This is a genomic window from Sphingopyxis sp. H115, assembly GCF_001468465.1.
GTDB lineage: Bacteria > Pseudomonadota > Alphaproteobacteria > Sphingomonadales > Sphingomonadaceae > Sphingopyxis.
On the sequence record NZ_LNSA01000003.1, the window covers coordinates 167,668 to 224,864 of the forward strand.

The window sequence follows — 57,197 nt, forward strand, 5'->3', positions numbered from 1 at the left end:
CTTCGGTGACGACATCGCCCTTCTTCAGGCCCTTCGGCACTGCGCTGGTCGCCTGACCGATGAGCAGTTCCTTGAGGCTGGAGAAGGTTGCGCGGTTGAGGATCGCGCGTTCGTCGTCGGCATCCTGTTTCAGGCGCTCGATTTCTTCGCGTTCGATCGCAATCGCGCGTTCGTCCTTGTCGATACCGTGACGGTTGAAGACGCGGACTTCGACGACCGTGCCCGACACGCCCGGCGGCAGGCGGAGCGAGGTGTCGCGCACGTCGCTGGCCTTTTCGCCGAAGATCGCGCGCAGCAGCTTTTCTTCCGGCGTCATCGGCGATTCACCCTTGGGGGTGATCTTGCCGGCCAGAATGTCGCCCGGGCCGACTTCGGCGCCGATGTAGACGATGCCCGCTTCGTCGAGGTTGCGGAGCGCTTCCTCGCCGACATTCGGGATGTCGCGCGTGATGTCTTCCGGCCCAAGGCGCGTGTCGCGCGCGGTGACTTCGAATTCCTCGATGTGGATCGAGGTGAAGACGTCGTCCTTCACGATGCGTTCGGAAATGAGGATCGAGTCCTCATAGTTGTAGCCATTCCACGGCATGAACGCGACAAGCACATTCTTGCCGAGCGCCAGTTCGCCGAGTTCGGTCGAGGGGCCGTCGGCGATGATGTCGCCGGCGCGGACGACTTCGCCCACCTTCACCAGCGGGCGCTGGTTGATGCAGGTGTTCTGGTTCGAACGCTGGAACTTCTGCAGGCGATAGATGTCGACACCCGACTTGCCGGGTTCAACCATGTCGGTCGCACGGATAACGATACGCGTCGCGTCGACCTGGTCGATCACACCGCCGCGGCGCGCCGCGATGGCGGCACCCGAATCGCGTGCAACGGTTTCTTCCATGCCCGTGCCGACGACCGGCGCCTCGGCGCGGAGCAGCGGCACAGCCTGACGCTGCATGTTCGAACCCATTAGCGCGCGGTTGGCGTCATCGTTTTCGAGGAACGGGATCAGCGATGCCGCGACCGAAACCAGCTGTTTCGGCGACACGTCCATCAGCGTGATCTGGTCGCGCGGCGCCATGAGGAATTCGCCGGCTTCGCGCGCCGAGATCAGCTCGTCGATGAAGCTGCCGTCGGGGTTGAGGTCGGCGTTCGCCTGCGCAACCGTGTGCTTCGACTCTTCCATCGCCGACAGATAGACGACTTCGTTCGTGACCTTGCCGTCGACGATGCGGCGGTAGGGGGTCTCGATGAAGCCGTATTTATTGACGCGCGCAAAGGTCGCGAGGCTGTTGATCAGACCGATGTTCGGGCCTTCGGGCGTTTCGATCGGGCAGATGCGGCCATAGTGGGTCGGGTGAACGTCGCGGACCTCGAAGCCCGCGCGCTCGCGCGTCAGACCACCCGGCCCGAGCGCCGAAACGCGGCGCTTGTGCGTCACTTCGGACAGCGGGTTGGTCTGATCCATGAACTGCGAAAGCTGCGACGAACCGAAAAATTCGCGCACCGCGGCAACCGCCGGCTTCGCGTTGATCAGGTCGTTCGGCATCACCGTCGAGACGTCGACCGAGCTCATGCGCTCCTTCACCGCGCGTTCCATGCGCAGCAGGCCGACGCGATACTGGTTCTCGAGCAGCTCGCCAACCGAACGGACACGGCGGTTGCCGAGGTTGTCGATATCGTCGATTTCGCCCTTGCCGTCCTTCAGGTTCACCAGCTCCTTGACCACGGCGAGGATGTCCTCGCTGCGCAGCGTCGTCACCGTGTCCTCGGCGTCGAGGCCAAGGCGCATGTTGAGCTTGACGCGGCCCACGGCCGACAGGTCGTAGCGTTCGGCGTCGAAGAACAGCCCGCCGAACAGCGCTTCGGCGGTTTCGCGCGTCGGCGGTTCGCCGGGGCGCATGACGCGATAGATGTCGCTCAATGCCTGGTCGCGGTCCTCGGCCTTGTCAGCCTTCAGCGTGTTGCGGATCCAGGGGCCGGTGTTGTTGTGATCGATGTCGAGCAGCACGAGCTTGTCGATGCCCGCGGCGTCGAGCTTTTCGAGATTGTCGGCGCTCACTTCGTCGCCGGCCTCGATATAGATCTCGCCGGTCGCTTCGTTGATCAGGTCATAGGCGCTGTAGCGGCCGAAGATTTCCTCGGTCGGGATCAGCAGCGTGTCGAGACCATCCTTCGCGGCCTTGTTGGCAAGGCGCGGACTGATCTTGTGACCGGCGGCGAAAACGACTTCGCCGGTCTTGGCATCCACCACATCGAAAGCGGGCTTCGAACCGCGCCAGTTTTCGACCTGGAACGGCACGCGCCAGCCATTCTCGGCGCGCTCGAAGACGAGGCGGTCATAGAAGGTGTTGAGAATTTCCTCGCCCGACATGCCCAGCGCATAGAGCAGGCTGGTGACCGGCAGCTTGCGCTTGCGGTCGATACGGACGTTGACGATGTCCTTGGCGTCGAATTCGAAATCGAGCCACGAACCGCGATAGGGGATCACGCGCGCGGCAAACAGGAACTTGCCCGACGAGTGGGTCTTGCCGCGGTCATGGTCGAACAGCACACCCGGCGAACGGTGCATCTGCGACACGATGACGCGCTCGGTGCCGTTGACGAAGAAGGTGCCATTCTCGGTCATGAGCGGCATGTCGCCCATGTAGACGTCCTGCTCCTTGATATCGAGGACCGAGCGGGTGTCGGTTTCGCTGTCGACCTCAAAGACGATCAAGCGCAGCGTGACCTTCATCGGAGCTGCATAGGTAATGCCGCGCTGACGGCATTCCTCGACATCGTACTTGGGATCTTCGAGTTCGTAGTGGACGAAGTCGAGCTCGGCGGTGCCGGCGAAGTCGCGAATCGGGAACACGCTGCGCAGCGTTTTTTCGAGACCCGAAACATAACCGATCGACGGATCCGAGCGCAGGAACTGCTCATAGGATTCGCGCTGCACCTCGATGAGGTTGGGCATGTCCACCGCTTCGTGGATATTGCCGAACAGCTTACGGATTCGCTTGCTTGCGGTTGCTTCGAGGGCCTTGCCCACCGACTTCGCCTTGGTCGCCATAAGTGATTGTCTCGCCTTGATAAAATAGCTTGCGAGCGCAGGAGAGACGCAAAAAGGCCGCGAGCAACCGTTGCCGGTTTACCGCAGCTTTCTTGACGCATCTCGAAATCCCGAAAGCCCTATCCGTACAGCCTGCCGCGCAAAGTCAGGCTCTATCTCGGACGATCGGGTATGTCGGCCATATAGGATCGGGGGTGCCGGGTGTCAACGGGAGCACGGCGGATTGAGGGACGAATATCGGCTTTGGATTGGGGAGCTGCCCTTTGTGATCCCCGGCGAAAGCCCGGGCCCATACAGCAACCTGATACGTTCGTGTCGGAACTCGGCGCCGCGGCTTTCGCCGGGATGCACAATCTCCATAGGCCACAACCGGCGGCCACCCTCCTAAAACACGCCCTTCAACAACGCCGCCGGATTTCGCCGCAACGTGGCCTCTTCGCTCGCCATATAATGGAAAATGCCTTTCAGTGCCTGCTGCGTCACCGACCGCGTCAACCCGTCGCGCGACAACCCGGCCGAGACCATCAGCTGGTTGCCCTGCGACAGCTGGTCGAGCTGGCGATAGGCGCCGACGCTTTCGAGCGCCGATCCGACGAGCGGCGACACCTTGCCGAACAGCACGTCGCCCGCGCTCCGTTCGAGGTAACGCGTCGCGCCGTCATTCTTTGACACCAGCCCCGGCGCATCCGTCCAGCGCAGATTGTCGATCGCAGCACGAAACACCGGCTTCGCCTCGCCCGCCGCCTTGCCGCCGGCATCGTTCAGGCTCTTGGTCAAATTGGTAGTGAGCCCCAGCTTGTCGCCCATGCCGAACAATTTGGACGCCAGCTTGCCACCTGCGCCCGGCAACAGGATGCGCACCGCCGTATCGCGGTAGAAGGCGCCCGGTTCGGCCAGTTTGTCGAGCGCGCCGTCGGACGCGCCCGCGATCAGCCCCTTCACCCCGCTTTTCGGAAGCTTCGCCATCGCCCAGGGGGCATGGGCCAGCGCCAACATTCCCGCCACCCCCGCCAGCAGCATCCGCCGCGCCATCATGTCGTCGTCCGATTTCATGGCACATCTCCCACTGGCTTGCGATCCGGCCAGCCTAGCAACAAAGGTCCCCGCCCCCAAGCGAAAGCGCGATCTCCGCGGGCGCGGCGCGGATGTCGCGATTTACCGTATTGCAATATATAATTTATCGATTATCGATATATCTTATATCGAATATCGGGAGATTCGCGATGTTGCAGTGGAGCCGGAGGCTGCTTGCGGGGCTGAATATTCTGAACTGGGTGGCCGGGCTGCTGATCCTCGCGACCTTCGCCTTTGTCGCCTTTGCCGCTCCCGACATGTTGGCGGCGGCGCTCGATGGCAAGATGAAGCACCCCGAAGCCGCGGTGACATGGCTGCAATGGGTCCTGGTCATCACCGCGCCGGTCATCCTGCTCGCGCATGTCATCCTGACGCGGCTGATCGCGATGATCGACGATGCGCGTGCAGGCAACCCCTTCGCCAGCGCGAATGCCGCGCGCCTCCGCCATGTCGCCTGGGCGCTACTCGGCATCCAGCTGCTCGATCTCGCCTTTGGTTTCGTCAGCATCGCGGCGAGCGAGCGCACGGGCGAATATTTCGGCTGGAGTTTCGGCCTCACCGGCTGGCTCGCCACGCTCATGCTCTTCATCCTCGCGCGTATCTTTGAACGCGGCGCGGCGATGCGCGAAGAGCTGGAACAGACGATCTGATGGCAATCCGCATCCAGCTCGACGACATGCTGTGGCGGCGGCGCATGACGCTGACCGAACTCAGCGAACGCGTCGACATCACCGTCGCCAACCTGTCGGTGCTCAAGACCGGTAAGGCCCGGGCGATCCGCTTCTCGACGCTCGACGCAATCTGCCGCGTTCTCGAATGCCAGCCCGGCGAACTCATCCTTTTCGATCCCGAAGGCGCCCCCGATGAAGACTGATATCGCATCCATCTATCGCGGCGCCTGGGCCTTTGCGCTCGCCTGCCCGCTGCTCTTCCTTGTCCCCGTACTCGTGGAGCTCGCGCAGCATATCGTCGAATGGCAAGCGGGCATGTACAACGGCATCGCCGGTGCCAAGGCAGCCGAGACCGACCCGCTGCGCCTGCAATTCGGCTTCGCCAAGACACTCGCCATTCTGCTGCCTGGCTACTGGTTCACCCGATACATCCTGTTCGACCGCGATGCAGCGCGCGCGCGCCGTATCGAATGGCCCGCCATCGGCCTGTGGCTCATCTTGTTCGCGCTGAACGCCCTGCAACAATGGTGGACGCTGTTCGGCCCGTCGCTCACCGGCTTGATCGGCCTCACCGGCACCGCCGCGCAATGGACGGGTTACGCCCTCGCCCTGCTCGGCGCCATCGCCGGCATTTATTTCGTGGCATGGACCGTCGCATGGACGCTGGGCAACACCGCGATCGGTCCGATCCGCTCGGCCCGGATCGTGGCCGGCAGTTTCTGGCGGACCGTACTGCTGATCCTTGCGGGGGTGCTGCCGCTGATGATCGCGCATTATGCGCTCAGCTTTGCCGCGATCTTCGGCCCTGCGCTCCTCGACTGGCCGCTGCTGCTGCTCGACGCGCTCGTCGTCGGCCTGCTCGCGCTGACCATGGCGGGTAGCAATGCCGTCGCCGCCCGCCACGTGACCATGAAAAAGGGGATCGACCTCGCGACCGGCGCCGCGCGCTAAAAAAGGCGCGCCTCGACCGCGTGCTCGTGGCCTCAAACGGCACAAAAGCCCGCTCAAGCTTGGACCGCCGAGCCGATTTGCTCGGCTCGTCGCGTCCAACGCACGGCTCGTCCACCTTGGCGTGGCCCTTGCGCCCTTCCGCGCGTTGAACGGACAAGCGTTCCATCAACACCAAAGGAGACCGAAAGCGATGCGGAAATTCGCAGGCTTTGTTGCAACCATTTCTCTTGGCATGTCGGCCATCGCCGCCGCGCCTGTTCTGGCGCAGGATGCCGCCGCCGCGACCGTCAACCTGACGGCGGGCACCAAGGTTTTTGATTCCGAAGGCGCCGAACTCGGCACCGTCACCAGCGTGGCGGGCGCCAATGTCGTCGTCGATCTGGGCGAGGGCAAACAAGTAACCCTCCCCTCCAACGCATTTGGCCAGCTTGAAAAAGGCCCGACGATCGGCGCTACCAAAGCCCAGGTCGTCGCCGCAGTCGATCAGGCCAATGCCGGCAGCGAAGCCAAGCTCACCGCAGCCTTGCAGCCTGGCGCCGACGTGCGCGGCGTCAGCGGCGCGACGGTGCTTGGCAAGGTCAAGCTCGTCGCGCAGGACGGCGTCGTCCTCACCACGCCGACCGGCGACGTGAAACTGCCGCGCAACGCCTTTTTCGTCGGACAATCCGGTCTCGCGACCAGCTTCACCGCCGAGCAGTTTGCGGCTGCGATGCAGGAAGTGAACACCGCCGCCGCCGCAGATGACGCTGCGGTCGCCGCCGCGCTCACCCCCGGTGCCGACGTCCGCAGCCTGAAGGGCGCCGCCGTCCTCGGCAAGGTCAAGTCGGCCAGCGCCGACACGGTCGTCGTCACCACCGCCGCCGGCGACGACGTCAGCCTTCCGCGCAGCGCCTTCCTGATGTCGCCCGCAGGCCTTGCCGCCGCCTATACCGCCGAACAATTCGCTGCTGCGGTGGCGCAGGCGACGGGCGAGCCCGCACCGCAGGCCGAAGCGACCGCCGACGCGGCGCCGGCCCCGGCGCAAAAGCCGGCCAGCTAATCGGCCCGAATATGAAATAGGGGGCGCGGAGCACAGGTTCCGCGCCCCTTTTTCATGCGCCGCTGCGGCGGCAGATGCTATTATGCGGCGCATCGATTGCAGACCAGGGATGGCCGCTTCTGGCCGATAGTTGCCCCCGGCGAACGCGGGCCCCCAGAATTGCTACACCAACCTTGCGTTTTCCCGCGGCGCGCGCCGGGGTTCGCAAAGGGGCAGCCCAGCGCCCCATCGCTGCCGTTATTTATAGACGCACCCGTCCAGCCCGTCGCGTCGCACCTGTCCGATGCGCGCGGTGATGGTATTGCCGTAGCGGCGCGTGAAGCCCGAAGGGCTGATTGCCTCGCGCTTCTTCGGCAGCGGCAGAATGGCTGCGATCCGCGCAGCCTCGCGCGGGGTCAACCTGTCCGCGCCATGCTTGAAATAACGCTGCGCGCCCGCTTCGACGCCATAGGTGCCTATCCCCGTCTCGGCGACGTTCAGATAGACTTCCATAATCCGGCGCTTGCCCCAGATTTTCTCGATCAGGAAAGTGAACCAGACCTCGGGCACCTTGCGGACATAGCGCGTCCAGCCGCTGCCCTGCCAGAGGAAGACATTTTTCGCGGTCTGCTGGCTGATCGTCGATCCGCCGCGCATCCGCTTGCCCTTGGCGTTGCGTTCGATCGCCTCTTCGATCGCTTCGCGGTCAAAGCCGTCGTGCGAACAAAATTTTCCGTCCTCCGCCGCGATCACCGCGCGCACCATGTTGCGATCGATGCGGGACAGGCCTTCCCAATCCTTGGTAATTCCGTTGCCGTCGGTTAGCATGGTCAGCGTCACCGGCGGCGGCACGACGACATAGACGAGTACCCACGCGATCGAAATCGCGACGAACCACAGCAGCCATTTGAACGGGCGGAGATACCAGGGGAGCTTGCGCGTCTGGGCGCGGGAAGAGGGTGCCATGCGCGGCAAATTAGCTGCTTGCGGATTCGAGACAAGCGGGCTTGATCGAATGGCGCCGATTTCCGCCGCAGCCCACCCGCGCCTTATTTCGTTCTCGCGCGTAGACACCGAACGGCGGAAATGAGGTGGGGAGCTGCCTTTCTGGCGAGAACTAGCGGTCGCGCCCGACGCCGCCTAGGCCCCGAAAAGCTTGTCGATCGCTTCGTCCAGATAGGGGCGATCGACGAACAACCGCATCGGGTCGCGCCGGTTGAGCCAAAACCCGGCGCCGTGCCGATCGGTCAGCGCACGGCGCATCGTGTCCTGCAACAGCCGCAAGCGCATGACGGCGGTACGACGCGCATGGCGCAGGTCGTCCGACGCCTGCAGCGCGAAATGCACGCGGATCGCCTCGACGCGTGCCGCGACCACGTCGCTATAGCCCCGATGCGGCCCGCGATGCAGCGCGTGACCCGACTGCAAGGCGGCGCGTTCGCACGCGGGCAGGATCAACCCGTTGCGACCGAAATGCCGTAGCGCGAACCCCTCGGCGCGCAGCTGCTCGAACATCGCCGCCATTTGCGGACGTTGCATCAGGCTGACCGGCATGAGGTGGTGGCGCTGGAACCCGTCCCGCGCCGCTGGCGCGCCCTGCCACCCCCGCGCCAACCTCAACCGTCGCGGCCAAATTCGACAACGACCGTCGACCTTTGTCGTTCGCCGCCCGGCAGCGGCAACAGATCGATCCACTCGCCCGCTTCCAGCCCGCGCATACTCCGCGCTTCGCGGATCGGGCCGTTGAGCATCATGTCGAGCGCCAGCCGCGACAGTCGCCGCACCATCTCCGCCGCCGTCCAGCCGTCGGGCACTCGCGCTTCCAGTTCCTGCCCGGCAAACAGGGCCAGTCCGCGCGTTCCCATCGCGCTCCCCTCCACCAGGTCCTTGCGCCGGAACGCGACGACGTGGAGCACCGGCGGCATGCCGCTCACCAGCATTTCGGCGATCGACGCGCGAAATTGTGGTGCGTCGGACCACAGCCGCGCTGGCGACCAGAATATATGGCTGGCATCGAACAGGTCGATCAACAGCACCATCGCTTTGAAAAATTCGCGCATCTGCGTCGTCCTTGCCGGCGGCGAGGTCGATGGCGCGCGCTCGGGTTCATGGATGAATATCCAGCACGCGCCGCCCGCGCGCCACTTCGACGGCAGACTCGCGGCGAGCTGGCTGGTCGAAGGATGGCCGGGATCGGCGAAATCCAGCGCCGCGGCGGCGGCGGGGCCGGCCAGCACCGATAGCGCCCCGAACGACAGGCGGAAACGCGGCACCGCGATCAACTCCACCGCGGCGCCGGGCGCATCGTCGACCCGCTCGGGCTTCAATCCCATCCGGCGCAGCGACGCTTCGACCGCCCCCACCGGACTCGTCACGCCGGCGATAAGGGCGAAGGGTTCCGGCGGTACCGGCAAGTTCAAAGCGTCGCTATTGCCGACATCCATCGTGTTGCGCGGCCTTTTATGGGTCTCCCTTGCATCGCAAGACTGACCCCGATGTTCAAACGCTTATTCGTGAATGTCGCAAAGTTAACCCTGGCGGATCTTGGTCAAATCGCGACCTGGCTGCCCAGCTCGACGACGCGGTTCGTCGGCAGGCGGAAATATTCCATCGCGCTTTCCGAATTGCGCAGCATCCACGCGAACAGCTTCTCGCGCCAGATCGGCATTCCCGGCTTGCTCGCGGCGATGAGCGTCTGTCGCGACAGGAAAAAGCTCGTCTCCAACATCTTGAATTCGCCGCCACAGCTTGTCACGCGCTTCAGCGCGTCGGGCACGTCGATCGGCTGCATGAAGCCGTAGTTCAGGATCAGCCGGTGGAACCCCTGCCCCAGATCGTCGAGCGCGCAGTGATTTTCCGCGCGGACATAGGGCACGTCGGCGATCTTGATCGTCAGCAGGATGATGCGCTGGTGCAGTACCTTGTTGTGCTTGAGGTTATGGAGCAGCGCGTGCGGCACGCCATCGCTGCTCGACGTCATGAACACCGCGGTGCCGGGAACGCGCGTCGCGCTGTTCGCCGCCGATTTCACGAAAACCGGGATCGGCATCGCGCCTTCGGCCATTTCCTGCTGCATCAGCTTGCGCCCGCGCGACCAGGTGGTCAGCAGCGTGAAGATGGTGAGGCCGATTGCCAGCGGGACCCAGCCGCCATCGGGCACCTTGATCAGGTTCGCGCCGAAATAGGCGATATCGACGATGAAAAAGACGGCGAGCACGGGCAGCGCCTTCCACGCCGGCCATTTCCACAGCGTGAAGAGCACGACGCTCATCAAGCAGGTGTCGATGAACATCGCACCCGTCACCGCAATGCCATAGGCTGCGGCAAGATTGCTCGACGAACCAAAAAAGAGGACGAGGATGATCACCATCACCATCAACCCCCAATTGACCATCGGAATATAGATCTGCCCCTGCGCCGACGCGCTGGTGTGCTCGACACGCAGGCGCGGCATGAAGCCGAGCTGGATCGCCTGCTGGGTCAGCGAGAAGGCACCCGAAATCACCGCCTGACTTGCAATGATCGTCGCGAGGATCGCCAGGATCACCACGGGGACCTGCCAGGCATCGGGCATCATCTGGAAAAAGGGATCGGCGATCAGGTCGCCGCGCGGCCCCATCTCGGCGTCGAGCACCATCGCGCCCTGCCCCATATAGTTCAGCATCAACGCCGGCAGCACGAAGGCCAGCCAGCTGAGCCCGATCGGCCCACGACCGAAATGCCCCATGTCTGCATAGAGTGCCTCGGCCCCCGTCACCGCGAGCACCACGGCGCCCAGCGCGATGAAAGCGGTGAAACCGTCGACATAGAAGAAGCGCAGCGCATTGAGCGGGTTCAGCGTTTCGAGGATGATCCCCGGATGATCGACGATATGGATAAGGCCGAGGATCGCCAGCATCGTGAAATAGGAGAGCATGATCGGCCCGAACAGCATCCCGACCTTCGCCGTCCCGCGCGACTGGAGCGCGAACAGGCCGATCAGAATCGCGAGCGCGATCGGCACGATATAGGGCTCGAAGCCCTTGTTGACATAACTCAACCCCTCGGTCGCCGAGAGCACCGACATCGCAGGCGTGATCATGCTGTCGCCATAGAAAAGCGCGGTCGCGAACACGCCGAGCAGCACGATCGGCCAGGTCCAACGCTTGCCTTCCGACGACCGGCTGATCAGCGCGAGCAGCGCCAGGCTTCCGCCCTCGCCCTTGTTGTCGGCGCGCATGATCGTCATGACATATTTGAATGTCACGACGAGCATCATCGACCAGAAGACGAGGCTCAGCACGCCATAGATATGTAGCCGGTCGGGCTCGATCGGATGATGCCCGGCAAAGGTTTCGCGAAACGCATAGAGCGGGCTGGTACCGATATCGCCGAACACGACGCCGATCGCGCCGACGGCAAGCTTCAGCCTGCCATCGCCATGATGTCCATGGCCGTGATGGCCGGTATCGGCGGCAGCCTCGATGGCGCTTTGCGCGCCTTCGGCCGCCCGTTGCGACTCAGCAGTCATCGCGCGCCTTTAGACGAGCTGGAGCTTTTGTAATAGGTTTCAATTCGGGACGCCCCCGCCCGGCACACCGGCCGACTCGTCGCCCGGAACCTCCGGCGGAAGCTGCGGCCCGAGCGCCTGCCGCAGTTGCGCAAGCCGCATCTCGAGGTCCGCCCGCCACGGCGCGTCGGCGGGGCTGCGCGCGAGAAGCTGGCTCCACACCGCCTCGGCACCCTTCAGGTCGCCGCCCTGCGCGAGCGCCAGACCCGCGAAGAAGGGGGGCGCGGGATGTGTCGGGTCGCGCTTCGCCGCCTCGTCGAATGCCAACGCGGCCGCGGGCGACATCATCCCGCCGCTGTGCGCGGCGAGCGCATTGCCCAGCCCGACCCACAGATCGACATTGTCCGGATGGCTCTCCAGCCCTTTTTCCAGCGTCTTGGCGGCCAATTCGGTCTTGCCGGTGCGCGCGAAGCCGTCGGACATTCCGAGCCACTGCGCGGCGGGACCGAAGCGTTCGGACATGCCTTGCCGCTGGTCGGTGATCGCCTCGCCAAATCCTTCGGGCTCTTCGGGCGCCGCAACGGGCTTGCCCGGCAGCGACGGGCTCCCCTGCAGCGCATAGCCCGCAAGCCCCAGCATCACCGCGGCCCCCGCGAGCGGCCGTGCCGCCGCCGGCAGTCGGCCCAGCCAGAAAATGCCGCCGATCGTCAGCGCCGCAGCAAAAAGAACCCACAGCCAGATCATGCGGCATCGTCCCCGTCGCTCTCGCCGCGCCGAAACCGACCGAACGCCAGCCATCCGCCAACCACGAGGAATAACAATGGCCCCAGCCACAACAACGCCGTCGCCGCGTCGAAGGGCGGGTCATAGCTCACCCAATTTCCATAGCGCGCGACGAGCCACGCCTTGATCTCGTCGGGGCTCTCGCCCGCCGCGATCTTGCTGCGCACCTCGTGCCGCATATCGCCCGCGAGCGGCGCATCGCTATCGGCAATCGACTGCCCCTGACAGACAAGGCAGCGCAGTTCCTCCATCAGCGCCTTGGCACGCGCTTCCTTGGCCGGATCGCTCAGCTGCTGATAGGCATAGGGCGCGGGCGGCAGCCTATCCTGCGCCGCCAGCGGCAGCGCCAGCGCGCCGAGCAGACATAGCAGGATCAGCCGCAAGCTCACTTCATCGCCTCCAGCTTCGCGACGATCTCGGGCACCTGGTCGGCCAGGATCACGCCCTGGATTTGCTCGCGGATAATCCCCTTGCCGTCGATCAGGAAGGTTTCTGGCACGCCCGACGACCCGAGCGCGATCTGGACGCTGCTCTGCATGTCCGCCCCGATGCGGTCGAATGGATTGCCATATTCGCGCAGGAACATCGCGACATCCTCCGGCCGGTCGCGGATCGCGATGCCGTCGATCGACACCCCTGCGGCCTTCAGCGCCTCGAGCTGCGGCGCCTCGGCGCGGCACGGGATGCACCAGCTGGCGAATACATTGACCAGCCGCGGCTTGCCGTCGGCAAGCTGGCTGCTCTTCAGCCCCTCGACCCCCGCGGTCGCGGGCGGCAGGTCGAACAAGGGCATCGGCTTGTCGATCCATTGCGACTGGATCAGCGTCTCGGCGGGCGTCACCAGCCGATAGATGAAGGCGCCGAACAGCAGCCCCATGATCGCCAATGGCACGAACAGGACCCAGCGGTTCTTCATGGTGCAAAACGTTCCTGCAATTTGCCGGCACGCCGCGCGCGCCAGATCGCCAGCAATTGTGCGCGACCCAGCATCGATAGCGCCGCGCCTATCGCGATCAGCGCGCCGCCAAGCCATATCCACCACACCAGCGGCTTCCACCACAACCGGATCTGATATCGGTCGGCACGGCCGTCGTCGCTCGTCACTGGCTGGCCGAGAACCGCGTAGAGCTGCCCGCCCGGCCGCGTCAGCAGCGCCGCCTCGTTCGTCTCGGTCGGTGCGGTGCCCATCAGGCCCGGAAAGGTGCGCGCCTCGGGCTTCATCGTAAAGCGGCTTCCCGACGACGTCGTCGCGACCAGCGCGCCCTCAATCGCAGTATAGTTCGGCCCCGCGACCGGCTTCACCCCGACGAATTTCACCGAAAAATCACCGATCCTTATATCGTCGCCGGGTGCCGCCGCGACCAGCCGCTCCTTGATGAAGGCGCTTTCGGCGCCCATCCCGGCAAGGCACACCGCGACACCGAAATGCGCGACGACCATGCCCCAGGTCGGCAGCGGCGTGCGGCGGAGGTTGCGCCCCCACAGCGGCGCGAGGCTCGCAACCGCGACGATTCCCGCGACGGTCATGCCCAAAAGCGGCAAAACTCCGACCTTGCCACCGAACAGGATCAGCGCGAACAGCACCGCCGCACCGGCAAAGATCGCCAGCGGCAGCCGCGACCACAGCCTTTTTCCGTCATCCTTGCGCCAGCTCAGCAGCGGCCCTGCGACCATTACAAGGCACAGGATCAGCGCGAGCGGGCCCGCGACCTTGTTATAATAGGGCGGCCCGACCGAAATCTTCTCGCCCATCGCCTCGGCGACGATCGGATAGAGCGTGCCGAGCAACACGAGCGCAAGGATCGTGGTGAGCAGCAGATTGTTGATCACCAGCGAGCCTTCACGGCTCAAGAGCGCAAATTTCTTGCCCTCGGCCACGCTGCCGGCGCGCAGCGCGAACAGGGTCAGCGCGCCACCGATATAGATCGCCATCAGCACGAGTAGAAAGGTGCCGCGCTCGGGATCGACCGCAAAACTGTGGACGCTCGTCAAAAGCCCCGACCGCACGATGAAGGTGCCGACCATCGACATCGAAAAGCCGATCACCGCGAGCATCACGGTCCACGCGCGCAGCGCGTTGCGCGTCGCGGTCACCGCGACCGAGTGAAGCAGCGCCGCCCCCGCGAGCCACGGCACGAGCGACACATTCTCGACCGGATCCCAGAACCACCATCCGCCCCAGCCAAGCTCATAATAGGCCCAGTAGCTGCCGGCGGTGATGCCGAGCGTGAGGAAAATCCAGCTGCCGAGCACCCACGGCCGCATCGCCCGCGCGAACGCCGGGCCAATCTCGCGCGTGATCAGCGCGCCGACGGCAAAGCTGAACGCGACCGACAGCCCGACATAGCCGACGTAGAGCGTCGGGGGATGGAAGGCGAGACCGATGTCCTGCAACAGCGGATTGAGCCCCTGCCCGTCCGGCGGCGCGACCGGCAGCCGCTTGAACGGGTTCGACGAGAAAAGCAGGAAAGCGAAGAAGCCGAGGCTCAGCGCCGCCTGAGCCGCGAGCGTCGCGATCAGCGTATCCTCGCGCAGCCGCTTCTCAAAAATCGCGATCAGCCCGCCCGACAGCGAGAGGATCATCAGCCACAGCAACATCGACCCTTCGTGATTGCCCCACGTCCCCGCGATCTTGAAGATCATCGGTTTCAGGCTGTTGCTGTTGCGCGCGACCAACTCGACCGACATGTCCGACCGCGCGAACAGTGCGATCAGAAGGCCGAAGGCCGCAGTCGTCAGTACGCCCTGCGCGACGCTCGCCGGCCGGACAAGCGCTGCCAGGTCCTTCGAACCGCCGCGCAGGAACAGCGTTCCCGCGACCAGCGACAAGCACGCAAGCGCCGCCGCCATCCACAACAGGGCGAGACCGAGCTCGGCGATCATGTCGCAGCCGGCGCCTTCATATTCTTCGGCATCTCGCCCATCTGCGGCGGCATATAGCGCTCGTCATGCTTCGCGAGGATGCGGTCGGCCACGAACACCCCGTCGGCGCGCATTCGGCCGTCGGCGACCATGCCGCTTTCCTCGCCGAACAGGTCGGGGACGATGCCCTTATATTCGACCGGAACCGCCGCCTTTCCATCGGTCGCGACAAAGCGGATCGTCAGCCCGTCGGCCTGCCGCACGATGCTCCCCTTGGCGACCATCCCGCCCAGCCGCATCGCCTCGCCGACCCCCGCCTTGCCGCCCTGCACCTCGACAGGGGTGCGGAAATAGGCGGCCTCGTCGCGCAGCGCGCTCGCCGCGAGCACACCCGCTCCCGCCACGCCGCCGAGCGCGACGAGCGCGAGGATCAGCCGTTGATGCTTCGCCTTCACTTGCGGTCCTTTCGCAGCGCGTCGCTGCGCTTCTCGGCCTTTTTCATCGCGCGCCAGCTTGCCCACAGCACCGCGCCGCTCAGCACCGCCGTCAGTCCATAGGCCGCGGCGACGAACGCCCATTGGCCGCCCCCGCTGATCACCCCCGTCACGCGTCAATCCTCCTCGTCGGCCAATCGCCGCAGCCGTGCCGAAACGCGGTTGTCGGCGATAATCCGCCGCATCCGCATCAGCACGATCGCCCCGAATAACAGCGAAAAGCCGAACAGGGTCAAGCCCAGCGGCCACAGCAAGGCGCCATCGATGCTCGAACCACGCAACGTGATGCTGGGGCCTTGGTGCAGGCTGTTCCACCATACGACGCTGCGGTTGATGATCGGGATGTTGATCGCGCCGACCAGCGCATAGATCGCCGCACCGCGCGACAGCGAACCGCCCTGCCGCTGCCCGTCGTCACCGCTCGTGAGCGCAATAAAGCCCGCGTAGAGAAACAGCAGGACGAGCATCGAGGTCATCCGTCCGTCCCATTCCCACCAGGTCCCCCACGTCGGGCGGCCCCAGATCGATCCGGTCGCAAGACATAGAGCAGTGAACAGCATCCCCGGCACCGCGATCGCGCGTGCCGCGATACCCGACAAGGGGTGGCGCCAGACGAGTTGCACCAGCCCCGCGACCGCCAGCGACGTCCAGCCGCCCATGCCGAGCCACGCCGATGGGACATGGACGTAAAGAATGCGCGCGGTTTCGCCCTGCTTGTAATCGCCCGGAACCATTGCCAGCCCGGCCCATGCGCCGCCGAGTACAAGGAGCAGCCCGACGCCGAGCAACCACGGAGTCAGCGGCTTGGCGATCGCAAGAAAGCGCGTTGGATTGGCGTAGGCGTGCATGCGCGCCGAGCCTTAAGCGAGCGCGGGCGCGCGGTCCAGTCCATTGCGGCGCGCCCGCCCTTGTAACAATGGTATCGATACCCTTGGTTTGACGGAATTTTATTTCATTAGCTATGACAGTCCTGTGACATCGTTACCACAATAGCCCTGAAAACGTAACAAAACCGTCGCGATAGCGCGATTTTCACTGGCGATCGGGGCGACCCCGCTCAATCCTGTTCCTCCGATGCAACTCGCATCGCAAAACAGGGAAGAGATCATGAAAACTGCCCATTGCGCCTCGCGCCTCGCCCTTTCCGCCGCACTGGTCGCCAGCGGCGTTGCGGTCCCCGCCTTTGCACAGGACGGCGGCGCCGCCGCCGAAGCCGCCGATGAAAGCGCGACGATCATCGTCACTGGCACGCGCCGGACTGATCGCACCGTCGCCGACAGCACCGTGCCGATCGACGTCATCTCCAGCGACTCGCTCCAGAACAGCGGCACCACCGAAACCAACCGGCTGCTCAACCAGCTCGTCCCCTCGTTCAATTTCCCGCAACCATCGCTGACCGACGGCACGGACTCGCTGCGCCCCGCAACGCTCCGCGGACTCGCGCCCGATCAGGTGCTCGTGCTGGTCAACGGCAAGCGCCGCCATCTGTCCGCGCTGCTCAACCTCAACGGGTCGGTCGGCCGCGGCTCGTCAGGGGTCGACATGAACACGATCCCACCGCTCGCAATCGACCGGATCGAAGTGCTGCGCGACGGCGCCTCGTCGCAATATGGCTCCGACGCGATCGCCGGGGTGATCAACATCCAGCTCAAACGGCGCGAAGGCGGCCGCGCGCAGATCAGCTACGGCAAATATATCACGACCATGGAGGACGTGAAGAATGTCGCCAGCGTCGCGCCGACGCTGACCGGCAGCGGCAGCGAAAACCCCGTCATCACTCTCACCGACGAAGACCGCAAGCGGCGCGACGGCGAAACCTGGACGATGGCGACAAACATCGGGCTGCCCGTCGGTCCGGGCGGCTATTTCAACTTCACCGCCGAATATAAGGATCGCGCGCCAACCAACCGTTCGGGTCCCGACCTGCGCCGCAACTATGCCGGTCAGGGCGACCCGCGCGAGGTGACCGTCGATCGTTTCTACCATCGCTACGGCGACGGCGAATCCAAGGATATGAACTTCTTCTTCAACGCCGGGATGGACGTCGGCGCCGAATGGGAGCTTTACAGCTTCGGCAGCTATGGCGTGCGCGACGCCAATGGTGCCGGATTCTATCGCCGCGCGCAGGATTCGCGCAATGCCGACTGGGACAATGGCGGCGCTCCGATCTATCCCGACGGCTTCCTGCCCATCATTACCAGCACGATCCGCGACATCGCGATCGCCGGGGGCCTGCGTGGCGAAACCGCCGGCTGGAACCTCGACCTGTCGGTAAACTATGGATCGAACCGCCTTGACTATGGTGTCGAAAACAGCATCAATACCTCGCTCGGCAGCTTGGGCAGCCCGCGCAACTTCGATGCGGGCGGGCTGCGTGCGGGCCAGACCTCGGTCAATTTCGACGCGTCGCGCGACCTCGACTTCGGGCTCGGCGACACGACGCTTGCCGTCGGTGGCGAATGGCGCAACGAAAATTACAAGATCGTCGCCGGCGAACCGGCCAGCTATATCGCCGGCCCCTACACCTTCACCAACGGCGCAGCGCCAGGCGCGCAGGTGTTCCCCGGCTTCTCGCCGACCACCGCAATCGACGCATCGCGCGACAGCTTTGCCGGCTATCTCGAACTCGACGCCGACATCGGCGATATGTTCAGCGTTCAGGTCGCGGGCCGCTACGAACATTTCTCCGATTTCGGCGACACGGTGAACGGCAAATTCGCCGCGCGCTTCGAACCCGTCGACGGCCTTGCCTTTCGCGGCTCGATCTCGACCGGCTTCCGCGCACCCGGCATGGCGCAGCAATTTTTCTCAACCACCTCGACGAACAATGTCGCGGGGGTCGGGCTGATCGAAATCGGCACTTTTCCTGTCGGTTCACCGATCGCCGTCGCCTTGGGCGCCGAACCGCTCGAACCCGAAAAATCGGTCAATCTCGGCGGCGGCGTCGTCTTTTCGATGGTGCCGGGGCTGAACATCACGGTCGATTATTACAACATCAAGATCAACGACCGGATCACCCTGACCGAAAATCTGCAAGGCGCCGACGTCGAAGACATATTGGAAGATGCCGGGGTCAACGGCACGTCGGCGCGTTTCTTCATCAACGGCATCGACACGCGGACGCAGGGACTCGATGTCGTCGCGAGCTATCGCCTACCCGATTTCGGCGCCGGCCGAATCACGCTGACCGCCGGTTATAATATCAACGACACCAAGATCACCGATCGCCGGACGTTCAGCGGCTTTACCGCGCAACGCCTGTTCGCGCGGCCCGAAAGCTTCCGCCTGACCGACGGCCAGCCGTCGAACAAGCTGAACGTCGGGCTCGATTGGGAAGCTGGGCCGGCCGGCCTGACGCTGCGCGCCAATCGCTATGGCTCGGTCTTCCTGCCAGTCGGCGGGGTCAACGACATCACAATCGGCAAGGGCGACGCCCCCGGTGACATCACCCTGTCGCCCAAGTGGGTCGTCGATCTCGAACTGCGTTACAAATTGTTCGACAAGGTCGGGCTCGCCGTCGGCGCCAACAATCTGCTCGACGAATATCCCGATCGCCTGCCGGTCGGGACGGTCGACGGTTTCAACTACGGGCTGAACAACAGCTTCCTGCCCTATTCGGCACAGTCGCCGTTCGGGTTCAGCGGTCGCTTCGTCTACGGGCGCGTATCGGTCGATTTCTGACCGCGCTTAAGGGTGAACGGGAAGGGCCGGAGGCTATGCTTCCGGCCTTGTCCATATCCAGCTGCCGGTAACGACTGCGGCGATCACAGGAAGCATGACCCACGGCCAAGGAGATAAAATCGCCGCCAGCACGATGCTGACGGCAAAGGCTAGCGTCGCCGCCAGCTTCCCTTTGCGGCTGATCGCGCCCTTGTCGCGCCAGGCGACGATATGATGTCCGAAACGCGGGTGGGTGAGCAGCCAGCTTTCCAGTCGCGGCGACGATCGTGCGAAGCAGAAGGCCGCAAGGATGACGAAAGGCACCGTCGGCAGCAGGGGCAGGAAGGCGCCGATCGCGCCGAGTCCCAGCGCAGCCCAGCCTGCGACCAGATAGAAGTGCCGTTTCATCTGGGGCTGGCTTAGCGGAATTCGCATCCCGCGCCAGCCCTTCGCGACACCCGCGAAGGGTGCGCAGAGGCGCGTGACTCTGCTTGCCGCCGCTGGAGGCGTTTGATTATACCGATAGCGGCCCCCGCCCGCGTGGGGGCCACGCTTACCCCCGCCCGATCAGCTTCTGCGCCATGCGGTCGGCGACGACCGACGCGGGCGTCCCGCTGGCCTTGCTCTCCGCCCATATCTCGGCGAGGCGGCCGGGAATCTGATGGATACGGCTCTCGACTTCCTCGCGGCTGCCCTGCCCTAGATACTCCAGCGCAACGTTAATGATGCCGCCGGCATTGATCACATAATCGGGGGCATAGACGATGCCGCGGTCGTGCACACGCTGGCCGTCGAGCGCGGTGGCAAGCTGGTTGTTCGCACCGCCCGCGACGATCGGCACGCGCAGCTTTTCGATGCTTTGCTCGGTCAGGATCGCGCCCAGCGCGTTGGGGCTCAATACGTCGGCTTCGACTTCCATGATCGCCGCCGAATCGGCGAGTTCGGCGCCCAGTTCCTCGGCCAGCGCCCGCGCTCGCGCAAGATTGACGTCGGCGAGCGTCAACTTCGCCCCTTCGGCCGCCAACCGCCGCGCAACACCGCCGCCGACGCTGCCGACCCCCTGGATCGCGATACGCACATCCTTGGCGCTGTCGGTTCCCAGCCCCTGCCGGATCGCCGCCTTGATCCCCAGATAGACGCCCAGCGCGGTGAACGGCCCCGGATCGCCGCCTGCATCGGCGCCGCTAGCAACCGGCAGTCCGCTGACATGCTTCGTCTGCTTCGAAATTTCGACCATGTCGGCGTCGGTGATCCCGACGTCCTCGGCGGTGACATAAGCGCCGCCCAGCGACTCGACTGCGCGGCCGAACGCCGCGAGCAGTTCGGGGGTCTTTGCCGCGCCCTCGTCGGCCAGGATCACGCCCTTGCCGCCGCCCATCGGCAGCCCGGCCATCGCATTTTTGTAGCTCATCCCGCGCGACAGGCGCAGCGCGTCGGTGATCGCCGCCGCGCGCTGCGGATAATGCCAGTAACGCACGCCGCCCGCGCCGGGGCCGAGGTGGGTCGAGTGGACGGCGATGACCGCCGTGAGCCCGCTCACGCGATCGCGGAACATGTGAACATGTTCATGATCGTCGAAATCGGCGAAATCCCAGACAGCAGACATGCGCGGCTCCTCGCATTAGAAAATTACGTAAATACGCAATAATCCAATAGGGATTGAGAGTCACCCCAAATCCCGCACAAGCGTGAAGATAGAAAAGGTGGGGCGACCAACGGGGCTCGAACCCGCGACCTCCGGTACCACAAACCGGCGCTCTAACCAACTGAGCTATGGTCGCCACATGCCGCGCGCAAAGCCGCTGCGACAGCGCGCGGCGATAGGCGCGCCCTCCCCCTTCGTCAAGCATTGTTCGCTCGCGAGCAAGCCACTAAAAGCGCGTCATGGCTGGCAACGAACATGTCGACATGGCGACCTCGGGCGCCGACCGTACCGCGCAGCGGCTTGCCGCCGTCCCCGGCATCCGTCGCGCGCCGACGCCAAAGCTCCAACAGTTCATGCTGTCGCACTTCCTCGATGCCGAAACCTGCGCCGCACTGATTGCGCAGATCGACCGCGATGTGCGACCCTCGACGATCGCCGATCCGAACGGTGACGACGCCTTTCGGACGAGCACGACCTGTGACCTCGATCACCGCGACCCGCTGGTAATTGGGGTCAACCGCAAGCTCCACGACCTCACTGGTATCCCGCTCGAATTTGGCGAACCGATGCAGGGCCAGCGCTACGATGTCGGACAGGAGTTCAAGGCGCACACCGACTATTTCGATCCGCACGGCAGCGACTGGGAAACCTATTGCGCGGTCCCCGGCCAGCGCAGCTGGACGCTGATGATCTATCTCAACGAACCCGGCGCCGGGGGCGCCACGCGCTTTCTCGCGACGGGGAAGATGCATCAGCCTGAAACGGGCAAGCTGCTCGCGTGGAACAATGTTCGGAGCGACGGAACCGCTAACCCCGACACGCTCCATCACGGAATGAAGGTGCGCAAGGGCCGCAAATATATCATCACCAAATGGTTCCGCGAACGGCCATGGCCGTGGGCGGAGGGGGAGCTGGGCCGATAGCCCGCCCAAACCCGTTCGTGTCGAGCGAAGTCGAGACACCCACCGGCAGCACGAGCCTTCACAGTGTCTCGACTTCGACCAAAGGTCGACGTTTATCCTGAGCGCTTGCCAAGGCAGTCGAAGGGCTCGACACGAATGGGGATAGGGGTCGGGTTTCGCCGACCCCCGGTTGAATTACCGCACCAGCCGGTACTGGAAATTCAGGGTCAGCGTATTCGTGACCTGCCCCGGCTCGACCGGCGTCGCCTTGCCGGCAGCATCCATCGCCTGCAACCGGACCATCGGCATCGGCGGCTGCGGCCCGCCAAAGCTGCCCTCACTGATCGAGATCAGCTCGACGCCGCGAAAGCCCGCGAGCCGCGCATAATCCTGCGCCTTCGCTTCGGCCGCCTTGATCGCGGTGCCGCGCGCGCCGACGAGCTGCGCGTCGGGATCCTTCATGCCGAACCACGGCCCATCGACATTGGTGCCGCCAGCGGCGACCAGCGCGTCGAGCAGCGGGCCGATATCGTCGATCTTGGGTGTCGTCGCGCGCACGCTGTTCGACACCTGATAGCCAAGGAAACGCGGCGGCTGGCCGTCGGTGCGGTTGTTATAATCATATTGTGGAGACAGGTTGATGCCGCTCGTCTGGATATCCTCGGCCTTGATCCCGCGCGCCTTGGCAGCGGCGATCAGCTTGTCCATCGCCGCAGCATTGGCGCGCATCGCTTCGACCGCAGTAGGCGCGGTCGTCGTCACGCCGGCTCCGACCGTCGCCTGGTCAGGGCGCGAACGCACCTCCTCGCTGACGCTGAAGCTCAAAATCGGTCCCTGCGTCGTTGCTGCCGTCACCGTCGAACCTCCTTGTTGCGCGACGGCGGGCACCGCCGCCATCAGGGCCAGTCCGGATGCCATAGCGGCGAGCATTTGCTTCGTCATTTCATTCTCCTGCGAACCGGGTTTCCGGTTCATTATGATCTCCGCCCCGTAACGCAGACGGAGCGAACGCGTTCCGGCCTTTGCGCGCACGGCGCTTGCATGATGCTGAACGTGTCGGTAGCGCGCCGTTCATCATGGCAGCACCGATTTTATCTTATGAAGGCCTCGGTCTTGTGCAGGGCAGCGGTTGGCTGTTCCAGGATCTAGACATTTACGTCGGCGAACGCGATCGGCTGGCGCTGATCGGCCGCAATGGCGCGGGCAAGACCACGCTGCTCAAACTGCTCGCGGGGCGGATCGATCCCGACAAGGGCAAGCGTACGATCGTCCCCGGCACCCATGTCGTGATGCTCGAACAGGAACCCGATTTCCGTCCCTTTGCGACACTGATGGACTTCGCCATCGCGGGCGACGACGGCCCGCCCGAGCATGAGGTGGCAGCCATCGCCGACCAACTCGGCATCGACATGAGCCGCACAGCCGCCAGCGCCTCGGGCGGCGAGCGCCGCCGCGCCGCGCTCGCGCGCGCTTTGGCGCAGAACCCCGACGTGCTGCTCCTCGACGAGCCGACCAACCATCTCGACCTCGCCGCGATCGACTGGCTCGAAAGCTGGCTCGCGCGCTACACAGGCGCGTTCGTCGCGATCAGCCACGACCGCACCTTCCTGACCCGTCTGACGCGCCAGACCCTGTGGCTTGACCGCGGCAGCATCCGCCGCAAGGAAATCGGCTTCGGCGGCTTCGAGGAATGGAGCGATGCCGTCGCCGCGGAGGAAATGCGCGCCGCCCAAAAGCTCGATTCGAAGCTGCGGCTCGAGGCGCACTGGCTCGAACGCGGGGTCACGGCGCGGCGCAAGCGCAACCAGGGCCGGCTCGAGAAATTGAAGGAAATGCGCGCGACCCGCGCCGCGATGATCGGCGGTCCCGGCGTTGCCAAACTCGGCCTCGCCAACGACGATGTCCGCTCGAAATCGGTGATCGTCGCCGAAAATGTGAGCAAGAGCTTCGGCGACCGCACGATCATCAGGAACCTCGATTTCCGCGTCCAGCGCGGCGACCGTATCGGCATCGTCGGCGCCAACGGCGCGGGCAAATCGACCCTGCTCAAGCTGCTCACCGGCGAGATCGCGCCCGACGAAGGCAGCATCACCCTCGCTCCGACGCTCGACGGCATCATCATCGACCAGCAGCGCAGCCTGCTCTCGCCCGAAAAGCGCGTCCGTGACGTGCTCGCCGACGGCGGCGACTGGGTCGAGGTGCGCGGCGTCAAAAAACATATCCAAGGTTATTTGAAAGAGTTCCTCTTCGACCCAGGCGTCGTCGAGGCGAGCGTCGGCGCGCTATCGGGCGGCGAGCGCTCGCGCCTCCTCCTCGCCCGCGAGTTCGCCCGCGAATCGAACCTGCTCGTCCTCGACGAGCCGACCAACGACCTCGACCTCGAAACGCTCGACCTGCTCCAGGAAGTCATCGCCGACTATGCCGGCACCGTGCTGCTCGTCAGCCACGACCGCGACTTCCTCGACCGCACGGTAACGGTGACGCTCGGCCTCGACGGCACCGGCAAGGTCGACATCGTCGCGGGTGGCTATGCCGACTGGGAGGCGAAACGGGTCAAACCGAACAGCGCCAAGGTCAAGGTCGCGGGAACCACCGCCCCGCCCCCACCTCCGCAAGCGCGCAAAAAGCTCTCCTACAAAGACCAGCGCGACTATGATCTGCTACCGGTCCGGATCGAGGAAATCGAAAGCGAAATGGCGAAAATCGAAGCCGAACTATCCGACAGCACCATCTTCACGCGTGATAACGCGCGCTTCAACACGCTGACGGCCAAGCTCGACAAGCTGCGCGAGGAAAAGGCCGCGGCCGAAGACCGCTGGCTCGCGCTGGCCGAAGTGGTTGAAACATTCGGGTAAGCGGCCATCGCCCACTTCTGCCGCTTGGCGGTTTTGGAATGGTGAGCTGTCGCCGCACCCAATCCCTTCGTCATCCCGGGCTTGATCCGCGATCCTTAGCAGCGCCGGCGTCCCGGCCCCTGGATCAAGCCCGGGGACTAGGGGCTAAGGGCCAGCAACCGCTCGAAACCGGGCGCCCTATGCCGGCTTCCAGCTCTTGCGCTCTTCGGCCTGCTTGAGCACCTCGAACGCCGCCTGTCCTGCGGCGAAGCGCTTCGCGGCCTCTTCGTCGCCCGGCTTTACGTCGGGGTGGCACTCCTTGGCATAGGCGCGCCAGGCCTTTTTGGTCGCGTCGAAATCGGCGTCGGGGTCGAGGCCTAGGAGTTCGAGCGCGCGCATCTCGTCGGCGCTGCGGCTGCCGTCGCCCGAACCGCCCCAGGCATAATGCTGTGCGCGGGCATAGCTGCGCGCACCTTGCGCTTCCTCGGCGGCGCGCGCCGCGGCATCCTCGGCCGAAAGGCCCGCGAAATAGTCCCAGCCGCGATTATATTCGGCCGCGTGGGTTTCGCAGAAATACCAGCGTTCGGGGCTGTTCGGCGACTTGGGTGCGGGGCAGTTACCGGGCTCGCTGCACCCGTGACGGTCGCACAGGCGCACCTTCTGCGCCTCGCGCGAGGAGCCATAGGGGCGCCAGCGGGGAAAACCCCAATCGTCGGATCTCTTGGCGCGGCTCATCATCCCCATGTAGCGGCAGGGGGCGCGAATTACTAGCCGAGCGGGGCTAAAAACCTAGTCTTTGGGCTTGTAGCCGAAGGCCTTGGACGCCAGCTTCACCACGGCAGGATCGAGTTCGGGCGGGGTCATCGGCACCGCCGCTTCGAGCGTGTCGACAATATAGGTCAGCGCCGCGATGCGCGCGGCCTTCTTGTTATTGCCGTCGATCACCTTCCACGGCGCCCAGCGCGTGTTGGTTTGCGCGAACATCTCGTCCATCGCCGCAAGATAATGCTTCCGCTTCGACCGGTTGCGATAATCCTCGGTGCCGGTCTTCCATCGCTTCCACGGATCGTCGAGCCGGTCGGCGAAGCGCCGGTCCTGTTCGGCCTGCGTGACGTGGACGAACAATTTGACGAGATTGGTACGGCTGCCGGTCAGTTGTGCTTCGAACTCGTTGATTTCGTCGTAGCTTTTGCGCCATTCGGCTTCGGTCGCATAGCCTTCGACGCGCTCGACGAGGACGCGGCCGTACCAGCTGCGGTCGAAGATCGAAATTTCGCGGTTCCCCGGCAGGCGCTTCCAGAAACGCCAGAGAAAATGGCGCGCCTTTTCCTCTTCGTTCGGCGCGCCGATCGGCCAGACCTCGAAATAGCGCGGGTCGAGCGACGCGGTCAGCCGCTGGATGATCCCGCCCTTCCCCGCGGCGTCCCAACCTTCGAGCATGATCACGCTGCGCTGGGCATGGGTGATGTGCGCGGCCTGAAGCCGTTCGAGCCGGCCCTCCAGCGCCTTGAGCGTGTCGGAATAGTCGCCTTCGAAGCGGGCGCCGGTTTCATAATCGGAGAGCGAGATCGTCATTGGCATATCCTAGCGCAAGCCCACGCGTCCTACCAAGGGCGATGCATCGCTGTCAGTTTCTGGGACAGCGGGCGCGGGCTTCCTTACCCACGCGCTGATCAGAGCAGTCCAGCAAGCAGCGCGGCGACACGCGCGGGCGCTTCCATCGGGATGAAATGGCTGTGGTCGGCCCACAGCTCGTCGCGCCTGGCGCCGATTTCGGGGCCGAGCCCGGTCCAGGTCGGGCTCAGCGAAAAATCGAGCGGGCCGCCGCGCTCGCCGGTCGGCGCGCGGATCAGCGTCGAGGGCACTGACAGATAGTGCAGCCATTCGTGCGGACTGGTGCGGAGCGCATTTTGATAGACCGACGCCTCGAGCGCTGGCGGACAGGCAAGTTCGAACCCCTCCCCGCCGACAGCGGGCAGAAGGCCGTGGGTGCAATAATCGGCGAGGACGCGCGGGTCCCAATTGGCATAGGGCGGCCGGTCGGCGAAACGCGCGCGCATCTCTTCGGCGTCGGCCCAGGCGTTACGGCGCCGCGCGACCGGATGGTCGGCGGGGTCGGGGATCGGCCTGACGCTCTCGCCCTCGTAGAGCGCGGGATCCATGATCACGGGATCGATCAGGGCCAGGTGTCGGAACGCGGCCGGACGCTGCGAGGCGAGCCGCGTCAGCACATAGGCGCCCATGCTGTGCCCGCAACCAACGAGCGGATGTCCGCCAAGCCCGTCGAGCAGCGGCAGCAGCGCGTCGGAGGTCGCGGCCCAGTTGGCAAGCGTCGCGGGACGATAGCTCCGCCCATGACCGCGGTGATCGGGTGCGACGACATGCGTGCCGGCCGGCAGCGCCGCGACGACCCGATCCCAGAGACGGGCGTGAAAGCCCGTCGCGTGAAGCAGGAGTACCGAGGGGCTCTCGCCGCGCTCACCCCATTCGAACCAGCAGATATCGCCTTCCGGCGTTTCCTGCCGGTGCTCCCGGGGCTCGCTCATGCCTTAGCTCTTCGAGCCGTCGACGAGCCGGATACTGAGTTCCTTCAGCTGCTTTTCGCTGACCGGCGCCGGGGCGCCCATCATCAGATCCTCAGCCTTCTGCGTCATCGGAAACACGATCACTTCGCGGATATTGGGCTCGTCGGCGAGCAGCATCACGATGCGGTCGACGCCCGGCGCCGATCCGCCGTGCGGCGGCGCGCCGAACTTGAAGGCGTTGATCATGCCGCTGAAATTGGCATCGACGTCGGCTTGGCTGTAGCCTGCGATCTCGAACGCCTTGTACATGATGTCGGGGCGATGGTTCCGGATCGCGCCCGACGACAGTTCGACGCCGTTGCACACGATGTCATACTGGTAAGCGAGGATGTCGAGCGGATCCTTGGTGGTTAGCGCCTCCATCTCGCCCTGCGGCATCGAGAAGGGATTGTGGCTGAAATCGATCTTGCCGGTTTCCTCGTCGGCCTCGAACATCGGGAAGTCGACGATCCAGCAGAATTCGAACCGGCTCTTGTCGATCAGGCCGAGCTGATCGGCGACGCGGGTGCGCGCCAGACCGGCCAGCTTCGCCGCCTTCGCTTCGACGCCCGCGGCGAAGAAGATACTGTCGTTCGGGCCGAGACCCATCGCATCGGCGATCGCCTTCATGCCCTCCTGGCCGTGATTGTTCGCAATCGGGCCGCCGAACACGCCGTCCTTCTGCGTCGCATAGCCAAGCCCCGGGAAGCCTTCGGACTGTGCCCAGCTGTTCATCTCGTCGAAGAATTTGCGGCTCTTTTCATGCGTTTCAGGGGCGGCGACTGCGCGGACGACCTGCCCTTCCTCGACCATGGTCGCGAAACGGCCGAAGCCCGATCCCTTGAAGAAATCACCCACGTCATGGACGAGCAGCGGGTTTCGCAAATCGGGCTTGTCGCTGCCATATTTCAGCATCGATTCGCGGTAGGGGATGCGCTTGAACGGCAGCGGCGACACGGTGCGGCCCTTGCCGTCGAAATCGGCGAATTCCTCGAACACGCCATGCAGCACGGGCTCGATGGCGTTGAAGACGTCGTCCTGCGTGACGAAGCTCATCTCGAAATCGAGCTGGTAGAATTCGCCCGGCGAGCGGTCGGCGCGCGCATCCTCGTCGCGGAAGCAGGGCGCGATCTGGAAATAGCGGTCGAAACCAGCGACCATCAGCAACTGCTTGAACATCTGCGGCGCCTGCGGCAGCGCATAGAATTTGCCGGGGTGGACGCGGCTGGGGACCAGATAGTCGCGCGCGCCCTCGGGGCTGCTTGCGGTCAGGATCGGCGTCTGGAATTCGGTGAAACCCTGATCGATCATCCGGCGGCGCAGCGACGAAATGACGTTCGAGCGCAGCACGATATTCTTGTGCAGCCGTTCGCGACGCAGGTCGAGGAAACGATTGGTAAGGCGAATTTCCTCGGGATATTCGGTGTCGCCGAACACAGGCAGCGGCAGGCGATCGGCGGCCGACTGGACGGTCACCGCACTCGGGTAGATTTCGATTTCGCCGGTCGCGAGTTTGGGGTTCAGTGTTTCGGGCGAACGCGCCGCGACCTTGCCGGTGAAGGTCAGGACGGACTCAGGGCCAAGGGCATTGACCGTGGGATAAAGGTCCGATCCGGTCTCGACGACGATCTGGGTGATCCCATAATGATCGCGAAGATCGACGAAGAGGACATTCGCATGCTCGCGCGTCCGATGCACCCAGCCCGAAAGGCGGACTTCCTCGCCAACGTTGGCGGCGCGAAGATCGGCGCAGGTGTGGGTGCGATAGGCGTGCATTTTCTGGTCTTTCGATGAATGAAGGAAATCAGCTTTAACGTGATTTATGGCCGCGCCTAAGGCAGGTCGGCGCGCCATTTGTCAAGGGTCGAAGGCCAAATCAGCAGGTCAGGCCCAGCCCGTCGAGTACCGCGCTGCCGAACAGCGCCCGATGCGCCGGATCGGGAATCAGCCGATCGCGCGCCGCGCGCCAGCGACGAAAATCCTCGCCATAGTCGGACGCGACCCGCGCGGCATCGAGACGGCAGCTTTTCGCCCAGTGGCGTGTGAAGGCGATCCCTTCGGCGTCGAGACATTCGACGACCCGAGCATAAGCGTCTGCGGTACGCTGGCTACGCGGACCGTCGAAATCGATAACCGCATTATGCGGGAAGCGCGCGGGCGCGAGCAACCCCTGCGCGCGCACCATGAACCGCACGGTGACGACGGTCGAGCCGCCGTGGCGCGCATAGACGGCGCAGATGCGTTCAAACGCGTAAGCAAGATCGGCGCGATCGACGGTAACCGAGGCGTTGAACAGATCGGCCAGCGGACGGTGGGTGTCGAGCCCCTCGCCCCAGCTGCCATAGACCGGCGGATCGTCAACGTCGGGGCCAGCGGCATAGCCCATCTTCATCGCAAATTGCAGCAGCGCGCCGCGCGCCCACGGATAATCGTCGAGCAATCGCCCGAGCAGGCTGAGCGCGTCATAACCCGCGCCAAGCTGCGCAGGGGTCGCGCGCGCATAATCGTCACGCCACGGTTCGCGATAGAGGAAGCGGAGCATCGCGGGCCGCTTGAACGGCTTGTAGGGATTGAAGATCATCTGGACGAAATCGGGGTCCCGATCGAGCGCGTAAGCCGCCGAGAAGCGCCGGAAATCGCCTTCGGCCAACCAGTTCAGCGCCGCCGGTTCGACCTTGCGCAAATTCTGGATCGGACGAACGAGGAATTTAGGCACGCTGTCGACCACGAGCGCGGTGACGATGCCGAGCGAGCCGACGGGGAGTTGCGCCGCGGCGAACAGCGCGTCGTCGCGGATCTGGGTCGAGCCCGTCGCGGCGATGAAGGCGTCGCTCATCACGCCCGCATCGGGCTCGATCCAGTGGATGCCGCCCGGCGTGACGATCTGCACCGCACGGATATGGTCCTGGATGCCGCCGCGCCCGATCATCGAGCCATGCGTCCCCGTCGCGCAGGCCCCGGCAAAGGTTTGCCCGTTCCCCGCACCGCTGGTCCAGAGCGAGCGGCCTTGTTCCTCGAACTTGTCCGAAACCTCGTCGACAAGCGCTCCTGCCTCGATGAGCATCAAGGCGCCGGCGTCGATACCCGGGCGGACGTCGGCGGCATCGACGCGAAAGCAACGGTTGAAGCGGCGCGTGTGGAGCAGCCAGCTTTGCGAGCTTATATTGACGTTCGAGGGCGACCAGCCCGCGCCGAGCGGGCGGACGCGGCGGCCCGCAGCTCGCGCTTCCGCGAGCCAGTCCTGCACGGCCTTCGCCGCAATCGCGATCTCGTCGCGCCCGCGCGCGGCGTCGCCGCTGCGCAGCGCGAACCGCGTCGCCTCCTCGCAGCGACCTGTGCCGTGATAGTTGGTCCATCGGCCTTCATCGCCAAGCCTGACAATCGGCATCACGCGTCTCCCAGCGGAAGGATGCCGGCATGGGCGCGCCATGCGACGGTTACGGGACGCAGGAAACCGAAGCTGGCGATCGCAACGAGCATCTGGCGCCGCGTGGCAAAGACGCGGACGTCGCACAGGCCATGGTCGGACTCGGGCATCACGAACGGCTGCGCAGCTTGCGCCGCGAAGCCCCAACCCTTCAGCGTCACGACCATCCTGTCCTCGTCGAGCGGTCGCGGGTTGGCGATCGACACGAAAACATCCGCCTGTCCGGCAGCATATTGGCCGACAAGCAGCGCAAACCCGAGCGCGGCCAGCGCCCAACCAATCCAGATCATGCCCCAATCCCTTCGTTTTCCCATGGCCGGTGTTCCGGCTCCGCGACCCGAAGAGCGACGGTCAGGTGCTCCGCAAATTTTCCTGCCCGTTCCTTTCAACTAGCTGTATAGGCGCGCTATGCAAGTCCATCCGTTGATCGAAACCAACGCCGCGCTGGTCGAATTCTGCGACCTCATCCGGACCAGCGATTTCATCGCGGTCGATACCGAGTTCATGCGCGAAAACACCTTCTGGCCAGAGCTTTGCCTGATCCAGGTGGCGGACCGCGAGCATGCCGCGGCGATCGACCCGATGGCACCGGGCATCGACCTCAAACCCCTGCTCGACCTGCTCGTCGATAATGAAGAGATGTTGAAAGTCTTTCATGCCGGCGGGCAGGATGTCGAAATCATCTTCAACCTGACGGGTAAAACCCCGCACCCGATCTTCGACACGCAGATCGGCCAGATGGCGATCGGACAGGCCGAACAGGTCGGCTATTCGAACCTCGTCGAAGCGTGGATCGGCGTCCAGCTCGACAAGGGCGCGCGCTTTACTGACTGGAGCCGCCGTCCGCTCGACAAGCGCCAGATCGACTATGCGATCGGCGACGTCACGCACCTCGCCAAAATTTTCCCGATGATGCTCGCCAAGCTGATCAAGACCGGCCGCGGGCACTGGCTGGACGAGGAAATGGAGAAGCTGGCGGACCCCGCCAATTACAGCGTCGATCCCGACAAGGCGTGGCAGCGGATCAAGATCCCGTCGCGCAAGCCCGATGTCCTCGGCCGGTTGCAGGCGCTCGCCGCCTGGCGCGAACGCGAAGCGCGCAACAAGAATCTCCCGCGCGGCCGCATCGTAAAGGACGAGACGCTGGCCGACCTCGCCGCGCACCCGCCAAAGGACCAGGACGGCCTCGGCCGCGTCCGCGGATTATCGGCGACCTGGCGCACGAACGATATCGGCGCCCGGCTGATCGATGCGCTCGCCAATGCGAAACCGCTGTCGAAAGACGACATGCCCGACCGCACACCGCGCGGGCCGGGGCTCGGCAAGGAGGGCGTGCTTGTCGCGGACCTGCTGAAACTGTTGCTAAAGATCCGGGCACGCGAACTCAATGTCGCGGCGCGGCTGATCGCCCGCAGCGATGATCTTGAAGCACTGGCGGCAGGCGGACGCGACGGCATCGCGATGATGCAAGGCTGGCGCTACGACGTCTTCGGCCACGCCGCGCTCGACCTCGTCGAAGGCCGCATGGGCTTCGCGGTCAAGAACGGCAAGCTGGTGATGAGCGAGATCGACGCCGGCTCCGGCGCCGAATGACCGGCCACTAAAGCAGCAGCATCTCGGGTTTGGCGTCGAGCGCCTGCGCCAGCGCGCGCAGGCGGCGCTCGACCGACTCGCCGGCAAGGTGATGCCAGCCGCGGGCGAGACGGAGTTGCAGCTTTCCGTTAACCAGCGCGATGCCGCTCCCCTTGAGCGGCGCTTCGACGCCCCCGGTCAGACGCTGCGCAAGCCGGATCGCGAGGCCCCATTGCCTGGCCCGGGCTAGCCGGTCGGCGCTGACCAGATCGCCCATCGCGGGAAAATCGCTGTCGGCGCCGCCAAAGCCCGCGTGCAGCGCGCGGGCGAGCAGGATACGGCCCGGAATATCGATGCCGCGCCAATTGCCATGCAGGCCGATTTCAGTGCCCCGTTCGGCGCGGAAATCGGGATTGGCCGACCAGGCGACATCGCTGAGCAGGCTCGCGGCGAGCCGGACGCGGCTGTCGGCCGTCGCTTCGCCGGTGAACAAGGGCGCGATCCATTCGGTGATCGCCCGGCCATGCGGCGCAAAACGCGCCAGCCGGCGCCCCTCGAACTCGGCAGCCACGATCAGCGGATCCTGCGCACGCGTCTCGAAGTCGAGGGCCTGGTAGAGCAGCCCTTCGCGCAAACCGGACGAGGACACGGTCATTTCGGGGACATCGATGATGTTCGCGAGCGCGGCAAGCAAAGCGGCGGCGTCAGGCAAGGCCGCCGCGCGGTTCGACGCCATGCCCGGGATCGCCCGCAACTGTTCGAAGGTCAGCCGTTTGGTGGCGCGGACAAGACGGCGTAGCGCCGTCCGCGGCAGAGTATGCTGGTCGAGCACCGCGAGCGGGTCGTTCGTCAGTTCGAGATCGAGGCGCGACAGCGCGCGCCACGAGCCGCCGACCAGATAGAGCGGAAGACCGGTCAGCCCCCCGGGCCAACCGGCATCGCGCAGCAGCTTGCGGATCGCACGCTCGAAAGCCTGCTGCCCGTCCTTGCGCAGCGCGGGCAGGCGCAGCACGCCGAGCGGGAACGACGCGCAGCGGCCGACCTTGCCGTCGGCGACTTCAGCGAGTTCGAGGCTCCCGCCGCCGAGATCGACAGCGATGCCGCGCGCATCGGGGATGGCGGCGAGCACCCCGTAGCCGGCCGCCTCGGCTTCTTCCTCGCCCGACAGCAGCCGGATCTTCAGGCCCGCCTCGGCAGCGGCGGCGATAAAATCGGGACCGTTCGCCGCGTCGCGGACCGCCGCGGTCGCGACGCACTGCAGGTCCTTGACCTCCATATGGCGGGCAAGAAGCGCATAGCGGCGGAGTGCCGTCAGGCCGCGCTCGGCGTCTTCTTCGGCGATGCGGCCGTCGATGGCGAGCCCGCGACCGAGGCCCGCGGCGACCTTTTCGTTGAAGATCACGGCCGGCGCGCGCGCGGGTCCTTCATAAACAACGATACGTACCGAGTTGGAACCGATGTCGATGACCGCCGAACGGCGGACCGTCTGTTTGGATGTGCGCAGCAAGCCTATCGTCTCAATCTTCATTCATGTTCAACGCGAGCGTCGGGACATCCTGGCGTTGGTGGAGCGCGGTGCCGCGGCCCGAAAGCGAAGGGTTGTTCATGAAATAATGATGCAGGTTGAAGGGCTTGTCGTCCGTTTTTACCCGAACGGAGGTGCCGTCGGGCAGCAATATCCAGCTTTGTTCATTGTCGATCAGGTTCGCGACGAGCACCTGGTCGAGAATCTGGTCGTGGACGGTCGGGTTTTCGATCGGGATCATATATTCGACGCGGCGATCGAAGTTGCGCGGCATCCAGTCGGCGCTGCTGATGTAGAGCTTGGCGCCGCGATGCGGCAGCGGCGCACCGTTGGCGAACGCCCAGACGCGGCTGTGCTCAAGGAAGCGGCCAACGACCGATTTGACGCGGATCGTTTCGGAAAGCCCCGGCACGCCCGGACGCAGGCAACAGATACCGCGGACGATCAGTTCGACCGGCACGCCCGCCGCGCTCGCTTCATAAAGCTTGTCGATGATGTCGGGGTCGACGAGGCTGTTCATCTTGGCCCAGACACCCGACGGCGCGCCCGCCTTTGCCGCGGCGATTTCGGCGTCGATCAGTTCGCTGAGATGCTGGCGCATGTTGAGCGGCGACATGGTGATGAGATCGAGCCGCTCGGGCTCGACATAGCCGGTGATGTAATTGAACAGCTGCGCCGCGTCGCGGCCGGCGCGCGGGTCGGCGGTAAAGAAGCTCAAATCGGTATAGATACGCGCGGTGACCGGGTGGTAATTGCCGGTGCCGAAGTGGCAATAGGTTCGATAGCCCTGCCCTTCGCGGCGCACGACCATCGAAATCTTGGCGTGCGTCTTCCACTCGATGAAGCCGTAGACGACCTGCACCCCGGCGCGTTCGAGCTGGTTCGCCCACAGGAGATTCTGTTCCTCGTCGAAGCGCGCCTTGAGTTCGACCACGGCGGTCACCGATTTGCCCGCTTCCGCCGCTTCGATCAGCGCGCGGATCACCGGCGACTGGTTGCCCGCGCGGTAAAGCGTCTGCTTGATCGCGACGACATCCGGATCGGCGGCCGCCTGGCGGAGGAAAGAGAGCACGACATCGAAACTCTCATAAGGATGGTGGACGACGATGTCCTTCGAACGGATCGCCGCAAAACAGTCGCCGCCATGTTCGCGAATCCGCTCGGGAAAGCGCGGCGAGTAAGCGGGAAATTTCAGGTCGGGACGATCGACATCGACAAGCGCCGAGAGCGCCGCGAGGCCGATGAAGCCACCGATCTTGGCGACGATCGCCTCGTGCCCCTGGATATCGGCATTGAGCACCGCCGCGATTTCGGCGGGCATGTCGGCTTCGAGTTCCATCAGGATCACGCGGCCGCGGCGGCGGCGGCGGATCGCGGTGCGGAACAGGCGGACAAGATCCTCCGCTTCCTCCTCAAGTTCGATGTCGCTGTCGCGGATGATGCGGAACACGCCCAATGAGCGGATATTGAAGCCAGGAAACAGTAGGTCACCGAACAATTCGATCAGATATTCGACGGGCACGAAGCTTGTCGCCTGCCCCGGCACCGGAACGAAGCGCGGCAGCGATGCCGGAATCATCACCAGTTCGCGCACCGTATCGCCCGTCGCCTTGCGCTGCAGATCGAAAATCACCCCCAGCCCGCGATTCGGGATGAAGGGAAAGGGATGCGCCGGGTCGAGCACCTGCGGCGTCAGAATCGGAAAAATCTGGTCGATAAAATATTGGCGCAGCACCGAACGCAGCGCTTCCTTGTTCGATCCCGTGCCGTGGACGACGATGCCCTGTTCGGCGAGTTGTTTGTGCAGCAATTGCCATTCGCTCTGCTGCTGGTCGACCAACCGGTTCACCTCGGCCTCGATCTCGGCGAGCTGCTGCCCCGGCGAGCGGCCATCCGCTGAGGGATCGTCGATTCCCTGAAGCTGCTGCCCCTTAAGCCCGGCGACGCGAACCATGAAGAATTCGTCGAGATTGCTGCCCGAAATCGACAGGAAGCGCAGGCGTTCGAGCAGAGGATGCGCAGGGTTGCGCGCTTCCTCCATCACACGGCGATTGAAGGCCAGCCAGCTGAGTTCGCGGTTGAAGAAGCGTTCGGGGCCGAATGTCGGCGGAGTCAATGCCCTATCCGCATCATTGTCCGCGCGAAGGGGGCTGTCAGCTATCGACATGTCGCTTCATCCTGCCTTTCAAGGAGATCGGGATCGATCAGCCCCTGTGACAATAATGTTTCACGCGTAAGACGGACCCCGACCCGCCGCCCCTGTTCGAGCGAAGCGGTGTCGAGGGCGGCGACGATGCGGTGGATCATCGCATAGCTGCGCTCCATCCGTGGGACGATATAGGATGCCACCTCGGGCGCGAGAGCGATGCCACGCTGCGCGAACAGCGTCTCGATCAGGTCGCGTGCCAGGCAGTCGTCGGGGTCGCCGATCGTCAGGACCGGCACGGCGGCCAGGCGCGAGCGGAGATCGGGCAAGGCGATATTCCATTCGGCCGGGGGCGCGTCGGCGACGACGAGCAACTGTCCATCGTTCGCCTGCGCGGCGTTCCAGGCGTGGAATAGCTCCTCTTCGGATACGCTGTCATGGCCGTCGATGACGCGGCCGCCAGTTTCGGCAGCGAACAGCCGCCCCATCAGGCTGCGCCCCGACCCGCGCGGGCCGGTGAGCACGGCAGTGCGCACCGGCCAGGTCGCGACGTGGCGCAAATAGCGTACCGCATCGGCATTGCTGGTCCCGACGATCAACGGCCCGTCGTTCGCCCCGCCCGCGCTCCAATCGAGCGGCAGGGCAATCTGTCCCGACGTGCGCGCCATCAGCGACTGATCCTGAGCGTGCTGCCGCCTTCCTGCACCTTGTAACCGCGGGCTTCCAGAGCGGCCTTGAGCGCGCCGATGTCGCCGCGGAAGGTCACGCGCATCACCGACGTTCCACCAAGCGCGAGGCTGGTCGTCGATGCCGACTGCACCCCGGCAACGCCGCCGACTGCACGCTCGGTCGCGGTCACCGAATCGACGTCGGGCGAATTATATTGGACGCTGAAGCTCTGCACCCCGACCGGCGCTGCAGTCGGTACGCTGTTGTCGGTTTCGGTCGGCAGCGCCTCTTCGTCGGTCGCGGTCTCTTCGGGCAGATCTTCCTTTTCGACCGGCTTTTCGAGGACGAGATAGGTGTCGGTCTTGAGAATGCCGGCCGTCAGCGCGTCGATATAGATGCGGTCCATCCGGGCGACGGCCTTTTCCATCATATCAGGCAGCGCCGCGGGACTGGGCCCGGTCATCGAAAAGCTGGAGATCAGCTTGTTGTCGGGCCCGAAGCGCGCGGTGAAAATGCCTTTCACCGGTCCGCCGGGGTAGGAATATTCGACGCGCGCGATCGGCGTGAGCACGTCGGCGGCGCCATATTGATCGAGGATCACGCGCCACCAGACGCGGCCCCGGCGGCCGGTCTGCCCCGCGTTGATCAGCAGCGTATCAGCGCCGGTGCCCGCGGTGCGAACATAGTCGATCGCGCTCTGCCCCGTATTATATTCGGCCCACGCGCGCTGCCAGGCGCTGCGCTGTTCGAACACCTGCGGGATGCCGTCGATCGAATAGACGGGGATGACGAGCAGCGGCGGCGAGCGCAAAGTCCGACCGCTGACGCCGAGGATCTGGCCCGCACGGACGCGGTCGAATTGCACGCCGAGCTTCGCAACATAACGGCGCGGGCCGATCTGTTCTTCCTCGACCACGATCGCGGTGACGATGCCGTCGAGCACCGAATCGCCAAGCTTGGGCCCGTCGGTGCCGTTGAGCTTGCGATAGAGTTGCGCCCAGCCGAGCCGCTGCGCCTCACGCCAGCCCTTTTCACGCGCATCATCGGCATTATCGCCGGTCACATCGACCATGATACCGCTGGCAAGGAAATCGCCGCTGCTGTTGATCGGGGTAATGCCGCGATCGCCGCGGCTGATCTGGCCTTCGACGATGCCGGCGAGAAGGATCGCGAACAACAAGCCGAAAAGAGCGGGCCAGCGCCAGCCGCGAGACATGCGCGCGCGAAGGTCGAAACCGGATTGGAGGCGGGGGGAAGCGGCCGAAGTCATATCTTCTCTATTCTTTGCCCCGAAGAGCGATCCCCGACAAGGAAATCATGGCAATTGTCGGCGGGAAGCGTTAGTCGCGCGGGCCATGGATTCCAAGCACAACAAGTCAGACGGGCAACCCGCCTCCTACACTTATGCCGAGGCCGGCGTATCGATCGAGACCGGCAATGCGCTGGTCCGTGCCATCGCGCCGCTCGCCCGTGCGACGCGGCGTCCCGGCGCCGATGCCGATCTGGGCGGTTTTGGTGGCTTTTTCGATCTGAAAGCGGCGGGGTTCAACGACCCGCTGCTCGTCGCCGCGAACGACGGGGTCGGCACCAAGCTCAAACTCGCGATCGAATCGGGCAGGCATGACGGCGTGGGCATCGACCTCGTCGCAATGTGCGCGAACGACCTGATCGTGCAGGGCGCCGAACCACTGTTTTTCCTCGATTATTATGCGACGGGTAAGCTCGACAACCAAGTCGCAACCGAAGTCGTCGCGAGCATTGCCGAAGGGTGCAAGCAGGCGGGATGCGCGCTGATCGGCGGCGAAACCGCCGAAATGCCGGGCATGTATTCGGACGGCGATTATGACCTTGCGGGCTTCTGCGTAGGCGCGGTCGAGCGCGACCAGGTGCTGACCGCCGACAAGGTGGCGGCGGGCGACGTCATTCTGGGCCTCGCCTCGTCGGGGGTGCATTCGAACGGCTTTTCGCTCGTGCGCCGGCTCGCTGCGGACAAGGGCTGGAAGCTCGACCGTCCCGCGCTGTTCGACCAGAATATCCTGCTGATCGACGCGCTGATGGCGCCGACGCGCATCTATGTGAAAAGCCTGCTGCCGCTGGTGAAGACCGGCCATATCCACGCGCTGGCGCATATCACCGGCGGCGGGCTGCTTGAAAATATCCCGCGCGTGCTGCCGAAAACGCTGCACGCGCATATCGATGCCGACGCGTGGGCGCAGCCGCGGTTGATGGCCTTCCTGCAGGCGCAGGGAAATATCGAGCCCGAAGAAATGGCGCGCACCTTCAACTGCGGCATCGGCATGGCGGTGGTCGTGGCCGAAAGCGATGTCGCCGACGTGGCGGCGGCGCTCGAAGCCGCAGGCGAAACGGTGGTCCGCATCGGCCATATTGCCGAGGGCGAAAAAGGCTGCACCGTGACCGGCAGCGCCGAGACGTGGAGCGCGCGGACAGCATGGAGCGCCACGCATAATGGCTAAGGCGCGTGTCGCCGTCCTGATTTCAGGCGCCGGCACCAATATGGCAGCGCTGCTCTATGCCGCGAAAGCCGAAGCCTGCCCCTATGAGCTGGTGTTCGTCGGCAGCAACGATCCCGGCGCAGCTGGTCTTGAAATTGCGGAAGCCGAGGGAATCGCAACCTGGAGCCTGTCGCACAAGGGCATGAACCGCGACGCGTTCGACGCACTGGTCGACGAGCAATTGCGCACGGCGGGCGCCGAATATGTCGCGCTGGCGGGCTATATGCGTATATTGTCCGACGAATTCGTCGCGCGCTGGGCGGGACGGATGCTCAATATCCACCCCAGCCTGCTCCCCAAATATAAGGGGCTGAACACGCACCAACACGCCATCGATGCGGGCGACAAGTTCGGGGGGTGCAGCGTGCATGTCGTCACCCCCGAACTCGACGATGGGCCGGTGCTGGCGCAGACCAAGGTCGCGATCCTGCCCGGCGACACCGCCGAGACGCTGGCCGCGCGCGTGCGCTTTGCCGAGCACCAACTCTATCCCGCCACCCTCGCCGCGTTCGTCACGCGAGAGCGGTCGCCCGATTATCTGCGCGGCCGCGTGCGCGAGCTCGCGATGGCCTTGCCTGAGGCCGACGAGGTCGTCTCGCACGGCATGCCGTGCTTCGGGATCGTGAAGGGCAAGAAATTCGCCTATTTTACCGAAGATCATCACGGCGACGGCAAAGTTGCGCTGCTGGTGAAGATCAGCGGCGGTGACGAACAGGCGGCGCTGATCGAAATGGACGGCGAACGCTATTACCGCCCGCCCTATTTCGGCGACGGCTGGATCGGCATCCGCCTCGATCTGGGCGACACCGACTGGGACGCGATCACCGAATGGCTGCGCAAGAGCTGGCTGGCGGTGGCGCCGAAGAAGCTTGCGGGGCTGATAGGGATTGCGGAGGATTTTTGATTGGCGATAGGCCGCCATTAAGCAATTTTGGATATTGCGGGCCGATGCAAACTCAACGGTCGAGGTCGAGCGAAAACTGGCGCGAAGCCCAGCAGGCACGCATATCGCTGTGGATACGCGAAACCGTAAAAGGGTGGATCTATTTCGATAGCGAGGGACATGCCCGCCTATTGACGACGGACGAGGCCCGGACGCTGGAACGCGAAGCCAATCGATTACTCGGCCGCCATAGCGAACGAGAGTTCACCGCCGGCGCAATTGTCGCGATCCTCTCCGTCTTGGGCTTGATCTCGGTCGGCGGCGCCGCCTATTTCGCTGGCTGGAAGACCTTCGCCGCGGCCGCGATGGCATTACTCTTCTTCTCGGCATCGGCCTACGAAGCAACGCGTTATGAGCGCGACCTGCACGCGTGGCGGCGCTCGGTCTCCGAAAGGTTCCAGCATCGCCCCATCGTGAAAGCGAGCTATGCGCGCCACCACCGCCGGCACAATCTGTTCAAATACGCCATCCTCGCGACCGTCGGCATTTGCTGGGCCGTCGGTAGCTGGTTCATGATTTCGGCCCCCGGATCGCCGATCGTCTATCTCTTGCTGGTCGCCGGTTTCGTATTGCCATTTCCGCTGAATGCCTTGGCTCGCCGCGTCGACGCCACGCATCGACGGCGAAAATGGTTTGACGAACGCCCGACCTAGTCCGGAACGCAGACATGCGCGCGGCGCCGGGCTCGCAGCTCCGAACGAAGAAGGCCGCCGGATCGCTCCGGCGGCCATTTTTTTCGTCATCCCGGTGGGATTAGCCGACGATTTCTTCGGGCTTGAAGAAGTAGGCGATTTCGATCGCGGCGTTCTCGTCGCTGTCCGAACCGTGCACGGTGTTCGCTTCGATGCTTTCGGCCAATTCCTTGCGGATCGTGCCGGGCGCGGCATCCTTGGGGTTGGTCGCGCCCATGATGTCGCGGTTGCGCTGCATCGCATCTTCGCCTTCGAGGACCTGGACGACGACGGGGCCGCTGATCATGAAATCGACGAGTTCGCCGAAGAAGGGGCGTTCCTTGTGGACCGCGTAGAAGCCCTCGGCCTGTTCGCGGCTCATGTGGATGCGCTTCGACGCGACGACGCGCAGGCCGGCGTCTTCCAGCATCTTGGTGACCGCGCCGGTGATATTGCGGCGGGTAGCATCGGGCTTGATGATCGAAAAGGTGCGGGTGACCGCCATGGGAAAGCTCCTGCGATGTTATGGTTTGCGATGCGCGCGCCTCTAGCCGCGCTTTTGCCGCGCGGCAAGCGGAGACACGCGAGCATCTGCGGGAGCGTCCTCAGCGACCGACGCCGTAGGTCACGCTGCCATTGACCGTCGCGCCGACCTGCGTCGCGGTGACCTGAACGCCCGCCTTGCCCGAACCCGCCGCCTCGGCCCCGAACATCAATGTGTCGCCGGCCTTCATCTCGCGGGTGACTTTCATTCCCTGCGCTTCCGCCTGCTTGCGAAAATGGGCGATGACGTCGGCTGCCTTGCCATCGACCTCGAAGCTCGCCATGCCACCCTGCCCGTCCTTGCCGGTCGCCGCGAAACCGCCGGTCATCTTCGTGCCGGGAAAGGGAGCGAAGCCTGCAGGCAGCTTGGCATTGGCGCCGCCGCCGCCGAACACCATCTCGCCATCTTCGGTTTTGATCCGGATATTGCTGGCGCCATCGTCGCTGGCGGTCACCTTGTAATCGGCGCTTTGGCCGGTCTCTGGGTCGGTATAGGTACCGCTCGCAACTTCGGTCTCCTCGCTCGATCCGCAGCCAGCAAGCAAAAGCGCCGCGGCAAGTGCGGCAAGAATCGGGGTCGGCGACTTGGTCATGATCAACTCCAGCTGCTGTTCGTCATTTCCCTAGCATCGATGGGGTGCCGCGCCGTGACCCCGGTCACAGCTATGGCCCCTCGGACCAGCGTCCGTTTTCATCCTGTTTCCAGAAGCGATTGTCGATATCCTCACGCGCCGCGAGCGTGCGCCACAGCGCGCGGGCGTCGTCGATGCGGCTGTTGTCGAAAAGCAGGAAAGTGCGTTCGAATCCGAGCGCCTCGTCGCGCCACTCGCCATCGGCGAGCGCGAGATAGGTTGCGCGGTTCGGCGGCGACGGATCGAGCGTGCCAGCGATCAGGATCGGCTCGATCTCCTCGTCGGCCGAAGCGGCATGGCCGTGCGGCAGAAAGCTCGCCGGCTGATGCGACCAGAGCGCAGCGTCGATCGCCTGCCGCTGCATCGCCGGTGCGGCAACCACCAGCAGGCGGTCGCCGGTCGCCAGAATACGCGTCGCAAGCGCAGGGAGCACCTTTTCGGCGGGGTCGCGGGTCAGCCGGTAAAAGTCGACGCGCGGCATCCCGCTTCTCCTGCCCCGGCCCTTCAGCCTTCGTGGTTGGCGGCGATATAGCGGTCGAGCAGGCGCACGCCATATCCGGTCGCACCCTTCGCATAGACCGGGCCGTCCTTGTCATGCCAAGCCATGCCCGCGATATCGAGATGCGCCCATTTGACGCCTTCGTCGACGAAGCGCTTGATGAACTGCGCCGCGGTGATCGATCCGCCCTCGCGCGGGCCGACATTCTTCATGTCGGCGATCGGGCTGTCGATCAGCTTGTCGTAGGCAGGCGACAGCGGGAAGCGCCACAGCTTGTTGTTCGACACCTCGCCTGCGGCGACCAGCTGCTCGGCAAGGCTGTCGTCATTGGCGAAAATGCCCGCATATTCGTGGCCGAGCGAGATCACCATCGCGCCGGTCAGCGTCGCCAGATCGACGATCACAGAAGGGCTATAAACCTTCTGCGTCCAGGTGACCGCGTCGCAGAGCACGAGCCGCCCTTCGGCATCGGTGTTGAGCACTTCCACGGTCTGACCCGACATGGTGGAAACGATATCGCCGGGGCGCATCGCATTGCCATCGGGCATATTCTCGACCAGGCCGACGATGCCGACGACATTGGCGTTCGCCTTGCGTCCGGCAATCGCCTTCATCGCGCCCGCGACCGCGCCAGCACCGCCCATGTCCCATTTCATCATGTCCATGCCCGCGGCCGGCTTGATGCTAATCCCGCCGGTGTCGAAGGTCACGCCCTTGCCGACGAAAGCGATCGGCTTGTCGCCCGGCTGACCGCCGTTCCAGCGCATCGCGAGCAGGCGCGGCGGCCGCGTCGAGCCTTGCGCGACACCGAGCAGCGCGCCCATGCCGAGCGCCTTCATCTGCCGCTCGTCGAGAACATCGAGCTCGATGCCGAGGTCGGCAAGATGCTGGCAGCGTTCGACGAAGCTTTCGGGATAGAGGATGTTCGGCGGCTCGGCGACGAGCGTCTGGGTGAAGGCGACCCCTGCCGCGATCGCCTCGTTTTCCGCCCAGCGTGCCGACAGATCTCCGTGCGGCGACCCGATCGTCACCATTTTGAGGCTCGGCTTCGCCTTGTCCGCAAGGCGCGTGCGATAGGTGTCGAGGCGCCAATTGCGCAGCAGCGCGCCCATGCCAAAGGCAAGGACGTCGTCGGCGTCGCTCTGCCCCGCGCTGGCGAAATCGACATGGACATGCGTCACGCCGCTCGTCTGGAGCTTCGCGGTCAGCGCCGCACCGCCGCGCTCGAGGTCATGCTCGCCGCCCTCGCCGATCCCGACCAGAAGCAGGCGCTTCGCCGCGCCGCCGTCGATGGTCGCGGTTTCGGCGATCGTCCCCGCGGTGCCGTCAAAGCGCGCCTGCGCCGCCGCCGCGCCGAGAAGTGCGCCGAGCGCACCGGCTTCGCCCTTGCGGACCGGAAATGCGACGACGTCGGCAGACGCATCGATTTGCGCGACAAACTGAATGTCCATGCCTTAACTTTCTTATGCGATGATTGATTGGAACGTGGCGGACCGATAGGGGTTTCGCCTGCGAGTTGCAAAAACAAAGCAGCCGGTCCAATCCGGGTGGACGCAAGATAAGGTGTGGGACAAAGATATCAAATGACTTGGGCTTTGTTCCGACAAGCGGCGCGTGCGCGGTCGTTCTGGCTGGCGACGGCGAGCGGCGCCGCGCTGGTGGCCAGCCCGGTGATGGCCCAAGCCGAGCCGAATCCGGCCCAGTCCGAAGATGTCGCCGGCGAGCCGGTCCTGCAGACGCCCGATGTCGTTCCTACAGCCTCCGACGCGCCCGACGTTCAGGGCGAGGAACAGGTGGGTTTTGCCGCCGACAATCTCAATTACGACAGCGACACCGAAATCGTCATCGCCGAGGGCAATGTCCAGATGAACCGCGAAGCGATTGAGATGCGCGCGGACAAGGTGACGTGGAATCGCAAGACGGGCCAGGTTTTCGCCGAGGGCAATGTCACGATCAAGAATCCCGAAGGCGACACCGCCTATGGCGACAAGATCGAGCTGACCGACAGTTTGCGCGACGGCGTCGTCGAGAATCTGCTGGTCGTGCTCGACAATGGATCGCGGCTCGCGGCGGTCAAGGGCACCCGCTTCGACAATGGCAATATCGAGCTGGAGAACGCCGCCTACACGCCCTGCCCCGTCGAAGATGACGCGGGCTGCCCGAAGAATCCGAGCTGGCAGATTCGCGCCGTCCGCGTGATGTACGACCGGGCAAAGAACAAGATCCGGTACAAGGGCGCGCGCGTAGAGATTTTCGGCCTGCCTTTGATCCCCCTGCCCGGCCTCAGCCACCCGGCGAACAGCGAAGCGGGCAGCGGCATCTTGGTGCCGGAAATCCGGCTCGACCGCAGCAACGGCTTCGAAATCGCCGTACCCTATTATCTGCGGCTTGCGCCCGACCGCGACATCACGATCACGCCGCATGTCTATACGAGCGCGGCGCCGATGCTGGAGGGCGAATTCCGTGCGCTGACCGATATCGGGTCCTTTCGTATCAACGGCTATGCGACCTACGGCTCGCTCGTCCCGCTGACCGGCGACGATCCCGATAGCGAAAAACGCTTTCGCGGCTATCTGGAAAGCGCAGGAAAATTCCAGTTCGATCCGCGCTGGAGCCTCACCTATTCGGGCCGCATCGCGACCGACCGCACCTTCATGCGGCGCTACGACATCAGCCGCGACGACCGGCTACGCTCGACCTTCGAACTCGAACGGATCGGCAACCAGAGCTATTTGTCGATCGCCGGCTGGGCGACGCAGACGCTGCGCCGCAACGACGACCAGGGCCAGCAGCCGATCGCACTGCCGATCATCGATTATCGCCAGCGGTTCGACGATCCGCTGCTCGGCGGGAAGCTCGAATTGCAGCTCAACACGCTCGCGATCGGGCGAACCGAGGGACAAGACACGCAGCGTGCCTTTGCCGGCGCGCGCTGGGACCTGCGCGGCCTGACGAGCCTGGGCCAGGAAGTGACGCTGACCGCGCTGGTGCGCGGCGACGTTTATCACAGCGACGAGAATCTGCTGACCGCCATTCCCGGCTATCGCGGCAAATCGGGGTGGCAGGGACGCGGGATCGCGGCGGTCGCCGCCGACATGCGCTGGCCGTTCGTCGGCGAATTTCTGGGGGGGACGCAGACGCTGACGCCGCGCGTCCAGATCGTCGCGACTCCGCCGATCAAGAATCTCGATATCCCGAACGAGGATTCGCGCGCGTTCGACCTCGAAGACGGCAATCTCTTCTCGATCAACCGCTTCAACGGTTACGATCGGTTCGAAGACGGCGCCCGCATTACCTATGGTCTCGAATGGAATTTCAGCCGGCCGGGTTTCAATATCAGCAGCGTCGTCGGGCAAAGCTATCGCCTATCGGACAAGCCCAGCCTGTTCCCCGACGGCACCGGACTGACCGATCGCACGTCGGATATCGTCGGACGGACGACCGTTGCGTATCGCGATTTCCTGCGGCTAACCCACCGTTACCGGCTGGACAAGGATAATCTGGCGATCCGTCGCAACGAATTCGACGCGACGATCGGCAGCCGTTCGACCTATGCCGTGGTCGGCTATTCGCGCCTCAACCGCGACATATTGCTGCTGGGCGAGGATTTGCAGGACCGCGAGGAAGTGCGCGCCGGCGGGCGCATCGCGGTCGCTAGCAACTGGTCGGTGTTCGGATCGGCGATCGTCGATCTGACGAAGCAAAGCGACGATCCGCTGAGTTCGGCGGACGGGTTCGAGCCGATCCGCCACCGCCTGGGCGTCGCCTATGACGACGATTGCCTGTCGATCGCGCTGACGTGGCGGCGCGATTATGCCGACACCGGCGACGCGCGGCGCGGCAACAGCTTTTCCTTCCGCATCGCGTTCCGCAACCTCGGTTTCTGATCGCCGGTCGGGCGGGTTCGGCGCGCGGCCTTCTCAGGCAGCGCGTTCGAAGATCGCGGCGATGCCCTGCCCGCCGCCGATGCACATCGTCTCGAGCCCGTAGCGTCCATCGCGACGCACCAGTTCGCGCGTGAGGTTGGCGAGAATGCGCCCGCCCGTCGCACCGATCGGGTGGCCGAGCGAGATGCCCGATCCGTTGACGTTGAGCATCTCGTACCGACTGTCGTCGTCCGACCAGCCCCAGCCCTTCAGCACCGCGAGCACCTGCGGCGCGAAGGCTTCGTTGAGTTCAACAAGGTCGATATCGCCCCAGCCGAGGCCGCTGCGCGCGAACAGCCGCTCGACCGCGGGCACCGGGCCGATCCCCATGCGGCTTGGGTCGCATCCCGCCGCCGCCGAGCTGTGATACCAGGCAATGGGAGTGAGCCCGAGCTCATCGAGCTTGTCTTCGGCAACGACCAGACATGCCGCGGCGGCGTCATTCTGCTGGCTCGCATTGCCTGCAGTAACGACGCCGCCTTCGAGCGCGCGCAGCTTGCCGAGCGTCTCCATCGTCGCATCGGCGCGATAGCCTTCGTCATGCGCGAAAACAACCGGATCGCCCTTTTTCTGCGGCACCGATACCGGCACCAGTTCGTCGTCGAACAGCCCGTTTGCCCAAGCAGCGGCGGCGCGCTGATGGCTGCGCACGGCATAGGCGTCGCACGCCTCGCGCGAAATATCATAGTCTTTCGCCAGATTTTCGGCGGTCTCGATCATACCGGTGATGACGCCGAAGCGCTCGACCGGCTGCGACATCAAGCGTCCGCGCGTCAGCCGGTCGTGGAGCGTCAGATTACCGGCGCGCACACCCTTTCGAATGTCGGTGCTGTAATGCTCGACGTTCGACATCGATTCGACGCCGCCCGCGACGACGACATCGGACATGCCCGTCTGGACCATCATCGCGGCGTTGACGACCGCCTGCAGTCCCGAACCGCAGCGGCGGTCGAGCTGGTAGCCCGGCACTTCGAGCGGCAGCCCTGCGGCGAGCCACGACCAGTGGCCGATGGCGGGTGCCTCGCCATTGCCATAACCTTGACTAAAGACGACGTCGTCGACGCGTGCCGGATCGATCTTCGTCCGCTCGACCAGCGCCTTCAGCACGACCGCGCCAAGCTCGCCCGCCGGCATCGACGACAGCGCGCCGCCGAACTTGCCGACGGAGGTGCGGATCGGGGAAACGATAGCGGCGCGGCGAAGGGTCATCACAAATCTCCGGTCGATGGATGGGCGTCAGCCTTGGGCGTGAAACTCGCGCAGCATGTGCTTCGCGATCTGGAGTTGCAGGATCTGGGTCGTGCCTTCGTAGATGCGATAGATGCGGGCGTCGCGGAAGAAGCGCTCGGCGTCATATTCGGCCAGATAGCCCGCGCCGCCATAGACCTGGACGCAGGCATCGACGACGCGGCCGCACATCTCGCTAGCAAAGACCTTGAATGCAGCGGCCTTGCGAAGGACATTCTCACCCGCGTCGGCGCGGCGGGTGACGTCGTCCATCATGCATTCGGCGGCGTAGATGTCGATCTCGCTCTGCGCGAGCATCTGCTGGATCAGCTGGAAGTTGGCGATCGGCTCACCGAACGCCTTGCGCTCGGTCGCATAGCGGACCGCACTGTCGAGCGCGCGGCGGGCGTAGGCCGTAGCGGCGGCGCCGACCGACATGCGGCCGTTGTCGAGGCTCATCATCGCATAGGCAAAGCCCTTGCCAAGCTCGCCGCCGAGCAGCGCCTCACCGCCGACGCGAACGTCGTCCATCACCACGTCGGCGATATGGCTTCCCGACTGGCCCATCTTCTTGTCCGACTTGCCGATCGTGATGCCAGGGGCGTCGAAAGGCACGACGAAGGCCGAGACATGCGCGTTCTTCGGCAGATTCTCCTTGCTCGTCCGCGCCATGATCAGCCCGACCTTCGCGAACGGCGAATTGGTGATGTAGCGCTTGGTGCCGTTGAGGACCCAGCCATTGTCGGTCTGCGTCGCGGTTGTCTGGAGCCCCGCCGAGTCCGATCCCGATCCGGGCTCGGTCAGCCCGAAACAGGCGATCTCGCCTGCGGCGACGCGCGGCAGCCACTCGGCCTTCTGCGCTTCGGTCCCGCCATTCTTCAGCGCTGATGCGAACATGCCGATGTTGATCGAGATGATCGATCGGAACGCCGGCATCGCATAGCTGATTGTGTGGATCGTCTTGATATATTGGCTGACATTCATCCCCGCGCCGCCATATTCCTCGGGGATCGTCAGGCCGAAGAGGCCCATGTCGCGCATTTCGGCGAGGATATCGTCGGGGATCGCGTCGGCCTCGATGATCTCTCTCTCCGCTGGGAGAAGGCGCTCGCGCACATAGCGCTGAAGCTGTTCGATGAACTGTTCGAAGACGTCCGCATCCATGCCGGGGTTGCTCATCTTTAAGTCCTCAGATCGGGTCGTAGAGGAAAACATGCGCCGACACCTCGTCGGCGCGCGCGAAGACAGGGCGGAAGGCGGGGATCAGCTCGCTCGCAATCGCCTCAGCGGTCCAGCCCTCGAGCTTCGCCATCGAACGCACGGGACGCGGTTTCGAAAAGAGCAATATCTCATTCTTGCGCACGCTGAAAATCTGATTGGTTACCTCCTGCGACAGGTCCGACGCGAGATACGCGACGAGCGGCGCGATCTTGTCCGCCGACATCGACTGCAGACGCTTGACGCGCTCCTGCTCGGCGGGCGTCGTCGCGGGGATCGACGAGGTCATCCGGCTCCATGCAAAGGGCGCGATGCAGTTCGAGCGCACGCCGACGCGCGCCATGTCGAGCGCGATCGACTGCGACAGAGCAACAACGCCGAGCTTCGCCGCCGAATAATTCGCCTGCCCGATGTTGCCGATCAGGCCGCTGGTCGAGGTAAAATGGATGAAGCTGCCCGACTGCTGCTCGCGGAAATAAGGCGTTGCGGCCTTCGAGACGTTGAAAACACCGGTCAGATTGACCTCAATCACACTCTTCCAGTCTTCGTAGCTCATCTTGTGCCAGATCGTGTCGCGCAGGATGCCGGCGTTATTCACGACCGCGTCGATCCGGCCGAACTTCGCGACCGCATCCTCGACGATGCCGGCAGCTTCCATGGGGTCGGCGACGTTGCCGAAATTGGCGGCCGCCTTGCCGCCAGCGGCAATGATGTCGTTCGCGGTAGTTTCGGCCGGAGCGGCGTCGCCGCCGTCACCTGCCTGCGCGACGCCGGGATCGTTGACGATCACCGCCGCGCCCTCGGCCGCGCAATGGAGCGCCAGTTCACGCCCAATTCCGCGCCCGGCGCCGGTGATCGCGACGACCTTCCCGTCGAGGCATCCGCTCATGACCGCTCTCCCGTTCGAATCCTGCCTGATTCCGATATGCATTTGCAGTCATAATTTCAACAACAGGAATTGTTTTTTCACATATATGAAATTATCTCGGAAGCATGACCGGCCCGGTGCGTTCCGTCTCGCAAGCCTTTTCCATCCTTCGCCTGCTCGCGGATTCGCCTGCGCTCGCGTTGTCCGACATCGCCCGGGCGACCGGACTCAGCCCGTCGAGCTGCCTAAATTTGCTAAAAACCCTTACGGCAGAGGGGGCGGTCGAACGCGAAGAGCCCAAGAAGCGCTATCGCCTTGCCCCGGCCTGGCTATCAAAGGGGATATTGCCGGAAAGCCGCGCCATGCGACTGATCGGCCGCGCCGAAGCAGGCATGGCGCATTTCGCGCAGTCGGTCGAGGCGGCAGTGGGCTTGTGGCGCATCGTGTCACGCGACCGAATGCAGCTCGTCGCGCACGCGCAAAGCGATGCGGGGATGCGGCTGGCTCTCGCCGACAATCAGCGCCAGCCGCTGGGAGCGGGCGCCGCAGGGCGTGCGATCGCAGCGGCGCAGGCGGTCGACCGCGCCGAACTGGAACGGCGCTTTTCCCAAATTCGCTGGCAGGTCGACCTTTCGTTCGCCGATTACGCGCGGCAAGTGCGCGATGCCGCAGCAGCAGGATTTTCGCTCGATCGCGGCTATGCCCATCGCGGGGTCAGCACGGCGGCGGTCGCGATGACCGACATCGCACCCGGCCTTTGCATGACGGCGTCATGCGTCGCCGGATCGCGCACCGACGGCGAACTCGAAAATCTCGGTTCCGCGCTCGCCGACCTCTGCAACGACCTGATCCTGCGTTCGGCCTAGACCGCCGACCTTTATCGCCCCGCGCCCTTGTAAAAGCGCGCTTTCGCGGGAAGCTGCGCGGCAGGGCACCATGTCCAGGCGTCGCCGTACAGCACGGTCTCGAAAGATTGCGGCCCGGTGATGCGATAGTCGAACGTCGCCGGACCGGGGCTTCCGTCGATGTCGGGGCAGCTTTCGGTCTGCCGGAAAGCCTGCCCGTCCATCATCTTGAAGCTGGTGAACTTGCAGCTGTTGTGCTGCATGACAATGCGGTCCTGGGCGAGATAGATCGCCATGTCGCCAAATGGCTTCGCGCAGGTGCCGAGACGCGAGTCGATGTAATAGCCGGTCGGAAGGGGGACGACGCGCGACTGACCCGGCTTTGCCGTCGATGACGCGGCGGCGGCCTTCGGACATTGGCGTTCGAGCGAGCGGATCGCCGCGGTCGATCCCGCGAGCGAGAGATAGGTAATTTCCCGCCATTCTTCGCCCCCGTCGACGCTGACATAGACGGCAAGATCGCTGTCGGCGCCCGTCAGCAACGCCCGGGTCGCCGGATCGAGCGCGCCGCTGAAATCGGACTTGCCGGGTTCGAGCATCAGCTGCTGCGTCGTTTCGGTAAATTCCGCGTGGCTTCGGAAGCCGATCAGCAGCGGCCGACCCGCAGGCGGCAGTTGCAAGGCCTTGGTCGGCACGACGCTCATGTAAAGGCCGCCCCCGGGCTGGCAACGAAGCCCCAGCGCCGCCATTTCGGGATGCCCGGTGACCGCCGCAACCGCCCCGGCGCCAGTACCGCCGAATTGCCAGCGCGCATCGTGGCCGGGCGGTGGCGGGGGCGCCGCCTCGCCGCTGCCGGCTGCTACGTCCGCGTGTGTCCCGCGCCGTCGTCCGGCGACCGCCCATTTGCGCCCGTCCCAACGCAGCACTTCGAGGCACATGTCGGCGCCGACGCTGCCGCAAACGGTGCCGTGCACCGACAGGCCAAGCCCGGTACCGCCGCGATCGAGCTTCACCGCCTCCCAGCCGCGGACATTGTTGCTGAAAATCTCGGTGAGCCCTCCACGCCCCGACCCGAAGATCGCTATCATGCAGCCGGCGGTGCCGCACCAGGCCGAATAGCCCTGGTTTGAACAATGAGCGGCGCTATATTCGACGACCCAGTCGGGTTTGCCGTCGCCCGTCACTTCGGTCTGAACCGCAAAGTTCGCGCGGTCGGGCACGAACTTGCCGCCGCCCGCGCGACATTCGGCCTTCAGCTCGTCAAAGACCGCCTGAACCTCGCGCGGCCACGGCCGGGCGGCGGATTGCGGCGGCAGCATCGCGGCGACGGGCAGCAACGCCGATGCGAATGCGAAAAGCGAACGGATCATGGCTATCCCCCCGGAACGCGTCAAAAATTGTCTTCCGAATATTCCCAAGGCTTCCAGCTTTGCGCCGACGAGCACCAGCTATAGCCGCCGGTCCACCAATTGCCTTGTTCGACGATGATGAACTTGGGATTGTTCATGTCGATGACCTGGCGTTCATGCTCGCCGCCGGTCTGGTAGCGTCCGTCGCCCAGCGGTCTGAAGGGCGTGACATTGTAATAGTCCTGCGGGCCGGTCATGGCCTTGCCGTCGAAGATGAAATCGGGGTCGCCCTGCCCGCGCGCCAGGGCGTCGCACGCGGCGCGGTTGCGCGCCCAAAGGCCGGTCGCCATCGGCAGGCCCGCCTTCTCCGGCTTCGCGTTCGGCGCGAAAGCCGGGGCGAGTTCGCAGATCCGGCCTTCGAGCGACCGGCCGCCATGGACATATTCGCGGCCGTTCCAGCGCAGGAAGGGAAAGCAGTCGCTGCCCGGGCCGCCAATCTCGATATCGGGCCAGGCGATCCCCTTGCGCGGATAAAGGGCGGGGATGCCCATGCTGTCGGTCATCACCGTCCAGCCCGACCCCGACCGGGCGAGCAGCTTGAACGCGAGGCCCGTGTTGCCGAAACAATAGCTGCTGCCGCCGCTGACGATCGCCTCGTCGGCCCCGTCGCCGTTCAAATCGCGGAACTCGGCGCTTTCCAGTCCGTACCAGCTGTCTTTCGGAACGGGTTTGACGTCGTCTTCGCAGCTCGCCATCCAGACGCCGTCCCGCTGTTGGTAACCAGCCGCGCGAAGAGCCGCGTCACGGCTCGCGGTAACCGCGCCTGCCGCCTTCGCCTTCGGGACGACCGCGCCGGCCGTAGCCTGCGCGGCCGCCCCATCCCCGCCCCCCGCGGGTGCCTCGCCGCTGCTGCAGGTCGCGATCAGCAGCGCCGAAATCATGATCGGAGGCAAGGAAATCAAACGCGTCCGCAGAGTTCCGGTCATGCGGCCTCTCCCTTGAGTTCGGTTTTCATGCGTCCATGTTGCGCCTTCGCATCGACGAGCAATTCGTCGACCCGTTGCCGCACGGCCGCCTTCAAACGCTGATATTCGCCATTCTTTCGGCTGTAGGCATAAAAGGCCCAACCGAATGCGCCGACGACAAATAACCACCATAGCTCGACCATAATGATCAGGCTGACGACGGCGCCGATGATCGGAGCGAACAGCATCATCTTGCGCGACGGGCGCTTGTAGAGCGGCCATTCGAGCCGATGGTCGGGCGCGAAGGTCGAGCCCGTATTATGATTGTGATAGGCGACATTATAGCCCCAGTCGGGACGCGAACCGATACGGACGACCGTCACTCGCTGCCCCTCGCGCGCGGCGAAGCCGCCGCCTTTGATCGTCACTTCCTCCTCTTCGTCATCGGCATATTCCATGAAGAAGCGCATCACCTCGGTCGTGGTCGACGACACGCTGACCGTCGGGGCCGAAATATGGCCCGATCCGTTGTGGATATAGCCGCCACCGCCGCTGCTCGACGAACTCACATGCGTTTCGGACCAGTTCCCGACACCGCGAACCGTGCCGGTGCGGAAAAAACCGTGGATATCCTCCACCTGTCGGACGGGTTCCTCCTTGCCACTCATATTCGCCTCCCCGGATTCATCGTGAGTTCGGTGCTTGCACATCCTTGAATTTGCGTCCTGTTCCTGTTCTAAAGCTTTTCTAAAGAATGATCGGGGGGCTGTGATTTCTATGTCGGGAACCCATTCGTCGCGGCGTCGCCGGCGCCTGTGGCATTTCGCGAATGCCGATTTCGACGAAGCGAGCTGGACGCTCCGCGTCGATGGACGTGCCGTGGCGCTCGAGGGCAAGCCGCTCGAGGTCATGCACGAATTGCTGCTCCGCGCCGGCGAGGTGGTGACGAAGGACGAAATTCTCGATGCCGTCTGGCCGGGGGTCACGGTGGTCGAAGGCTCGCTCGCGACCGCCATTTCAAAATTGCGCAAGGCGCTGGGCGGCGAGGCTGATGCGATCATCGCGACCGTGCCGAGGGTGGGTTACCGCCTCGTTGCCCCCGTCACCGTCGACAGCATCGACACCCCGCTCGCGCCGCGCTTCGCCTTTGCGCCCGGCGACCCGGTGCCGGGGCGCAAATCATGGCTGCTCGATCGGCCGTTGGGCGACACCGGCAGCGAGGACGTCTGGCGCGCGCGGCAAGCGAAAACCGGCGAGGCCCGCGTCTTCAAATTCGCCGACGCGCCCGATCGCCTCCGCAGCCTGAAGCGCGAGGCGGCGCTGTCGCGGCTGTTGTCCGCCGGGCTGGGCAAAAGAGCACCGATCCCGGCGCTCCACGAATGGAATTTCGATACCGCCCCCTTCTTCCTCGAATATGCCTGGGGCGGCGACGACCTGCTCGCGTGGGCCGATACCGCGGGCGGCTTGTCCGCGATCGCGCCCAATGAGCGGTTGGCGGTCGCGGCAATGATCGCCCGAGCGCTCGCGGCGATCCACGGCATGGGGGTGCTGCACAAGGACCTGAAACCAGCAAACATCCTGATCGACCGCGTCGACGGCGAGCCGATGATCCGGCTGGTCGATTTCGGCAGCGGGCGGCTGTTCGACGACACGATATTGGCGGCCTATCACATCACCGATCCCGGCTCGCTCGACACTGATCTCGGCAAGGACGAACCGCGATCGGGAACGCTCGCCTATCGCGCTCCCGAACTCACCGGCGAAGCCGTGCCGACCGCGAAGAGCGATATCTATGCGCTCGGGCTCATCCTCTATCAGCTTGTCATCGGCGATTTCGGCGCCGCGCTCGCGCCGGGATGGGAGGCGCGCGTCGCCGACCCCCTGCTCCGCGACGACATCGCCCGCGCCGCGGCGGGCATGCCCGGCGACCGGCTTGCGAGCGCCGAAGACCTGGCCGACCGGCTGGGCCGCCTGCCGCAGCGCCGCGCCGAAGCCCAGGCGAACGCCGAACGATCGGCGCGGATCGCGGAGCAACAGCGGGTCGAGGAGCGGCGGGCGGCCCGTCGCCCCTGGGTGCGTGCCGCCTTCGCGAGCCTGACGGCCGGCTTGCTCACCACATCGGCGCTCGCGGCCTATGCCTGGCATCAGCGCAACGACGCGGTCGCGGCGCGCGAACTGGCCGAAACCGGCTATGCCTTCATTGCAGAGGACGTGCTGGGTAGCCCGGATCCCGCCAAGTCGAGCGCCGACGAGACGGTGATCGACGCGATCAAGCGCGCCAGCCAGCAAATCGACCAGCGCTTTGCCGGCGCGCCGCATGTCGCCGCGCGACTCCATCTCGCGGTCGCGCGCGCCTTTCACCAGCGATCCGATTTCGACACCGCGCGCGCCGGATTTGCGCGCGCCGACGTCTTGTTTGGCAAGGCGGGCGAAGCCGCGAGCGACGATGCCGTCGTCGGGCGGCTCGGGCGCATCCATATGGAATCGACGTCGGGTCAGCCCGAGCGGCTCGAGGTTGCGGGCAAACTGCTCGCGGAAGAACGCGCGCGGTTGGGCGCGCGCGGCGACGCCGGGCGCGTCGGCTTCGCGCTGGCGTCGGCCGAGGGCGCTTATGGCTATATGGCCGACATCGAAGCGGCCGAACGCGCTTTCGAACGCGCCGTGAAGATCGGCGAAACTCCGGGAAGCGGAGTTCCCGCAGGACAATTGCTCAAGGCACGCTCTTCGCTGGCACTCACGCTGATGCGCCTTGGCCGCGCCGAAGAGGCCGAGCCGATCGCGCGCGCGATCGTGCGCGATTCGACACGAATCCGGGGCGCCGACCATCCCGACACCCTCGTCACGCGGCAGCATTGGCTGAACAGCCTGTCGATGACGGGCCGGCACGCCGAAGCGCTAAAGTCCAGCATCCCGCTGCTCGCGGCGATGCAAAAACGGTTCGGCCCCGACCACCGCTTCACGCTGGGACTTCATTCGACGCGGTTCGAAAGCTTCGCCGCGCTTGGGCAATATGATGCCGCGGCACGCGAGGCCGAGCGCGTCTGGCAGGGCGCATCGGCCCTCGCAGGCCCCCGGTCGCATCAGGCGCTGGTCGGTCAGATCGACTATGCGTCGGCGCTGTGCCAGACGGCGCGCCGGCCGCAGGCAATGGGAATCGTGCAGGACGCCCTGGCAACCACCCGCTCCGCCTTTGGCCCCGACTATCCGCTAACGCATGTCGCGCGCTATTTCGCGGCAGAATGCCTGATCGCCAATCGCCGCTTCGCCGACGCGCGCGCCCAGCTCGATGGTCTCGATCGCGAAAAAATGGCGCAGTTGCTCGGCAATCCCGACATCGGCGCGGCGATCGACCTCGCGCTTGCTGAGGCCGCGTTCGGCAGCGGCGACAAGACCGAAGCGCGGCGCCTGCTCACGGCCGTCGCACCCGCGATCGCCAGGACGAAGGATGCCGCCGCGAAAGCACGCGCCAAAAAATTGCAGACCGATATCTTAACTTGAGATCGTCGGACGAAGACGTTCCCGGAAAGCAGCGCGCTTGTCGTCGATGCAATGGCTGGCGGCGCCGATTGTCGGAGCCCCTTCGCCTTCTCGAGTCGCGTTGGCGACATTGGTCCCTCTGGGACCCCAGCCTGGCAGGGGCAGCAGGACTCGAACCCGCGACCCTCGGTTTTGGAGACCGATGCTCTACCAACTGAGCTATACCCCTAGGCCGGAGTGCGCCACTAGCCGGATTGAAGGGACGGGGCAAGGGGGATCACGGCTTGCGCGAAGCTGCGGCGCTGATATGCGCGTTGTCGCATGAGCGCCGTGTCGTCCCCCGCCCCGTCCACTGCCGCCGCGCAGAATTATCTGGGCGGCATCGGACTGCGGTTGCTCGCGATGGTCAGCCTGTCGCTGATGTTCGTACTGGTCAAATATATCGATGCTGCGGGCATTCATATCGTCGAGAGCCTGTTCTGGCGGCAGGCGCTGGTCCTGCCCTTCCTGCTCGCCTGGGTGATGACCACCAGCGGCCTGTCGTCGCTGAAGACCAAGCGGATCGGGGCGCACGCGCGGCGCATGCTGATGGGGCTCGGCGGAATGGCGTGCAATTTCGGCGGCATGATCCTGCTGCCGATGGCCGAGGCGACGACGATCAGCCTGTCGGTGCCGATCTTTGCGGTCATCTTTGCCGCGATCCTGCTCGGCGAGGCGACGGGATGGCAGCGGTGGGGCGCGGTGATCGTCGGCTTCGTCGGTGTGCTTGTCGTGCTCGACCCGCTCGCGAGTTTCGCAAGCGGCTTCGGAGGTACGCACGGCGCCGGCACATTGGTCGCCCTCACCGGGGCGATCATGACCGCGCTGATCACGATTGCGGTGCGCGACCTTGGCCGCACCGAAAACGCCGCGACGATCGTCTTCTGGTTCAGCCTGCTCTCGATGATCCCGCTCGGGATCGCCCTGCCTTTTGTTTTTACGTCGCATAGTCAGCATGAGTGGTTGCTGCTGATCGGCCTCGGCTTCCTCGGCGCTGTCGTCCAGATGTCGCTCACCGGCGCGCTGCGCCTCGCCCCCGTATCGGTCGTGATCCCGATGGATTATTCCAGTCTGCTGTGGTCGATCGCGGCGGGCTGGTGGTTTTTCGGCACGCTCCCCGCCGATACGACGTGGGTCGGCGCGCCGCTGATCATCG

General features: G+C 64.8%; 51 protein-coding genes and 2 tRNA genes (2 of these 53 only partly in view). 15 read left to right on the forward strand and 38 right to left on the reverse strand.

Annotated features, from left to right (window positions below; all coding sequences use genetic code 11):
• A protein-coding gene (gene rpoB, locus ATE71_RS03780) for a DNA-directed RNA polymerase subunit beta (protein WP_058802104.1) crosses the window boundary here: on the reverse strand, positions 1-3,040 show its 5' portion. 1,139 nt of this gene lie to the left of the window's left edge; the window shows 3,040 of its 4,179 coding nt (coding positions 1-3,040); the start codon lies at positions 3,038-3,040; its stop codon lies beyond the left edge, outside the window.
• 384 nt (positions 3,041-3,424) lie between these two features.
• Positions 3,425-4,093 carry a DUF4197 domain-containing protein gene (locus ATE71_RS03785; protein WP_058802105.1) on the reverse strand — a complete coding sequence of 223 codons (669 nt, stop codon included), beginning with the start codon at positions 4,091-4,093 and terminating at the stop codon, positions 3,425-3,427.
• A gap of 170 nt (positions 4,094-4,263) precedes the next feature.
• Here ATE71_RS03785 and ATE71_RS03790 point away from each other — a divergent pair, with 170 nt between their 5' ends.
• From ATE71_RS03790 to ATE71_RS03805, 4 genes are all read left to right on the forward strand, one after another.
• Positions 4,264-4,764: a DUF2975 domain-containing protein gene (locus tag ATE71_RS03790; protein WP_058802106.1), complete on the forward strand. Its 501-nt coding sequence runs from the start codon at positions 4,264-4,266 to the stop codon at positions 4,762-4,764.
• The gene (locus ATE71_RS03795) at positions 4,764-4,988 is read left to right on the forward strand and encodes a helix-turn-helix domain-containing protein (protein WP_058802107.1); all 225 of its coding nucleotides are present in this window, start codon (positions 4,764-4,766) and stop codon (positions 4,986-4,988) included. Before ATE71_RS03790 ends, ATE71_RS03795 begins: the two co-directional genes overlap by 1 nt.
• Positions 4,978-5,736, forward strand: a complete 759-nt coding sequence (locus ATE71_RS03800) for a hypothetical protein (protein WP_058802108.1) — start codon at positions 4,978-4,980, stop codon at positions 5,734-5,736. The genes ATE71_RS03795 and ATE71_RS03800 overlap by 11 nt, the downstream gene beginning before the upstream one ends.
• A gap of 190 nt (positions 5,737-5,926) precedes the next feature.
• Entirely contained in the window at positions 5,927-6,775 is an 849-nt protein-coding gene (locus ATE71_RS03805) for a hypothetical protein (protein WP_201022917.1), read from the forward strand.
• Positions 6,776-7,012: 237 nt separating this feature from the next.
• On the opposite strand, the gene mtgA is transcribed toward ATE71_RS03805, so the two are convergent.
• From mtgA to ccmC, 11 genes are all read right to left on the reverse strand, one after another.
• Positions 7,013-7,720, reverse strand: coding sequence for a monofunctional biosynthetic peptidoglycan transglycosylase (mtgA, locus tag ATE71_RS03810; protein ID WP_058802109.1), 708 nt, complete (start codon positions 7,718-7,720; stop codon positions 7,013-7,015).
• 174 nt (positions 7,721-7,894) lie between these two features.
• Positions 7,895-8,449: an AHH domain-containing protein gene (locus ATE71_RS03815; RefSeq protein WP_268801407.1), complete on the reverse strand. Its 555-nt coding sequence runs from the start codon at positions 8,447-8,449 to the stop codon at positions 7,895-7,897.
• Positions 8,371-9,198, reverse strand: coding sequence for a hypothetical protein (locus ATE71_RS03820; RefSeq protein ID WP_058802111.1), 828 nt, complete (start codon positions 9,196-9,198; stop codon positions 8,371-8,373). The genes ATE71_RS03815 and ATE71_RS03820 overlap by 79 nt, the downstream gene beginning before the upstream one ends.
• A gap of 104 nt (positions 9,199-9,302) precedes the next feature.
• The gene (locus tag ATE71_RS03825; protein ID WP_058802112.1) at positions 9,303-11,264 is read right to left on the reverse strand and encodes a potassium transporter Kup; all 1,962 of its coding nucleotides are present in this window, start codon (positions 11,262-11,264) and stop codon (positions 9,303-9,305) included.
• 39 nt (positions 11,265-11,303) lie between these two features.
• The gene (locus ATE71_RS03830) at positions 11,304-11,987 is read right to left on the reverse strand and encodes a tetratricopeptide repeat protein (RefSeq protein ID WP_058802113.1); all 684 of its coding nucleotides are present in this window, start codon (positions 11,985-11,987) and stop codon (positions 11,304-11,306) included.
• On the reverse strand, positions 11,984-12,415 hold the full coding sequence (locus ATE71_RS03835; RefSeq protein ID WP_082665066.1) for a cytochrome c-type biogenesis protein: 432 nt from the start codon (positions 12,413-12,415) through the stop codon (positions 11,984-11,986). The genes ATE71_RS03830 and ATE71_RS03835 overlap by 4 nt, the downstream gene beginning before the upstream one ends.
• The gene (locus tag ATE71_RS03840; protein ID WP_058802115.1) at positions 12,412-12,942 is read right to left on the reverse strand and encodes a DsbE family thiol:disulfide interchange protein; all 531 of its coding nucleotides are present in this window, start codon (positions 12,940-12,942) and stop codon (positions 12,412-12,414) included. Before ATE71_RS03840 ends, ATE71_RS03835 begins: the two co-directional genes overlap by 4 nt.
• Positions 12,939-14,909 (reverse strand): heme lyase CcmF/NrfE family subunit, encoded by a 1,971-nt coding sequence (locus tag ATE71_RS03845; RefSeq protein WP_058802116.1) that lies wholly within the window; start codon positions 14,907-14,909, stop codon positions 12,939-12,941. The genes ATE71_RS03840 and ATE71_RS03845 overlap by 4 nt, the downstream gene beginning before the upstream one ends.
• On the reverse strand, positions 14,906-15,343 hold the full coding sequence (gene ccmE, locus ATE71_RS03850; RefSeq protein WP_058802117.1) for a cytochrome c maturation protein CcmE: 438 nt from the start codon (positions 15,341-15,343) through the stop codon (positions 14,906-14,908). The genes ATE71_RS03845 and ccmE overlap by 4 nt, the downstream gene beginning before the upstream one ends.
• Positions 15,340-15,495 carry a hypothetical protein gene (locus ATE71_RS22700; protein WP_201022918.1) on the reverse strand — a complete coding sequence of 52 codons (156 nt, stop codon included), beginning with the start codon at positions 15,493-15,495 and terminating at the stop codon, positions 15,340-15,342. Before ATE71_RS22700 ends, ccmE begins: the two co-directional genes overlap by 4 nt.
• 3 nt (positions 15,496-15,498) lie before the next feature.
• Positions 15,499-16,230, reverse strand: coding sequence for a heme ABC transporter permease CcmC (ccmC, locus tag ATE71_RS03855; RefSeq protein WP_058802118.1), 732 nt, complete (start codon positions 16,228-16,230; stop codon positions 15,499-15,501).
• Between the two features lie 259 nt (positions 16,231-16,489).
• Between ccmC and ATE71_RS03860 the strand changes: the two genes are divergently transcribed.
• Positions 16,490-19,063, forward strand: a complete 2,574-nt coding sequence (locus tag ATE71_RS03860; protein ID WP_082665074.1) for a TonB-dependent receptor plug domain-containing protein — start codon at positions 16,490-16,492, stop codon at positions 19,061-19,063.
• 33 nt (positions 19,064-19,096) lie between these two features.
• Here ATE71_RS03860 and ATE71_RS03865 read toward each other — a convergent pair whose 3' ends face one another.
• From ATE71_RS03865 to ATE71_RS03875, 3 genes are all read right to left on the reverse strand, one after another.
• A complete protein-coding gene (locus ATE71_RS03865) occupies positions 19,097-19,450 on the reverse strand; it encodes a YbaN family protein (protein WP_058802120.1) in 354 nt (117 codons plus the stop codon).
• Positions 19,451-19,595: 145 nt separating this feature from the next.
• A complete protein-coding gene (locus tag ATE71_RS03870) occupies positions 19,596-20,648 on the reverse strand; it encodes a Glu/Leu/Phe/Val family dehydrogenase (protein ID WP_058802121.1) in 1,053 nt (350 codons plus the stop codon).
• A gap of 98 nt (positions 20,649-20,746) precedes the next feature.
• Positions 20,747-20,823: transfer RNA gene (locus ATE71_RS03875), tRNA-His, on the reverse strand.
• Between the two features lie 103 nt (positions 20,824-20,926).
• Between ATE71_RS03875 and ATE71_RS03880 the strand changes: the two genes are divergently transcribed.
• Entirely contained in the window at positions 20,927-21,610 is a 684-nt protein-coding gene (locus ATE71_RS03880; RefSeq protein WP_235587892.1) for a prolyl hydroxylase family protein, read from the forward strand.
• Positions 21,611-21,784: 174 nt separating this feature from the next.
• Here ATE71_RS03880 and ATE71_RS03885 read toward each other — a convergent pair whose 3' ends face one another.
• A complete protein-coding gene (locus tag ATE71_RS03885) occupies positions 21,785-22,531 on the reverse strand; it encodes an SIMPL domain-containing protein (RefSeq protein ID WP_082665075.1) in 747 nt (248 codons plus the stop codon).
• A gap of 134 nt (positions 22,532-22,665) precedes the next feature.
• On the opposite strand from ATE71_RS03885, the gene ATE71_RS03890 reads away from it, so the two are divergent.
• Positions 22,666-24,444: an ABC-F family ATP-binding cassette domain-containing protein gene (locus ATE71_RS03890; protein ID WP_058802180.1), complete on the forward strand. Its 1,779-nt coding sequence runs from the start codon at positions 22,666-22,668 to the stop codon at positions 24,442-24,444.
• Between the two features lie 177 nt (positions 24,445-24,621).
• On the opposite strand, the gene ATE71_RS03895 is transcribed toward ATE71_RS03890, so the two are convergent.
• The 6 genes from ATE71_RS03895 to ATE71_RS03920 form a co-directional block, all read right to left on the reverse strand.
• The gene (locus ATE71_RS03895) at positions 24,622-25,167 is read right to left on the reverse strand and encodes a J domain-containing protein (RefSeq protein ID WP_082665067.1); all 546 of its coding nucleotides are present in this window, start codon (positions 25,165-25,167) and stop codon (positions 24,622-24,624) included.
• Between the two features lie 45 nt (positions 25,168-25,212).
• Entirely contained in the window at positions 25,213-25,998 is a 786-nt protein-coding gene (locus tag ATE71_RS03900; protein ID WP_058802122.1) for a polyphosphate kinase 2 family protein, read from the reverse strand.
• Between the two features lie 98 nt (positions 25,999-26,096).
• Complete coding sequence (locus ATE71_RS03905; RefSeq protein WP_058802123.1) at positions 26,097-26,969, reverse strand: alpha/beta fold hydrolase; 873 nt, start codon at positions 26,967-26,969, stop codon at positions 26,097-26,099.
• A 3-nt stretch (positions 26,970-26,972) separates the two neighbouring features.
• Entirely contained in the window at positions 26,973-28,763 is a 1,791-nt protein-coding gene (gene aspS, locus ATE71_RS03910; RefSeq protein ID WP_058802124.1) for an aspartate--tRNA ligase, read from the reverse strand.
• Between the two features lie 100 nt (positions 28,764-28,863).
• Entirely contained in the window at positions 28,864-30,375 is a 1,512-nt protein-coding gene (locus ATE71_RS03915; protein WP_058802125.1) for an FAD-binding protein, read from the reverse strand.
• On the reverse strand, positions 30,375-30,704 hold the full coding sequence (locus ATE71_RS03920) for a hypothetical protein (RefSeq protein ID WP_058802126.1): 330 nt from the start codon (positions 30,702-30,704) through the stop codon (positions 30,375-30,377). The genes ATE71_RS03915 and ATE71_RS03920 overlap by 1 nt, the downstream gene beginning before the upstream one ends.
• A 118-nt stretch (positions 30,705-30,822) precedes the next feature.
• On the opposite strand from ATE71_RS03920, the gene rnd reads away from it, so the two are divergent.
• Complete coding sequence (gene rnd, locus ATE71_RS03925) at positions 30,823-32,007, forward strand: ribonuclease D (protein WP_058802127.1); 1,185 nt, start codon at positions 30,823-30,825, stop codon at positions 32,005-32,007.
• Between the two features lie 7 nt (positions 32,008-32,014).
• Here the strand turns inward: rnd and ATE71_RS03930 are convergent, their stop codons facing one another.
• Genes ATE71_RS03930 through ATE71_RS03945 form a run of 4 tightly spaced genes read right to left on the reverse strand, consistent with a single transcriptional unit; the run spans position 32,015 to position 37,503 of the window.
• Positions 32,015-33,514: a Ppx/GppA family phosphatase gene (locus ATE71_RS03930; RefSeq protein WP_058802128.1), complete on the reverse strand. Its 1,500-nt coding sequence runs from the start codon at positions 33,512-33,514 to the stop codon at positions 32,015-32,017.
• Entirely contained in the window at positions 33,504-35,678 is a 2,175-nt protein-coding gene (locus ATE71_RS03935) for an RNA degradosome polyphosphate kinase (RefSeq protein ID WP_058802129.1), read from the reverse strand. The genes ATE71_RS03930 and ATE71_RS03935 overlap by 11 nt, the downstream gene beginning before the upstream one ends.
• A complete protein-coding gene (locus tag ATE71_RS03940; protein ID WP_058802130.1) occupies positions 35,669-36,325 on the reverse strand; it encodes an HdaA/DnaA family protein in 657 nt (218 codons plus the stop codon). Before ATE71_RS03940 ends, ATE71_RS03935 begins: the two co-directional genes overlap by 10 nt.
• Positions 36,325-37,503 carry a heavy-metal-associated domain-containing protein gene (locus ATE71_RS03945; protein ID WP_235587893.1) on the reverse strand — a complete coding sequence of 393 codons (1,179 nt, stop codon included), beginning with the start codon at positions 37,501-37,503 and terminating at the stop codon, positions 36,325-36,327. The genes ATE71_RS03940 and ATE71_RS03945 overlap by 1 nt, the downstream gene beginning before the upstream one ends.
• 178 nt (positions 37,504-37,681) lie before the next feature.
• On the opposite strand from ATE71_RS03945, the gene purM reads away from it, so the two are divergent.
• From purM to ATE71_RS03960, 3 genes are all read left to right on the forward strand, one after another.
• Positions 37,682-38,800: a phosphoribosylformylglycinamidine cyclo-ligase gene (gene purM / locus ATE71_RS03950; RefSeq protein WP_058802132.1), complete on the forward strand. Its 1,119-nt coding sequence runs from the start codon at positions 37,682-37,684 to the stop codon at positions 38,798-38,800.
• Entirely contained in the window at positions 38,793-39,743 is a 951-nt protein-coding gene (gene purN, locus ATE71_RS03955) for a phosphoribosylglycinamide formyltransferase (protein WP_058802133.1), read from the forward strand. Before purM ends, purN begins: the two co-directional genes overlap by 8 nt.
• 170 nt (positions 39,744-39,913) lie before the next feature.
• A complete protein-coding gene (locus tag ATE71_RS03960; RefSeq protein WP_152998633.1) occupies positions 39,914-40,435 on the forward strand; it encodes a hypothetical protein in 522 nt (173 codons plus the stop codon).
• Between the two features lie 100 nt (positions 40,436-40,535).
• Here ATE71_RS03960 and ndk read toward each other — a convergent pair whose 3' ends face one another.
• From ndk to ATE71_RS03980, 4 genes are all read right to left on the reverse strand, one after another.
• Positions 40,536-40,958 (reverse strand): nucleoside-diphosphate kinase, encoded by a 423-nt coding sequence (gene ndk, locus ATE71_RS03965; protein ID WP_039575124.1) that lies wholly within the window; start codon positions 40,956-40,958, stop codon positions 40,536-40,538.
• Positions 40,959-41,058: 100 nt separating this feature from the next.
• The gene (locus tag ATE71_RS03970; protein ID WP_058802135.1) at positions 41,059-41,589 is read right to left on the reverse strand and encodes a hypothetical protein; all 531 of its coding nucleotides are present in this window, start codon (positions 41,587-41,589) and stop codon (positions 41,059-41,061) included.
• Positions 41,590-41,659: 70 nt separating this feature from the next.
• Positions 41,660-42,109 (reverse strand): DNA polymerase III subunit chi, encoded by a 450-nt coding sequence (locus ATE71_RS03975; RefSeq protein WP_058802136.1) that lies wholly within the window; start codon positions 42,107-42,109, stop codon positions 41,660-41,662.
• A 23-nt stretch (positions 42,110-42,132) separates the two neighbouring features.
• Positions 42,133-43,578: a leucyl aminopeptidase gene (locus ATE71_RS03980; RefSeq protein WP_058802137.1), complete on the reverse strand. Its 1,446-nt coding sequence runs from the start codon at positions 43,576-43,578 to the stop codon at positions 42,133-42,135.
• A gap of 132 nt (positions 43,579-43,710) precedes the next feature.
• Between ATE71_RS03980 and ATE71_RS03985 the strand changes: the two genes are divergently transcribed.
• The gene (locus tag ATE71_RS03985) at positions 43,711-46,014 is read left to right on the forward strand and encodes an LPS-assembly protein LptD (protein ID WP_058802138.1); all 2,304 of its coding nucleotides are present in this window, start codon (positions 43,711-43,713) and stop codon (positions 46,012-46,014) included.
• 33 nt (positions 46,015-46,047) lie between these two features.
• On the opposite strand, the gene ATE71_RS03990 is transcribed toward ATE71_RS03985, so the two are convergent.
• From ATE71_RS03990 to ATE71_RS04000, 3 genes are read right to left on the reverse strand one after another with little or no spacing between them, the layout of a single operon-like run.
• The gene (locus tag ATE71_RS03990; protein ID WP_058802139.1) at positions 46,048-47,262 is read right to left on the reverse strand and encodes an acetyl-CoA C-acetyltransferase; all 1,215 of its coding nucleotides are present in this window, start codon (positions 47,260-47,262) and stop codon (positions 46,048-46,050) included.
• Between the two features lie 27 nt (positions 47,263-47,289).
• On the reverse strand, positions 47,290-48,459 hold the full coding sequence (locus tag ATE71_RS03995; RefSeq protein WP_058802140.1) for an acyl-CoA dehydrogenase family protein: 1,170 nt from the start codon (positions 48,457-48,459) through the stop codon (positions 47,290-47,292).
• Between the two features lie 10 nt (positions 48,460-48,469).
• Positions 48,470-49,387 (reverse strand): SDR family NAD(P)-dependent oxidoreductase, encoded by a 918-nt coding sequence (locus ATE71_RS04000; protein WP_058802141.1) that lies wholly within the window; start codon positions 49,385-49,387, stop codon positions 48,470-48,472.
• Positions 49,388-49,491: 104 nt separating this feature from the next.
• On the opposite strand from ATE71_RS04000, the gene ATE71_RS04005 reads away from it, so the two are divergent.
• Positions 49,492-50,232: a helix-turn-helix domain-containing protein gene (locus ATE71_RS04005; RefSeq protein WP_058802142.1), complete on the forward strand. Its 741-nt coding sequence runs from the start codon at positions 49,492-49,494 to the stop codon at positions 50,230-50,232.
• 11 nt (positions 50,233-50,243) lie between these two features.
• Here ATE71_RS04005 and ATE71_RS04010 read toward each other — a convergent pair whose 3' ends face one another.
• From ATE71_RS04010 to ATE71_RS04020, 3 genes are read right to left on the reverse strand one after another with little or no spacing between them, the layout of a single operon-like run.
• On the reverse strand, positions 50,244-51,581 hold the full coding sequence (locus ATE71_RS04010) for a hypothetical protein (protein ID WP_058802143.1): 1,338 nt from the start codon (positions 51,579-51,581) through the stop codon (positions 50,244-50,246).
• 20 nt (positions 51,582-51,601) lie between these two features.
• A complete protein-coding gene (locus tag ATE71_RS04015) occupies positions 51,602-52,546 on the reverse strand; it encodes a hypothetical protein (protein WP_152998634.1) in 945 nt (314 codons plus the stop codon).
• Positions 52,543-53,193 (reverse strand): hypothetical protein, encoded by a 651-nt coding sequence (locus tag ATE71_RS04020; RefSeq protein ID WP_152998635.1) that lies wholly within the window; start codon positions 53,191-53,193, stop codon positions 52,543-52,545. Before ATE71_RS04020 ends, ATE71_RS04015 begins: the two co-directional genes overlap by 4 nt.
• A 109-nt stretch (positions 53,194-53,302) precedes the next feature.
• Here ATE71_RS04020 and ATE71_RS04025 point away from each other — a divergent pair, with 109 nt between their 5' ends.
• The gene (locus ATE71_RS04025) at positions 53,303-56,023 is read left to right on the forward strand and encodes a protein kinase domain-containing protein (protein ID WP_058802146.1); all 2,721 of its coding nucleotides are present in this window, start codon (positions 53,303-53,305) and stop codon (positions 56,021-56,023) included.
• A gap of 132 nt (positions 56,024-56,155) precedes the next feature.
• Here ATE71_RS04025 and ATE71_RS04030 read toward each other — a convergent pair.
• Positions 56,156-56,231 (reverse strand) — tRNA-Trp (locus ATE71_RS04030).
• A 92-nt stretch (positions 56,232-56,323) separates the two neighbouring features.
• Here ATE71_RS04030 and ATE71_RS04035 point away from each other — a divergent pair.
• Positions 56,324-57,197 carry the 5' portion of a DMT family transporter gene (locus tag ATE71_RS04035; RefSeq protein ID WP_063132289.1) on the forward strand. 71 nt of this gene lie beyond the right edge of the window, so only the first 874 of its 945 coding nucleotides appear in the window; its start codon is at positions 56,324-56,326; its stop codon lies beyond the right edge, outside the window.

Bases quoted from the DNA above. Each gene is read 5' to 3' on its own strand.
- ATE71_RS03785 (WP_058802105.1), bottom strand. From the start codon at position 4,093: ATGAAATCGGACGACGACATGATGGCGCGGCGGATGCTGCTGGCGGGG.
- ATE71_RS03790 (WP_058802106.1), top strand. From the start codon at position 4,264: ATGTTGCAGTGGAGCCGGAGGCTGCTTGCGGGGCTGAATATTCTGAAC.
- ATE71_RS03795 (WP_058802107.1), top strand. From the start codon at position 4,764: ATGGCAATCCGCATCCAGCTCGACGACATGCTGTGGCGGCGGCGCATG.
- ATE71_RS03800 (WP_058802108.1), top strand. From the start codon at position 4,978: ATGAAGACTGATATCGCATCCATCTATCGCGGCGCCTGGGCCTTTGCG.
- ATE71_RS03805 (WP_201022917.1), top strand. From the start codon at position 5,927: ATGCGGAAATTCGCAGGCTTTGTTGCAACCATTTCTCTTGGCATGTCG.
- mtgA (WP_058802109.1), bottom strand. From the start codon at position 7,720: ATGGCACCCTCTTCCCGCGCCCAGACGCGCAAGCTCCCCTGGTATCTC.
- ATE71_RS03820 (WP_058802111.1), bottom strand. From the start codon at position 9,198: ATGGATGTCGGCAATAGCGACGCTTTGAACTTGCCGGTACCGCCGGAA.
- ATE71_RS03825 (WP_058802112.1), bottom strand. From the start codon at position 11,264: ATGACTGCTGAGTCGCAACGGGCGGCCGAAGGCGCGCAAAGCGCCATC.
- ATE71_RS03830 (WP_058802113.1), bottom strand. From the start codon at position 11,987: ATGATCTGGCTGTGGGTTCTTTTTGCTGCGGCGCTGACGATCGGCGGC.
- ATE71_RS03840 (WP_058802115.1), bottom strand. From the start codon at position 12,942: ATGAAGAACCGCTGGGTCCTGTTCGTGCCATTGGCGATCATGGGGCTG.
- ATE71_RS03845 (WP_058802116.1), bottom strand. From the start codon at position 14,909: ATGATCGCCGAGCTCGGTCTCGCCCTGTTGTGGATGGCGGCGGCGCTT.
- ccmC (WP_058802118.1), bottom strand. From the start codon at position 16,230: ATGCACGCCTACGCCAATCCAACGCGCTTTCTTGCGATCGCCAAGCCG.
- ATE71_RS03860 (WP_082665074.1), top strand. From the start codon at position 16,490: ATGAAAACTGCCCATTGCGCCTCGCGCCTCGCCCTTTCCGCCGCACTG.
- ATE71_RS03865 (WP_058802120.1), bottom strand. From the start codon at position 19,450: ATGAAACGGCACTTCTATCTGGTCGCAGGCTGGGCTGCGCTGGGACTC.
- ATE71_RS03870 (WP_058802121.1), bottom strand. From the start codon at position 20,648: ATGTCTGCTGTCTGGGATTTCGCCGATTTCGACGATCATGAACATGTT.
- ATE71_RS03880 (WP_235587892.1), top strand. From the start codon at position 20,927: ATGGCTGGCAACGAACATGTCGACATGGCGACCTCGGGCGCCGACCGT.
- ATE71_RS03885 (WP_082665075.1), bottom strand. From the start codon at position 22,531: ATGACGAAGCAAATGCTCGCCGCTATGGCATCCGGACTGGCCCTGATG.
- ATE71_RS03890 (WP_058802180.1), top strand. From the start codon at position 22,666: ATGGCAGCACCGATTTTATCTTATGAAGGCCTCGGTCTTGTGCAGGGC.
- ATE71_RS03895 (WP_082665067.1), bottom strand. From the start codon at position 25,167: ATGGGGATGATGAGCCGCGCCAAGAGATCCGACGATTGGGGTTTTCCC.
- ATE71_RS03900 (WP_058802122.1), bottom strand. From the start codon at position 25,998: ATGACGATCTCGCTCTCCGATTATGAAACCGGCGCCCGCTTCGAAGGC.
- ATE71_RS03905 (WP_058802123.1), bottom strand. From the start codon at position 26,969: ATGAGCGAGCCCCGGGAGCACCGGCAGGAAACGCCGGAAGGCGATATC.
- aspS (WP_058802124.1), bottom strand. From the start codon at position 28,763: ATGCACGCCTATCGCACCCACACCTGCGCCGATCTTCGCGCCGCCAAC.
- ATE71_RS03915 (WP_058802125.1), bottom strand. From the start codon at position 30,375: ATGCCGATTGTCAGGCTTGGCGATGAAGGCCGATGGACCAACTATCAC.
- ATE71_RS03920 (WP_058802126.1), bottom strand. From the start codon at position 30,704: ATGATCTGGATTGGTTGGGCGCTGGCCGCGCTCGGGTTTGCGCTGCTT.
- rnd (WP_058802127.1), top strand. From the start codon at position 30,823: ATGCAAGTCCATCCGTTGATCGAAACCAACGCCGCGCTGGTCGAATTC.
- ATE71_RS03930 (WP_058802128.1), bottom strand. From the start codon at position 33,514: ATGAAGATTGAGACGATAGGCTTGCTGCGCACATCCAAACAGACGGTC.
- ATE71_RS03935 (WP_058802129.1), bottom strand. From the start codon at position 35,678: ATGTCGATAGCTGACAGCCCCCTTCGCGCGGACAATGATGCGGATAGG.
- ATE71_RS03940 (WP_058802130.1), bottom strand. From the start codon at position 36,325: ATGGCGCGCACGTCGGGACAGATTGCCCTGCCGCTCGATTGGAGCGCG.
- purM (WP_058802132.1), top strand. From the start codon at position 37,682: ATGGATTCCAAGCACAACAAGTCAGACGGGCAACCCGCCTCCTACACT.
- purN (WP_058802133.1), top strand. From the start codon at position 38,793: ATGGCTAAGGCGCGTGTCGCCGTCCTGATTTCAGGCGCCGGCACCAAT.
- ndk (WP_039575124.1), bottom strand. From the start codon at position 40,958: ATGGCGGTCACCCGCACCTTTTCGATCATCAAGCCCGATGCTACCCGC.
- ATE71_RS03970 (WP_058802135.1), bottom strand. From the start codon at position 41,589: ATGACCAAGTCGCCGACCCCGATTCTTGCCGCACTTGCCGCGGCGCTT.
- ATE71_RS03975 (WP_058802136.1), bottom strand. From the start codon at position 42,109: ATGCCGCGCGTCGACTTTTACCGGCTGACCCGCGACCCCGCCGAAAAG.
- ATE71_RS03980 (WP_058802137.1), bottom strand. From the start codon at position 43,578: ATGGACATTCAGTTTGTCGCGCAAATCGATGCGTCTGCCGACGTCGTC.
- ATE71_RS03985 (WP_058802138.1), top strand. From the start codon at position 43,711: ATGACTTGGGCTTTGTTCCGACAAGCGGCGCGTGCGCGGTCGTTCTGG.
- ATE71_RS03990 (WP_058802139.1), bottom strand. From the start codon at position 47,262: ATGACCCTTCGCCGCGCCGCTATCGTTTCCCCGATCCGCACCTCCGTC.
- ATE71_RS03995 (WP_058802140.1), bottom strand. From the start codon at position 48,459: ATGAGCAACCCCGGCATGGATGCGGACGTCTTCGAACAGTTCATCGAA.
- ATE71_RS04000 (WP_058802141.1), bottom strand. From the start codon at position 49,387: ATGAGCGGATGCCTCGACGGGAAGGTCGTCGCGATCACCGGCGCCGGG.
- ATE71_RS04005 (WP_058802142.1), top strand. From the start codon at position 49,492: ATGACCGGCCCGGTGCGTTCCGTCTCGCAAGCCTTTTCCATCCTTCGC.
- ATE71_RS04010 (WP_058802143.1), bottom strand. From the start codon at position 51,581: ATGATCCGTTCGCTTTTCGCATTCGCATCGGCGTTGCTGCCCGTCGCC.
- ATE71_RS04015 (WP_152998634.1), bottom strand. From the start codon at position 52,546: ATGACCGGAACTCTGCGGACGCGTTTGATTTCCTTGCCTCCGATCATG.
- ATE71_RS04020 (WP_152998635.1), bottom strand. From the start codon at position 53,193: ATGAGTGGCAAGGAGGAACCCGTCCGACAGGTGGAGGATATCCACGGT.
- ATE71_RS04025 (WP_058802146.1), top strand. From the start codon at position 53,303: ATGTCGGGAACCCATTCGTCGCGGCGTCGCCGGCGCCTGTGGCATTTC.